51 protein-coding genes and 1 pseudogene (1 of these 52 running past the window's edge) are annotated in these 57671 nt (G+C 36.4%); 17 read left to right on the top strand and 35 right to left on the bottom strand.

The features are described 5' to 3' along the window. The 21 genes from accA to pgk form a co-directional block, all read right to left on the bottom strand. Positions 1-750: the 5' portion of an acetyl-CoA carboxylase carboxyl transferase subunit alpha gene (gene accA, locus J3U35_RS08735; RefSeq protein WP_267352158.1), read on the bottom strand. 210 nt of this gene lie to the left of the window's left edge; only the first 750 of its 960 coding nucleotides appear in the window; its start codon is at positions 748-750; its stop codon lies beyond the left edge, outside the window. A 241-nt stretch (positions 751-991) separates the two neighbouring features. Then, positions 992-4468 (bottom strand): DNA polymerase III subunit alpha, encoded by a 3477-nt coding sequence (dnaE, locus tag J3U35_RS08730; RefSeq protein ID WP_267360807.1) that lies wholly within the window; start codon positions 4466-4468, stop codon positions 992-994. Between the two features lie 164 nt (positions 4469-4632). Beyond that, entirely contained in the window at positions 4633-5877 is a 1245-nt protein-coding gene (gene fabF / locus J3U35_RS08725) for a beta-ketoacyl-ACP synthase II (protein WP_267352156.1), read from the bottom strand. 160 nt (positions 5878-6037) lie between these two features. Further along, a complete protein-coding gene (gene acpP, locus J3U35_RS08720; RefSeq protein ID WP_065559736.1) occupies positions 6038-6271 on the bottom strand; it encodes an acyl carrier protein in 234 nt (77 codons plus the stop codon). A gap of 150 nt (positions 6272-6421) precedes the next feature. Then, positions 6422-7156 carry a 3-oxoacyl-ACP reductase FabG gene (gene fabG, locus J3U35_RS08715; RefSeq protein ID WP_267352155.1) on the bottom strand — a complete coding sequence of 245 codons (735 nt, stop codon included), beginning with the start codon at positions 7154-7156 and terminating at the stop codon, positions 6422-6424. Positions 7157-7175: 19 nt separating this feature from the next. Continuing rightward, a complete protein-coding gene (gene fabD / locus J3U35_RS08710) occupies positions 7176-8111 on the bottom strand; it encodes an ACP S-malonyltransferase (protein WP_267360805.1) in 936 nt (311 codons plus the stop codon). Between the two features lie 36 nt (positions 8112-8147). Continuing rightward, positions 8148-9101 carry a beta-ketoacyl-ACP synthase III gene (locus J3U35_RS08705; RefSeq protein ID WP_267352153.1) on the bottom strand — a complete coding sequence of 318 codons (954 nt, stop codon included), beginning with the start codon at positions 9099-9101 and terminating at the stop codon, positions 8148-8150. Between the two features lie 4 nt (positions 9102-9105). Continuing rightward, a complete protein-coding gene (gene plsX / locus J3U35_RS08700; RefSeq protein ID WP_267352152.1) occupies positions 9106-10152 on the bottom strand; it encodes a phosphate acyltransferase PlsX in 1047 nt (348 codons plus the stop codon). Between the two features lie 33 nt (positions 10153-10185). Then, positions 10186-10353: a 50S ribosomal protein L32 gene (gene rpmF / locus J3U35_RS08695; protein ID WP_025316508.1), complete on the bottom strand. Its 168-nt coding sequence runs from the start codon at positions 10351-10353 to the stop codon at positions 10186-10188. Between the two features lie 4 nt (positions 10354-10357). Next, positions 10358-10867 carry a 23S rRNA accumulation protein YceD gene (yceD, locus tag J3U35_RS08690; protein ID WP_267352151.1) on the bottom strand — a complete coding sequence of 170 codons (510 nt, stop codon included), beginning with the start codon at positions 10865-10867 and terminating at the stop codon, positions 10358-10360. Between the two features lie 256 nt (positions 10868-11123). After that, positions 11124-12041 (bottom strand): TPM domain-containing protein, encoded by a 918-nt coding sequence (locus tag J3U35_RS08685; protein ID WP_220215978.1) that lies wholly within the window; start codon positions 12039-12041, stop codon positions 11124-11126. 8 nt (positions 12042-12049) lie between these two features. Continuing rightward, positions 12050-12646: a LemA family protein gene (locus J3U35_RS08680; protein ID WP_267352149.1), complete on the bottom strand. Its 597-nt coding sequence runs from the start codon at positions 12644-12646 to the stop codon at positions 12050-12052. Positions 12647-13094: 448 nt separating this feature from the next. Beyond that, complete coding sequence (locus tag J3U35_RS08675; protein WP_065559744.1) at positions 13095-13409, bottom strand: antibiotic biosynthesis monooxygenase family protein; 315 nt, start codon at positions 13407-13409, stop codon at positions 13095-13097. 79 nt (positions 13410-13488) lie between these two features. Further along, positions 13489-17706, bottom strand: coding sequence for a DNA-directed RNA polymerase subunit beta' (gene rpoC / locus J3U35_RS08670; RefSeq protein ID WP_267360802.1), 4218 nt, complete (start codon positions 17704-17706; stop codon positions 13489-13491). 91 nt (positions 17707-17797) lie between these two features. Continuing rightward, complete coding sequence (gene rpoB, locus J3U35_RS08665; protein WP_065559746.1) at positions 17798-21826, bottom strand: DNA-directed RNA polymerase subunit beta; 4029 nt, start codon at positions 21824-21826, stop codon at positions 17798-17800. Positions 21827-22071: 245 nt separating this feature from the next. Further along, entirely contained in the window at positions 22072-22440 is a 369-nt protein-coding gene (gene rplL, locus J3U35_RS08660; protein ID WP_065559747.1) for a 50S ribosomal protein L7/L12, read from the bottom strand. Between the two features lie 58 nt (positions 22441-22498). Continuing rightward, positions 22499-22996 carry a 50S ribosomal protein L10 gene (gene rplJ / locus J3U35_RS08655; RefSeq protein WP_025316516.1) on the bottom strand — a complete coding sequence of 166 codons (498 nt, stop codon included), beginning with the start codon at positions 22994-22996 and terminating at the stop codon, positions 22499-22501. Positions 22997-23230: 234 nt separating this feature from the next. Next, the gene (gene rplA / locus J3U35_RS08650) at positions 23231-23932 is read right to left on the bottom strand and encodes a 50S ribosomal protein L1 (protein ID WP_065559748.1); all 702 of its coding nucleotides are present in this window, start codon (positions 23930-23932) and stop codon (positions 23231-23233) included. Between the two features lie 3 nt (positions 23933-23935). Continuing rightward, positions 23936-24364 (bottom strand): 50S ribosomal protein L11, encoded by a 429-nt coding sequence (gene rplK / locus J3U35_RS08645; RefSeq protein WP_065559749.1) that lies wholly within the window; start codon positions 24362-24364, stop codon positions 23936-23938. Positions 24365-24539: 175 nt separating this feature from the next. Then, complete coding sequence (fbaA, locus tag J3U35_RS08640; protein ID WP_065559750.1) at positions 24540-25619, bottom strand: class II fructose-bisphosphate aldolase; 1080 nt, start codon at positions 25617-25619, stop codon at positions 24540-24542. Positions 25620-25693: 74 nt separating this feature from the next. After that, positions 25694-26857 (bottom strand): phosphoglycerate kinase, encoded by a 1164-nt coding sequence (gene pgk, locus J3U35_RS08635; RefSeq protein ID WP_065559751.1) that lies wholly within the window; start codon positions 26855-26857, stop codon positions 25694-25696. Positions 26858-27086: 229 nt separating this feature from the next. On the opposite strand from pgk, the gene rpsT reads away from it, so the two are divergent. Genes rpsT through dtd form a run of 4 tightly spaced genes read left to right on the top strand, consistent with a single transcriptional unit; the run spans position 27087 to position 29346 of the window. Beyond that, complete coding sequence (gene rpsT, locus J3U35_RS08630; protein ID WP_025316521.1) at positions 27087-27350, top strand: 30S ribosomal protein S20; 264 nt, start codon at positions 27087-27089, stop codon at positions 27348-27350. A 34-nt stretch (positions 27351-27384) separates the two neighbouring features. Further along, a complete protein-coding gene (locus J3U35_RS08625) occupies positions 27385-28053 on the top strand; it encodes an SPOR domain-containing protein (RefSeq protein WP_267360800.1) in 669 nt (222 codons plus the stop codon). An 8-nt stretch (positions 28054-28061) separates the two neighbouring features. Further along, positions 28062-28904, top strand: a complete 843-nt coding sequence (locus J3U35_RS08620) for a virulence factor BrkB family protein (RefSeq protein ID WP_267352147.1) — start codon at positions 28062-28064, stop codon at positions 28902-28904. A 7-nt stretch (positions 28905-28911) separates the two neighbouring features. Next, entirely contained in the window at positions 28912-29346 is a 435-nt protein-coding gene (gene dtd, locus J3U35_RS08615; protein ID WP_267360798.1) for a D-aminoacyl-tRNA deacylase, read from the top strand. A gap of 89 nt (positions 29347-29435) precedes the next feature. Here dtd and J3U35_RS08610 read toward each other — a convergent pair whose 3' ends face one another. Then, the gene (locus J3U35_RS08610) at positions 29436-30815 is read right to left on the bottom strand and encodes a histidine-type phosphatase (RefSeq protein ID WP_267360796.1); all 1380 of its coding nucleotides are present in this window, start codon (positions 30813-30815) and stop codon (positions 29436-29438) included. A 268-nt stretch (positions 30816-31083) separates the two neighbouring features. Between J3U35_RS08610 and dauA the strand changes: the two genes are divergently transcribed. Beyond that, positions 31084-32757: a C4-dicarboxylic acid transporter DauA gene (dauA, locus tag J3U35_RS08605; RefSeq protein ID WP_267360794.1), complete on the top strand. Its 1674-nt coding sequence runs from the start codon at positions 31084-31086 to the stop codon at positions 32755-32757. Positions 32758-32944: 187 nt separating this feature from the next. Then, complete coding sequence (locus J3U35_RS08600; protein WP_220215987.1) at positions 32945-33493, top strand: HdeD family acid-resistance protein; 549 nt, start codon at positions 32945-32947, stop codon at positions 33491-33493. 108 nt (positions 33494-33601) lie between these two features. On the opposite strand, the gene rsgA is transcribed toward J3U35_RS08600, so the two are convergent. Beyond that, a complete protein-coding gene (gene rsgA / locus J3U35_RS08595) occupies positions 33602-34630 on the bottom strand; it encodes a small ribosomal subunit biogenesis GTPase RsgA (RefSeq protein ID WP_267360792.1) in 1029 nt (342 codons plus the stop codon). A gap of 79 nt (positions 34631-34709) precedes the next feature. Between rsgA and orn the strand changes: the two genes are divergently transcribed. The 5 genes from orn (at position 34710) to J3U35_RS08570 (ending at position 40669) form a co-directional block, all read left to right on the top strand. After that, the gene (gene orn, locus J3U35_RS08590; RefSeq protein WP_065559759.1) at positions 34710-35273 is read left to right on the top strand and encodes an oligoribonuclease; all 564 of its coding nucleotides are present in this window, start codon (positions 34710-34712) and stop codon (positions 35271-35273) included. A 5-nt stretch (positions 35274-35278) separates the two neighbouring features. Continuing rightward, positions 35279-36550, top strand: a complete 1272-nt coding sequence (gene waaA / locus J3U35_RS08585) for a lipid IV(A) 3-deoxy-D-manno-octulosonic acid transferase (protein ID WP_267352143.1) — start codon at positions 35279-35281, stop codon at positions 36548-36550. A gap of 9 nt (positions 36551-36559) precedes the next feature. Continuing rightward, on the top strand, positions 36560-37525 hold the full coding sequence (gene hemH, locus J3U35_RS08580) for a ferrochelatase (RefSeq protein WP_267360791.1): 966 nt from the start codon (positions 36560-36562) through the stop codon (positions 37523-37525). 207 nt (positions 37526-37732) lie between these two features. After that, positions 37733-39064, top strand: coding sequence for a CoA-disulfide reductase (locus J3U35_RS08575; protein ID WP_267360789.1), 1332 nt, complete (start codon positions 37733-37735; stop codon positions 39062-39064). Positions 39065-39247: 183 nt separating this feature from the next. Further along, entirely contained in the window at positions 39248-40669 is a 1422-nt protein-coding gene (locus J3U35_RS08570; protein WP_267360787.1) for a cation:dicarboxylate symporter family transporter, read from the top strand. A 79-nt stretch (positions 40670-40748) separates the two neighbouring features. Here J3U35_RS08570 and galU read toward each other — a convergent pair whose 3' ends face one another. The 4 genes from galU to J3U35_RS08550 all read right to left on the bottom strand — a co-directional run bounded on the left by galU (position 40749) and on the right by J3U35_RS08550 (position 44548). Then, on the bottom strand, positions 40749-41663 hold the full coding sequence (gene galU, locus J3U35_RS08565) for a UTP--glucose-1-phosphate uridylyltransferase GalU (RefSeq protein WP_267352139.1): 915 nt from the start codon (positions 41661-41663) through the stop codon (positions 40749-40751). 756 nt (positions 41664-42419) lie between these two features. Beyond that, entirely contained in the window at positions 42420-42569 is a 150-nt protein-coding gene (locus J3U35_RS08560) for an entericidin A/B family lipoprotein (protein WP_081299206.1), read from the bottom strand. A 29-nt stretch (positions 42570-42598) separates the two neighbouring features. Then, the gene (locus tag J3U35_RS08555) at positions 42599-43792 is read right to left on the bottom strand and encodes an aromatic amino acid transaminase (protein WP_267360784.1); all 1194 of its coding nucleotides are present in this window, start codon (positions 43790-43792) and stop codon (positions 42599-42601) included. A 372-nt stretch (positions 43793-44164) separates the two neighbouring features. Then, positions 44165-44548, bottom strand: a complete 384-nt coding sequence (locus J3U35_RS08550; protein WP_267360782.1) for a RidA family protein — start codon at positions 44546-44548, stop codon at positions 44165-44167. Positions 44549-44733: 185 nt separating this feature from the next. On the opposite strand from J3U35_RS08550, the gene ffh reads away from it, so the two are divergent. Then, positions 44734-46101 carry a signal recognition particle protein gene (ffh, locus tag J3U35_RS08545; protein WP_267352135.1) on the top strand — a complete coding sequence of 456 codons (1368 nt, stop codon included), beginning with the start codon at positions 44734-44736 and terminating at the stop codon, positions 46099-46101. 99 nt (positions 46102-46200) lie between these two features. Here ffh and J3U35_RS08540 read toward each other — a convergent pair whose 3' ends face one another. Continuing rightward, complete coding sequence (locus J3U35_RS08540; RefSeq protein WP_220215998.1) at positions 46201-47067, bottom strand: EamA family transporter; 867 nt, start codon at positions 47065-47067, stop codon at positions 46201-46203. A 168-nt stretch (positions 47068-47235) separates the two neighbouring features. Continuing rightward, positions 47236-48222: an octaprenyl diphosphate synthase gene (gene ispB, locus J3U35_RS08535; RefSeq protein ID WP_267352134.1), complete on the bottom strand. Its 987-nt coding sequence runs from the start codon at positions 48220-48222 to the stop codon at positions 47236-47238. 154 nt (positions 48223-48376) lie between these two features. Between ispB and J3U35_RS08530 the strand changes: the two genes are divergently transcribed. Beyond that, a complete protein-coding gene (locus J3U35_RS08530) occupies positions 48377-49216 on the top strand; it encodes a TonB family protein (protein ID WP_267360780.1) in 840 nt (279 codons plus the stop codon). A 102-nt stretch (positions 49217-49318) separates the two neighbouring features. Here the strand turns inward: J3U35_RS08530 and pepP are convergent, their stop codons facing one another. Beyond that, a complete protein-coding gene (gene pepP / locus J3U35_RS08525) occupies positions 49319-50632 on the bottom strand; it encodes a Xaa-Pro aminopeptidase (protein ID WP_267360778.1) in 1314 nt (437 codons plus the stop codon). Positions 50633-50661: 29 nt separating this feature from the next. Beyond that, the gene (locus tag J3U35_RS08520) at positions 50662-51204 is read right to left on the bottom strand and encodes a UPF0149 family protein (protein ID WP_267352129.1); all 543 of its coding nucleotides are present in this window, start codon (positions 51202-51204) and stop codon (positions 50662-50664) included. Positions 51205-51327: 123 nt separating this feature from the next. Between J3U35_RS08520 and J3U35_RS08515 the strand changes: the two genes are divergently transcribed. The 4 genes from J3U35_RS08515 to crr all read left to right on the top strand — a co-directional run bounded on the left by J3U35_RS08515 (position 51328) and on the right by crr (position 54371). Beyond that, entirely contained in the window at positions 51328-51672 is a 345-nt protein-coding gene (locus J3U35_RS08515; protein WP_267352127.1) for a hypothetical protein, read from the top strand. Positions 51673-51814: 142 nt separating this feature from the next. Next, positions 51815-52072, top strand: a complete 258-nt coding sequence (gene ptsH / locus J3U35_RS08510) for a phosphocarrier protein Hpr (RefSeq protein WP_065559773.1) — start codon at positions 51815-51817, stop codon at positions 52070-52072. Positions 52073-52127: 55 nt separating this feature from the next. Then, positions 52128-53855 (top strand): phosphoenolpyruvate-protein phosphotransferase PtsI, encoded by a 1728-nt coding sequence (gene ptsI, locus J3U35_RS08505; RefSeq protein WP_065559774.1) that lies wholly within the window; start codon positions 52128-52130, stop codon positions 53853-53855. A 9-nt stretch (positions 53856-53864) separates the two neighbouring features. Further along, entirely contained in the window at positions 53865-54371 is a 507-nt protein-coding gene (gene crr, locus J3U35_RS08500) for a PTS glucose transporter subunit IIA (RefSeq protein ID WP_267352124.1), read from the top strand. 71 nt (positions 54372-54442) lie between these two features. Here the strand turns inward: crr and pgi are convergent, their stop codons facing one another. The 4 genes and pseudogenes from pgi to J3U35_RS08480 form a co-directional block, all read right to left on the bottom strand. Then, entirely contained in the window at positions 54443-56092 is a 1650-nt protein-coding gene (gene pgi, locus J3U35_RS08495) for a glucose-6-phosphate isomerase (protein WP_267360776.1), read from the bottom strand. A gap of 391 nt (positions 56093-56483) precedes the next feature. Beyond that, positions 56484-56720 carry a colicin immunity domain-containing protein gene (locus J3U35_RS08490; RefSeq protein ID WP_267360774.1) on the bottom strand — a complete coding sequence of 79 codons (237 nt, stop codon included), beginning with the start codon at positions 56718-56720 and terminating at the stop codon, positions 56484-56486. Between the two features lie 59 nt (positions 56721-56779). After that, a complete protein-coding gene (locus J3U35_RS08485; RefSeq protein ID WP_267360772.1) occupies positions 56780-57178 on the bottom strand; it encodes an Imm7 family immunity protein in 399 nt (132 codons plus the stop codon). A gap of 16 nt (positions 57179-57194) precedes the next feature. Beyond that, a pseudogene (locus J3U35_RS08480) lies at positions 57195-57521 on the bottom strand (restriction endonuclease fold toxin). Positions 57522-57671: the final 150 nt, after the last annotated feature.

Below are 57671 nucleotides of genomic sequence, written 5' to 3'. Positions count from 1 at the left end.
CATTGCTTCAGCAGCAACAGGAGCTTTATCAGCACTTTTCCACAAAATAGATGCACACCCTTCAGGAGAAATAACCGAATAAGTACTGTACTGCAACATGTTCACTTTATCAGCAACACCAATCGCGAGTGCTCCACCAGAACCGCCTTCACCAATAACAGTACAAATAGTTGGAACGTTAAGACGAGACATTTCGCGTAAATTTCTAGCTATTGCTTCAGCTTGTCCTCGCTCTTCGGCACCAATACCAGGATATGCTCCCGGCGTATCAATAAAAGTAATAATAGGTAATTTAAAACGTTCAGCTAATTGCATTAAACGTAATGCTTTTCGATAACCTTCAGGTGCAGGCATACCAAAGTTACGATATATTTTCTGTTTTGTTTCACGACCTTTTTGATGACCAATTACCATAACTGGTCGATCATCAATACGAGCAATACCACCGACGATTGCTTTATCATCAGCATAAGCACGATCACCTGCTAACTCATCAAAATCAGTAAAAATTTCTTTGATATAATCTAGTGTATAGGGTCTATTTGGATGTCTGGCTAATTGTGCGATTTCCCATGGAGATAAATTTGCAAATATTTTTTTTGTTAACTCTCGACTTTTTTTATTTAGCTGTTTAATCTCTTTGTCTAAATTGATATCTAATTCAACTTGTTGTGAATCAATATTCTTTAAGGAATTAATTTTTGCTTCTAATTCCGCTATCGGCTTTTCAAATTCCAAAAAATTGTTCATAACGCTTATGATTGCCTCTTAATTTATTTTGTATTTGTAATAAATACATTATTTAATATAGTATAAAGACTAATTCTTAAAATAAAATTAAGTCAATTTTACTATGTAATACTAATTAAAGTCATCTACATTTATCAGTTATCGACTGGGATATAAAAAAGAACAACTTATTTTTATCCTTAAATGTAGATTTGCTATATTCCTTTATTTTACTTAATAGGAATAATTTTATATTAATTTACTAAAATTCAAATTCAATACGATCATTACCTAGCAAGGTTTTAAGCTCTACAATCAAAGCATCCTCAGGAATAACTCGCCAAGTTGTACCGAATTGTATTCTAACGATCGAGTCATCCCTATGATAGTAAAGATTTACAGGTACACTACCATGTCGATAGGGTTCAAATAGTTGTTGTAGACGCTGCAACATTGCTCTATCAGCTTCACTGTCAGTTAATGTCACCGCCAAACCTTTAACATACTTCGCTCGGGCATCCTTCAAGTCAACCATATCACGTACCGTCATTTTGAATCCACCATTAAAATCATCATGACTGACTTGACCTGTGACGATCAAAATTTTATCTTTAACCAATAAATGCTCAAATTTTTCCAGTGCATCAGTAAAAAGCATACCGTCAATACGACCTGAGCGATCATCCAACGTAAATAAACCGATTTTGTTCCCTTTTTTAGTAATGCGAACTCTAGCATCAACAACAATACCAGCAAAAGTGGCCATTTTTCCCCAACCCGTTGGAGAAGCTTCACTTATCCGTAAACCTCCAGCATAACGATTTAACTCCTTCAGGTATTGTGTAACCGGATGCCCCGTTAAATAAAGCCCTAAAGTATCACGTTCACCATCAAGCAAAACTTGTTCTGGCAGTTCTGGAACAGCTGCATAAGCATGTTCAACTTGTTCTGGTTCTTCAGCTAATACACCAAACATATCTTCTTGACCAATATCTTGTGCTTTAGCATATTGATCCGCCGCTTGCATAGCGTCGTTAATACTATTTAAAATCGCTGCTCGATGTGGACCTAATTTATCAAAAGCGCCAGCCATGGTGAGTTTTTCTAAAACACGACGGTTAATTTTTTTCATATCTGTTCGTGCACATAATTCAAAAATATTTTTGAAATATCCACCACTATTGCGCGCTTCAACTATCGCCTCAATCGGACCTTCGCCCACACCTTTTATTGCACCAATACCGTAAACAATTTCACCTTTTTCATTCACATGAAAATGATACAACCCACTGTTAATATCCGGCGGATTAATTTTGAGTCCCATGCGTAGGCATTCATCGACCAGACCCACGATTTTATCGGTATTGTCCATATCAGCCGTCATAACTGCCGCCATAAACTCTGCAGGATAGTGTGTTTTTAGCCAGAGAGTTTGATAAGAAACAAGTGCATAAGCAGCCGAATGCGATTTGTTAAAACCATAACCTGCGAATTTTTCAACTAAATCAAAAATCCTCATAGCCAGTTCTCCATCTACGCCCTGCTTTTCAGCGCCTTCTTTAAATACAGAACGTTGCTTAGCCATTTCTTCTGGCTTTTTCTTACCCATAGCTCGACGTAATAAATCCGCACCACCTAAGGTATAACCAGATAACGTTTGTGCTATTTGCATGACCTGTTCTTGATAGAGAATAATGCCATAAGTTGGTTCTAATATAGGCTTCAAGGATTCGTGCTGATGATTAATATCGGGATAAGACACCTCTTCACGACCATGTTTACGATCGATAAAATTATCCACCATTCCTGATTGTAGAGGCCCTGGTCGGAATAATGCGACTAATGCAATCATATCTTCAAAGCAGTCGGGCTTTAAACGTCTTATGAGATCTTTCATACCACGCGATTCAAGCTGGAAAACAGCAGTCGTTTCTGCATTTAACAGTAAATCAAACGATTTCTGATCATCAAGAGGAATGCGTGTAATATCAACCGCTTCTAGACCTTCTCTTGCCTGACGCTCATTAATCATTTTGATTGCCCAATCAATAATGGTTAACGTACGTAATCCTAAAAAGTCGAATTTGACCAGTCCTGCATATTCAACATCATTTTTATCAAATTGTGTAACGGGATGATGACCTTCAGAATCACAATAGATAGGCGAAAAATCTGTAATTTTAGTTGGTGAAATCACGACCCCTCCGGCGTGTTTACCGGCGTTTCGAGTCACTCCTTCTAATTGTCTGGCAATATCAATTAATGATTTTACATCTTCATTATTGTCATAAATTTCTTGCAATTGAGGCTCGAGTTCAAACGCTTTTGCAAGGGTCATTCCGGGGTCAAGAGGTATGAGCTTTGCGATACGATCAACAAATCCATAAGGGTGTCCCAGCACTCGTCCCACATCGCGTATAACGGCTTTAGCAGCCATTGTACCAAATGTAATAATTTGTGAAACTGCATCTCGACCGTACATGTCAGCAACATGATCAATCACTAAATCACGTTTTTCCATACAGAAATCAACATCAAAATCTGGCATTGATACCCGTTCAGGATTTAAAAAACGTTCAAAAAGTAAGTCAAAGGCTAACGGATCCAAATCCGTAATTTTCAGTGCATAAGCAACAAGAGAACCAGCCCCTGAACCACGACCCGGACCGACAGGAATATCATTATCTTTAGACCATTGAATAAATTCCATAACGATCAGGAAATAGCCAGGAAACCCCATTTGGTTGATTACGTTTAATTCGGTTTCTAAACGTTCATCATATTCTGGTCGTTTTTGTTGTCTAACGTTAGGATCAGGAAATAAAAGTTCTAATCTTTCTTCCAAACCTTCACGTGATTTGTGAACTAAAAAATCTTCTGTAGACATATTCCCTGTTGGGAACTTAGGTAAAAAATACTCCCCTAATCGAATCGACACATTACAACGTTTGGCTATTTCAACACTATTTTCTAATGCTTCTGGAATGTCAGAAAACAGTTCGCACATTTCTTGTTCTGAACGTAAATATTGTTCAGCTGAGTAGTGTTTGGGTCTATTAGGATCTTCAAGGGTATTACCATCGTGAATAGCAACCCGAATTTCGTGAGCTTCAAAATCAGAAGGAACCAAAAATCTTACATCATTAGTTGCCACAACAGGTAATGCATATTGTTCTGCAAGTTTAACCGCACTATGAATAAATAGTTCTTCATTAACACGTTTGGTACGTACTAATTCAAAGTAAAAATGATCTGGAAAGTTTTCACAATAAAATTGAATAGCATTATCAATAATTGATTGATTATTGCGAATGATTCCGATACCAATATCACTTTCACGACCCGCTAAAACAATTAATCCAGATCGATACTCTGTTAACCATTCTTGATCAACAACCGGAATATCACCGATGTAACCTCTTTCATAAGCTTTGGAAATCAGTAAGGTAAGATTTTTATATCCATCATTATTGGCTGCAAGTAAAGTTAACCGAAAAATATCATCTGGCATTTGTGGATTTTTTATAGCAAGATCAGCACCAATAATAGGTTTGATGCCTTTTGACATTGCTGTGCCATAAAATTTTACAAGACCACATAAATTAGTAAAATCGGTAATCGCAAAGGCTGGCATCTGTAACTTGCTCACCTCATTTACTAATGTGCCTACTTTCGCAATTCCGTCAACCATAGAAAAATCGCTATGCAAATGGAGATGAATAAATTGTGGTTCTGCCATAATTTCCAGTAATGATAATGCTTTAAAATTTATATAAGATTATAACACAAGCTATATAAATATTCTTATTCTCTTTGTCGATAAGATTTAACACATCTAAAATAATTTTCAGGAAGGCTTTCGTCGATAATAAAAATTACCGACGAATAATTTAGAATAAGAAATTAGATTTTTTTGAATAACACTGAACCATTCGTTCCACCGAAACCAAACGAGTTACACAGTGCATACTCTAAATTCTTAACTTGACGAGCTGTATGAGGAACATAATCGAGATCACATCCTTCATCAGGATTATCTAAATTAATTGTTGGCGGTACAGCTTGATCACGTAATGCAAGTACAGTAAAGATTGATTCAACAGCACCAGCTGCACCGAGTAAATGACCAATCATTGATTTTGTTGAACTGACCATAACTTTGCTTGAATTTTCTTTAAAAATACTTTTTACTGCTTGAGTTTCAGCTTTATCACCTGCAGGAGTCGATGTCCCATGCGCATTGATATAACCAACTTGATTAGGTGTAATACCTGCATCACGAATTGCACATTTCATCGCTAAAGCTGCACCACTACCATCTTCTGGAGGTGAAGTCATATGGTAAGCATCGCCGCTCATTCCAAAACCGACAACTTCAGCATAAATTTTAGCACCACGTTTTTTAGCATGCTCATACTCTTCTAAAAACATGATTCCTGCACCGTCGCCAAGTACAAAACCATCACGGTCTTTATCCCAAGGTCGACTCGCCGCTTTAGGATTGTCATTATTGGTTGATAATGCACGTGCTGCACCAAAACCACCAATACCAAGCGGTGTACTCGCTTTTTCGCCACCACCGGCAAGCATGCCGTCTGCATCACCATAAGCAATCATTCTTGCTGCATGTCCGATATTATGAACGCCAGAAGAACAAGCGGTAGCTATAGTAATACTCGGTCCTTTTAATCCATAAATAATAGATAAATGACCAGCAATCATATTAACGATGGTTGATGGAACAAAAAATGGGCTAATTTTACGTGGTCCGCCATTAATTAGCGCACTGTGATTTTCCTCAATTAATCCAAGTCCACCAATACCTGAACCAATAGCGCAGCCAATACGTTCTGAATTTTCTTCCGTAATTTCGATGCCAGCATCTTGCATTGCTTGAATACCAGCGGCTATGCCATATTGGATAAAATAATCCATTTTACGTGCATCTTTACGTGAAATATTATAATCTTCGCCATTAAAGTTTTTAACCATCGCTGCGAAGCGCGTTGCAAAAGGGGCTGTATCAAAATGTTCGATGAGTTCAACACCACTTTGACCTGCTAATAAAGCTTGCCATGTGGATTCAACTGTATTACCAACTGGAGATATCATGCCCATTCCAGTAACAACAACTCTGCGTTTAGACACATTGTCCTCCAGAAAAGGATTGAGATGAAATTTGAATCAATGAAATTTTTACTTTGAGTTTTCTAATAATAAACATCAAGTTGATATACTTCAACAAGTTAAAGACATAAATATAAACTAGGCGATCAGTTGACCGCCTATTATGAAAACTCAGCTAAAATTATTGATTTGCAGTAATATAATCAATTGCTGATTGAACAGTTGTGATTTTTTCAGCTTCTTCGTCAGGAATTTCTGTATCGAATTCTTCTTCTAAAGCCATAACTAGTTCAACAGTATCAAGAGAGTCAGCGCCAAGATCTTCTACAAAAGAAGATTCATTTTTTACTTCGTCTTCTTTCACACCAAGTTGCTCAACAATAATACTTTTAACTCGCTCTTCAATAGTGCTCATACTCTTTTTTTTCCTATAAAAATCGCCGAAAGTGGCGGTGAATGTAAGTTTATAAAATGTTGAAAAAGATGCAAATCATTTTTCAACCCAATTGCTTAATTTTTGTTCGAATCGTCAAAATATTAACTTATTTTACACTATTCCAATCAATTACACCATATACATGCCACCATTGACATGCAAAGTTTCACCCGTGATGTAAGAAGCTTCATCAGATGCCAAAAATGCCACAGCACTTGCAATTTCAGCGGGTTCACCTAAACGCCCTGTAGGGACTTGTGCTAATGTTAACGCTTTCTGATCATCAGTAAGTGCTTCTGTCATATCTGTTGCGATAAAGCCTGGCGCAACAACATTGACTGTAATTCCTCGTGATGCGACTTCACGAGCTAATGATTTACTAAAACCAATTAAACCTGCTTTTGCTGCCGCATAATTCGCTTGACCGGCGTTACCCATCGTTCCCACAACTGAACCGATAGTAATAATTCTGCCATAACGCTTTTTCATCATAGTTCGCATTAAGGCTTTTGAGAGACGAAACACAGAAGTTAAATTGGTATTCAAAATATCTTGCCATTCATCTTCTTTCATTCTCATTAATAAATTATCACGGGTAATACCTGCATTATTAACCAAAATATCAATATCACCAAATTCCGTTTTAATTGCACCAATAACCGATTCAATTGATGCTTCATCTGTCACATTCAAAGCATAACCTTTACCGTGTGAGCCTAAATATTGGCTTATTGCTTCAGCACCTTTTTCCGTTGTTGCTGTACCAATAACTGTTGCACCACATGCAACTAATTTTTCTGCAATCGCTTTACCTATTCCGCGGCTGGCACCTGTAACTAAAGCAATTTTTCCTGATAGGTTCATAACTACCTCTTTTAAATTTTTATTTAGTATTTTCTAACGCAACATCTAATGAAGCTTTATCATTGACTGCACTAGCAGACAATGAATCAACAATACGTTTAGTCAATCCTGTTAATACTTTACCTGGTCCCATTTCAACTAAAAGGGTTATACCTTGTTTTGCCATTTCTTCAACTGTTTCAGTCCATCGAACAGGACTATAAAGCTGAGCAATAAGCGCTGCTTTAATTTGATCTGCAGATGATTCAACTTTAACATCGACATTATTAATTACTGCAAATTTTGGCGTATTAAAAGTAATGTTTTCTAATGCTATTGCTAATTTATCTGCTGCCGGTTTCATCAATGCACAATGTGAAGGAACACTCACGGCAAGAGGTAATGCGCGTTTAGCACCTGCTTCTTTACATAAAGCACCAGCACGTTCAACCGCTTCTTTATTACCAGCAATAACAACTTGACCCGGTGAGTTGAAATTAACAGGTGCAACAATTTGACCTTGAGCGGCTTGTTCACATGCTTTACGAATTGATTCATTATCAAGTCCAATGATTGCATACATTGCGCCTGTACCTGTTGGTACGGCTTCTTGCATAAGTTGTCCGCGTAGTTCGACTAATTTGATAGCATCTTTAAAATCAATAACACCTGCACAAACTAATGCTGAATATTCACCTAAACTATGGCCTGCCATAAAATCTGGTTGTGCACCATTTACATTCTGCCATACCCGATAAATTGCTACAGATGCAGCAAGTAACGCAGGTTGTGTTTGCCAAGTTTTATTTAATTCTTCTACTGGACCATCTTGTACAAGTGTCCATAAGTCATAGCCTAATACCTGTGAAGCTTCATCAAAAGTTGATTTCACAATTGGATAATTATCAGCAAGATCTTTTAGCATACCTACCGCTTGTGAACCTTGTCCTGGAAATACCATTGCAAATTTGGTCATTTTAAAATCCTTGATCACATAAAAATAATTGATTAGTTAAAATCTAATGAGCGCAGAGCCCCATACAAAACCGCCACCAAATGCCTCTAATAGAATTAATTGGCCACGTTGAATGCGTCCATCTCGGACACCTGCATCTAATGCACAAGGTACCGATGCAGCTGAAGTATTTCCTTGTTTATCCAACGTTACAATGACTTTACTCATATCCATATCTAATCGTTTAGCTGTCGCTGAAATAATTCTTAAATTTGCTTGGTGAGGCACCAACCAATCTAAATCGGCTTTATTAAAAGCATTTTCAGTTAAAAGCTCATCAACTAAATTTGAGAGTTCTTTAACTGCTATTTTAAACACTTCATTACCATGCATCGTCATATAAACAGGATCATTCATATCACGGCGATCAACATAAGGATATTTTAATAGATCCCCGTAACGTCCATCGGCATGTAAATGTGAAGCAATAATACCAGGCTCTTCAGATGCGCCTACAACAACAGCACCTGCTCCATCACCAAAAATAATAATAGTGCCACGATCATCCGGATCAACACCACGTGTTAACATGTCAGACCCCACTACTAAAGCATATTTGATCGCACCACTTTTTACATATTTATCCGCAATATCTAACGCATAAACAAATCCTGAACATGCAGCCGAAACATCAAAGGCAATCACATCACCTATTTCAAGTTTAGCTTGTAGTTCAGTTGCAGAACTTGGAAAAGCATTCACTGAAGTTGCTGTTGCAACAATGATCAAACCGATATCATTTTTATCGATACCTGCCATGTCAATAGCATTAATTGCAGCTTCATAGGCCATTGTTGTTACAGTTTCATCTGGAGCGGCAATACGCCTTTCTTTGATGCCAGTGCGTGTCGTAATCCATTCATCACTAGTATCAACCATTTTTTCAAGATCTGCGTTGGTTCGTATCTGTTTTGGAAGATAACTTCCTGTTCCTAATATCTTTGTATACATCTAATTATTCGCTCTTAGGTAGTGCGGAAGAAAGACTGGTTGCAATCTTCTCTGGTATATTTGTTTGTATAGCCAAAATAGCTTGTTCTATTGCTGCAAAAAAAGATTTTTGATTGGCACTACCGTGACTTTTAATCACAATACTTTGAAGTCCAAGTAAACAGGCTCCATTATATCGCCCAGGATCCAAATAACAAAAATTTTTTGCAATCTTTCTTTGTATCCATTTGCTCAGTAATTTCATTAAAAATGAATTATGATTTAAGGATAATTTGAGCGAAGACATAAAAATTTTGATTAAGCCTTCTACCGTTTTTAATGTTACATTACCCACAAATCCATCACAGACTAATACATCGGTTTTACCAGTTAAAAGATCATTGCCTTCTAAATAACCGATATAATTAATTTGTTCATTCGATTTTAAAACTGCCGCTGCTGCACGAATTTTATCTAATCCTTTAATATCCTCTTCACCAATGTTAAGTAATGCAACTCGTGGAGTTTCGATCTTAAGTACGGTTTTGGCAAGAATCTCACCCATTATCGCAAATTGTACTAACATATCACTATCACATTCAGCGTTAGCGCCAAGATCCAAAACGACTGTATCATGATTATTTAATGCTGGTATAGTCGCAACCAGAGCGGGACGGTCAATACCGGTTAGAGAATGTAATAATAGTTTAGACAACCCCATCAAAGCGCCCGTATTACCCGCACTAACACATGCCTGAGCAGAGTTATCTTTGACAAGTTCCAATGCGATTCTCATTGAAGAGCCTTGACTATGACGAATTGCGTAAGAGGGTTTCATGTCATTCGTAATCACAGTGGTTGATTCTATCAATACCAATCGACCATCATTTTGATACTGTGCAATAAGTTTGGTGTTTTCTTTAGACAAAAAGGAGCTTATTTCTGTTAGATTACCTACCAGAAAAATAGAAAGATTTGGATAACGATTTAATGCTTGTATTGCAGCAGGAACAACAATACGAGGACCGAAGTCCCCGCTCATAGCATCTAACGCGATGGTTAGATTATCCAAAATGTCACCTGAGGATTTCTAAATTCGCAGTAATTATTTAGAAATCACTTTACGACCACGATAATAACCATCAGCGGTTACGTGATGACGTAAATGTGTTTTACCTGATTCATCAACTGAGATATTAGCAACAGTTAATGCATCATGTGAACGACGCATACCACGTTTTGCACGAGTTTTACGATTCTGTTGAACAGCCATGGATTTACCCCTTATTCTTTAAACTAACTAAAATTGCAAATGGATTTGGCTTTTCATTCTCTTTTGGAATATCACCAAATACCATATCTGCCTCTGACACTTCGCAGTGTTTACTATCATGTACCGGCGCAATTGGTAACGAGAGAATAATTTCGTCCTCAAGTAACGCTAATATATCCACTTCACCGAACTCGTTCATCAGAACAGGTTCATAATGTTCCGGTAGTGTCTCTGCTTGAGCATCGCTCTTTACAGGACTAAATTTATTCATCACATGAATTTCAGTGATAAAAGGTTTAAAACAACGTTGGCAAATCAGTTCCAACGTTATCTTCGCATCAATGTTGATAACACAGAGTTTTTGCTCATCATAATCAAAAGATAAGCGGCACTCGATATCACTTTTTGGACTTTCAATCCTTGTTGCACTTTTTGCTGGATAATATCCAACATAATCAAGTCGTTTCTGTGCAGCTTTAATAGGATCGATCGTTAATGGCAATTTATTTTGCATAAAATATGCACATCTACCTTAAAAAATTATTCAGTGTAGCTAAAAACTACACGATGCCGTAAGGCGCGCATATTACCTTTAAATCAAGGTTTCGTCAATGGGATCGTAGAAGATAATTTGTTTTAGTCGTTGATTATTGGCTTGATATTTTTATTACTCCATTATTTCAATAATATAAAAAACATCAAATTTGAAATTTTTATTTGATAATTATAAGCCAATTTTAACAAACTAATTAAAACGATTTCTAATCAATCTACCAGCTACCAGAAGCGCCACCACCACCACTACGACCACCTCCGCCACCGCTAAATCCTCCTGAGCCGCCTCCAAACCCACCACCGCCAAAACCTCCTCCACGGAATCCGCCGCCACCTGAACCACTGCTACCATTTATTCGTAAAAATCCACTCGCAATCGTACTCATGACAAACGCCAAGAATAGTAAGATAAAAGCAATGGATATAGAATGACCATTCCATAAGGTAAACCCACCTACTGATAATCCATTAAGTAGCCCAGTACCCAAATTTCGACTGGCAGAGCGTTTAGACGATCCTAGCGGAATAATACTATTGATAACAAAGCAAATGAAAAAAGAGACCAAACCATAATTAAATAATTTAGCACCAAATTCACCAGCAAGAAGCGTACCAATATCGGATTCATTGCTATTTTCATTACCTAGAGGTTCTGAGTTATCTATTTTTTGTTTCAAAACGGATATAGCATTTTTGATACCTTGATAATAGTTATTTTGTTTGAATTCCGGTGTTAATTGTTCACGTATAATATGGCTAGCAATTAAATCGGTTATGGTTCCCTCTAACCCATAACCAACTTCAATATGCATACGTCTATCGTCTTTAGCGATTAATAATAAAATACCATTATCTTGTCCTTTTTTTCCTATTCCCCATTGAGCAAAAACTCGAGTTGCACATTGTTCAATGGTTTCATCTTCAAGTTTTGCAATCATTAATATGATAATTTGAGCACCGTCAGTTCTTGGTTTTTCAAATTCAATTAGACTCGATTCTAAATCATCAATTTGTGATGGTGTCAGTGTATTTGTCGTATCAATCACCCGCCGGGTAAATTGTGGAATTTCAGTCAGCCCAAAACAAAACCAACTGAATATTAACAATAAGCTAACTGGAAAGTATCTCTTCATTATATTCACTACCCAAAATTAACTGCAGGTGCATTAGAAATCTGTTTTTCATTTTCAACACTAAACTGTTGTTTTGGTTTTACACCTAAAACATCTGCTACCCATTTTGTGGGTAATTGACGGATATAAATATTGAAATTTTGCACTGCTTCAATATAGCGTCCTCGAGCAACAGCAATACGGTTCTCAGTACCTTCAAGTTGGCTCATTAAATCTTGATATAGTGTATTAGCTTTAAGCTCTGGATAATTTTCACTGACTGCTATCAAACGACTTAATGCAGAACTCAATTCAGATTGAGCTTGTTGAAATTTAGAAAATAAAGTAGGATCGGTAAGTTGATCTGCGTTTAATTGTATTGAACCAACTTTGGCTCGGGCGTCAGTGACTTGTGTAAACACCTCTTTCTCGTGTGTCGCATACCCTTTAACAGTATTAACCAAATTAGGGACTAAATCTGCTCGACGTTTATACTGGTTAATAACTTCTGACCATGAAGCTGCCACTTTTTCATCTTGGGTTTGGATACTATTGTAGTTTTTAAAAAAAATGAATCCGGCAACAATAAGTAACGCAATAATGAGTAACACAAGTTTTGATTTCATCGTAAACCCCTTATAAAATTGTCTAATTAATAGGTAATGTAGAAAAACACAACTAATTGAAACCATTAACAATTAAACTAAGGACATCAAAATATAGATCAATATATGAAATGAGTACTGAATATCATTAATATATAAACATGAATTAAATCAGAACCAAAAAAGAACACTATAAGTAATAAAGAAAAGATAGTCAGGAAAAAAGTAATTCAATGTGGATTAGCTTAATTTTTCATTGGTTTTGTATTTTTTAGAATAAATATACGCTAATCACACCAATATTTTTATAATAGTTAGATTGTATTATAGCCATTTTTATAAACTTTGCGAAGTATAATCACAACTTATTATTTAATTCCTTATGTCACTATTAGATTATTGCTCACATAACCTTAATGAATTAATGATGAATCGGAATATTAGATTTTTGTTTGTTTCATCAAATTTATTATTTTAGTAAAACATCAAAACATTCTAATTGTGCCGGTTCAAAATAGATATCACTATTATTCGGTCGATTATTCGTATTACGATGAGTGTGTTTGAAGTGATCTGAGTTTACCCAAGCTTCAAAATCAGCCTTAGATTCCCACTCGGCAAATGAAGAAAATAAAGTATAATCCTGCTCAGTTTTTCCTTGTAGAAAGTAAAAGCGATTAAATCCTTTCATCTCTTTCAAATGACTATCACGATTACGCCATATGTCAATAAAAGTCTCTTCACTACCTCGTTTTATTTTAAAACGGTTCATAACAATATACATATAAAACTCCTTTCATTTCATTTGAGATAAAAAAATAGCACGTGCAATCACGTGCTATTTTAATAACTCGTCCTACTGACTATTGGTTTTCTTCTGCAGAATTAAGTAACTCAGCTAAGTTAGCTGTTGCTTCTTCAACAGAAATTGTTGTTTGAATATCATCACTTGATGGCATTGCACGTTTACGTAAACGCTCTTTATGGTAAGCATAACCAGTACCAGCCGGAATCAATCGACCAACAATGACATTTTCTTTTAAGCCACGTAATTCGTCGTTTTTACCAGCAACAGCTGCTTCGGTTAATACGCGAGTCGTTTCTTGGAACGATGCCGCAGAAATAAACGATTCAGTTGTTAATGATGCTTTAGTAATACCAAGTAGATCGTGTAAATAAACAATTGGTTCTTTACCTTGTGCTTCAAGCTCACGATTAATAATCTTCAAGCGTGAAACTTCAAGTTGTTCACCGTCAAGTAGACGAGAACCACCCGGATGAATAACCGTTGCTTTACGCAGCATCTGACGAACGATAACTTCAATGTGTTTATCATTGATTTTTACACCTTGCAGGCGATAAACTTCTTGAACTTCGTTAACAATGTAACGTGTTACCGCATTTACACCACGTAGACGTAAGATATCATGTGCTGATTCAGGACCATCCGAAATCACATCACCACGTCCAACTTGTTCGCCTTCAAATACGTTAAGTTGACGCCATTTAGGAATCATCTCTTCATATGGTTCACTGCCATCTAATGGCGTGATGATCAAGCGACGTTTACCTTTGGTCTCTTTACCAAACGAAATAATACCATCAATTTCAGCAAGAATAGCTGATTCTTTCGGTTTACGAGCTTCAAATAAGTCAGCTACGCGTGGTAAACCACCGGTAATATCTTTAGTCCCTACAGAGGCTTGTGGAATACGTGCAAGCGTATCACCCACATTGATTTCTGCACCATCTTCTAATTGAACTAATGCTTTACCTGGTAAGAAGTATTGTGCAAGCATTTCAGTACCTGCAACATAGATATCTTTACCTTTAGCATCAACAATTTTGATTGCAGGACGTAAATCTTTACCTACACCTGTTCGCTCCGCGACATCTAAAATTACAATCGATGATAAACCTGTTAATTCGTCGGTTTGACGGGTAATAGTTTGACCATCAACCATATCAACAAATTTAACAAAGCCTTTCGCTTCAGAGATAACTGGCATTGTATGCGGATCCCAGTTAGCAACTGTTTCACCAGCATCGACTGCTGCACCATTACCTTTTGTTAAAATCGAACCATAAGGAACTTTGTAAGTCTCTTTCATTCGACCTAAATCATCGATAATCGTTAACTCAGCATTACGTGATGTAATAACTAATTTCTTGTCTGGGTTAGTCACAAATTTAGCATTAGTTAATTTAATACTACCTTTGTTTTTAACTTGAACACTTGATTCTGCTGCCGCTCTTGATGCCGCACCACCGATATGGAACGTACGCATGGTTAACTGTGTACCTGGCTCACCGATTGATTGAGCTGCGATAACACCGATTGCTTCACCTTTATTCACCAAGTGACCACGTGCTAAGTCACGACCATAACATTTCGCACAAACACCAAAATCAGTATCACACGAAACAACAGAACGAACTTTAACACTATCAACCGATTCAGCTTCTAGTAAATCACAATAGCTTTCATCAAGTAATGTGTTACGTGGAATCAATATATCGGCACTGCCTGGTTTTAACACATCTTCAGCCGTTACACGACCTAATACACGTTCACGAAGTGGCTCTTTAACATCTCCACCTTCGATAACCGGTGTCATCACTACGCCTTCTAATGTGCCACAATCGTCTTCAATAACAACTAAATCTTGTGCAACATCAACTAAACGACGAGTCAAATAACCAGAGTTCGCCGTTTTTAACGCTGTATCAGCAAGACCTTTACGAGCACCATGGGTAGAAATAAAGTACTGAAGTACGTTTAATCCTTCACGGAAGTTTGCTGTAATTGGTGTTTCGATAATAGAGCCGTCCGGTTTTGCCATCAAACCACGCATACCTGCTAACTGACGAATCTGTGCTGCAGAACCCCGCGCACCTGAGTCGGCCATCATATAAATACTGTTGAAAGAAGATTGTACTTCTTCTTTACCTTCACGATTAATCACTTTTTCAGTTGATAAGTTATCCATCATGGCTTTTGCAACACGTTCATTGGCTGCTGCCCAGATATCGATAACTTTATTATAACGTTCACCTGCTGTGACTAAACCTGATTGGAATTGCTCTTGAATTTCAGCGACTTCAATTTCAGCTTCGTTGATGATTTGTAATTTCTTAGCCGGAATTTCCATATCATCAATACCAACTGAAACACCAGAACGTGCAGCATAAGCAAAACCGGTATACATCACTTGGTCAGCCAAAATTACGGTTTCTTTCATACCGAGTTGACGATAGCAAATATTCAAAATACGTGAAATTGCTTTTTTGCCAAGTGGTTGGTTAATCACTGAGTAACTCATCCCTTTTGGCATAATCAACCATAAAATAGCACGTCCAACAGTAGTATCAATAACTGACGTTGTTTCTTCCCACTCACCAACACTATTACGTTGGCTTTCAGTGATACGCACTTTAACTTTAGCATGTAGCTCAACAAGACCTAAACGATACAGTTTTTCTGCTTCTTTAGGACCGGTTAAAATCATGCCTTCACCTTTCGCATTGACTTTATCACGAGTCATATAGTAAAGACCTAATACCACGTCCTGTGAAGGAACAATAATAGGCTCACCACTCGCAGGCGAAAGAATGTTGTTAGTTGACATCATTAACGCACGCGCTTCTAATTGCGCTTCTAACGTTAATGGTACGTGAACCGCCATTTGGTCACCATCGAAGTCAGCATTGAATGCCGCACAAACTAATGGATGTAACTGAATCGCTTTACCTTCAATTAAGATAGGTTCAAATGCTTGAATACCCAATCTGTGAAGTGTTGGTGCACGGTTTAGTAATACGGGATGTTCACGGATAACTTCATCTAAGATATCCCAAACAATCGCATCTTCACGTTCAACCATTTTCTTCGCAGCTTTGATGGTTGTTGCATAGCCACGACGCTCTAATTTACCGTAAATAAATGGTTTGAAAAGCTCAAGTGCCATTTTTTTCGGTAAACCACATTGGTGTAAACGCAAGTATGGACCCACTGTAATTACAGAACGACCTGAGTAGTCAACACGTTTACCTAATAGGTTTTGACGGAAACGACCTTGCTTACCTTTAATCATATCGGCAAGTGATTTTAATGGACGTTTGTTTGAACCGGTAATAGCACGACCACGGCGACCATTATCTAATAATGCGTCGACAGATTCTTGTAACATACGTTTTTCATTACGTACAATAATATCTGGCGCAGCTAAGTCTAATAAACGTTTTAAACGGTTATTACGGTTGATCACTCGACGATAAAGATCATTCAAATCTGATGTTGCAAAACGTCCGCCATCAAGTGGTACTAATGGACGTAAATCTGGTGGCAACACAGGCAATACATTTAAGATCATCCATTCAGGTTTATTTTCTGATTGAATGAATGCTTCAATAATCTTAATGCGTTTAGTGATTTTCTTCCGTTTTGTTTCAGAGTTTGTTGTTGAAAGTTCGTCACGTAGTGCTTCACATTCCGCTTGTACATCAATATTACGCAACAACTCTTGGATAGCTTCGGCACCCATGCGAGCATCGAATTCATCACCAAACTCTTCTAACGCATCTAAATATTGCTCTTCTGTTAAGATTTGACCACGCTCTAAGTTGGTCATACCACCATCAAGAACCATAAATGATTCAAAATAAAGAACACGTTCGATATCACGAAGTGGCATATCTAACAATAAACCAATACGAGATGGTAATGATTTTAAAAACCAGATGTGTGCAGTTGGCGATGCAAGTTCAATATGCCCCATACGTTCACGACGTACTTTCGCTTGTGTTACTTCAACGCCACATTTTTCACAGATCACACCACGGTGTTTTAAACGTTTATATTTTCCACATAAACATTCATAGTCTTTAACTGGTCCAAAAATACGCGCACAAAACAATCCATCACGCTCTGGTTTGAACGTTCGATAGTTGATTGTTTCAGGTTTTTTAACTTCACCAAAAGACCATGAGCGAATCATATCAGGAGAGGCAAGACCTATCTTGATAGCATCAAAATCTTCTGTTTTTGTCTGTGCTTTTAGAAACTTTAGTAAGTCTTTCACAATTGGCTCCTATGGAGTTAAACCAATTAGATAACTTATTATCGCTAATAAGTTATCCCTATAAATAGAAATCATTTTTAGTGAGTGAAGATTACTCTTCATCTAACTCGATATTAATACCTAGCGAACGAATCTCTTTTAACAATACATTAAATGATTCTGGAATCGCAGGTTCCATACGATGATCACCATCTACAATATTTTTATACATCTTAGTACGGCCGTTTACGTCATCTGATTTAACCGTTAGCATTTCTTGTAGTGTGTAAGCAGCACCATAAGCTTCAAGTGCCCATACTTCCATCTCACCGAAACGCTGACCACCAAATTGAGCTTTACCACCCAATGGCTGTTGAGTAACCAGACTATATGAACCTGTAGAACGTGCATGCATCTTATCATCAACTAAGTGATTTAATTTCAGCATGTACATATAACCTACCGTTACCGGACGTTCAAACTGTTCACCTGTACGACCATCATACAATGTAATTTGACCTGAAGTCGGCAAATCACCCAATTCTAGTAATGACTTGATTTCTTGCTCTTTTGCACCATCAAACACTGGTGTAGCAAGTGGCATACCATTACGTAAATTTTGTGCCAATGTCATCACTTCTTGATCGGTAAACTCTGCAACATTAACTTTTTGTGCAGCACCTAAACCAAGATCGTATGCTTTTTGGATAAACTCACGTAATTTAGCAAGTTCTTGCTGTTCTTTAAGCATTGTGTCAATTTTTTGACCAATACCTTTAGCCGCCATACCTAAGTGGGTTTCTAGGATCTGTCCAATGTTCATACGAGATGGAACCCCTAGTGGGTTTAACACGATATCGACTGGACGACCTTTGTCATCATATGGCATATCTTCAATTGGATTTATCTTAGAGATAACCCCTTTGTTACCATGACGACCCGCCATTTTATCACCAGGCTGAATTTGACGTTTAACCGCTAAGTAAACTTTAACAATTTTGAGCACACCAGGTTGTAAATCATCACCTTGTGTAATCTTCATGCGTTTAGCTTCAAGCTTTTTGTTAAACTCAAGTTTAATTTCTTCGTGCTGTTCAGCAAGTTGCTCTAACTGTGCTTGTTTGCTTTCGTTTGAAATACCGATTGTTAACCATTTTTCTCGTGGTAATGCATCTAATTTATCAGCTTTAATACCACCTGAAATTAACACATCACGAATACGCGCAAATAAAGCTGCTTCTAAGATTTTAAGCTCTTCAGTTAAATCTTTTCTTGCTTGTTTAAGTTGCATCTCTTCAATTTCAAGTGCACGTTTATCTTTTTGTACACCATCACGAGTGAAGACTTGGACATCAATAACCGTACCAGAAACACCATTTGGTACACGTAAAGACGTATCTTTAACATCAGATGCTTTTTCACCAAAAATTGCACGTAGTAATTTTTCTTCTGGTGTTAATTGTGTTTCACCTTTAGGCGTCACTTTACCAACAAGAATATCACCACCTTTCACTTCAGCACCGATATAAACAATACCTGATTCATCTAATTTAGAAAGCGCAGCTTCACCCACATTTGGAATATCAGCGGTGATTTCTTCAGCACCTAATTTAGTATCACGAGATACACAAGATAACTCTTGAATATGGATCGAGGTAAAACGATCATCTTGTACCACTTTTTCAGAAACTAAAATAGAATCCTCAAAGTTATAACCATTCCATGGCATAAATGCCACGCGCATGTTTTGACCTAATGCAAGTTCACCTAAATCAGTTGATGGACCATCTGCAAGTACATCACCACGTTCAACTTTTTCGCCTAATTCCACACATGGAATTTGATTGATACAAGTATTTTGGTTAGAACGGGTATATTTAGTTAAGTTATAAATATCAATCCCTGTTTCACCCGCATACATTTCATCGGCATTGACATTGACTACGATACGTGACGCATCAACATATTGAACAGTACCACCACGACGAGCAACGGCTGTTACACCTGAGTCAACAGCTACCGCACGTTCCATACCAGTACCAACAAATGGTTTTTCCGCTTTTAATGTCGGAACTGCTTGACGTTGCATGTTTGCACCCATCAAAGCACGGTTCGCATCGTCATGTTCCAAGAATGGAATTAATGACGCACCAACCGACACGATTTGTTGTGTTGAAACGTCCATATAATGAACTTGTTCAGGACTATATAAGCCCGACTCACCATTTAAACGACAAGTCACTAAATCTTCTTTAAAGCGACCTTCTTCATCAAGGTTTGAGTTTGCCTGTGCAATAACAAATTCACTTTCGTCAATCGCTGATAAATAATTAATTTCATCAGTCACAACACCGTCAATCACTCGACGATATGGTGTTTCTAAGAAACCATACTCATTAGTACGAGAATAGACCGCTAACGAGTTAATCAAACCGATGTTTGGACCTTCAGGCGTTTCAATCGGACATACACGACCATAATGAGTTGGATGTACGTCACGGACTTCAAAGCCTGCTCGCTCACGAGTTAAACCACCCGGACCTAATGCAGAAATACGACGTTTATGCGTAATTTCAGATAATGGATTGTTTTGATCCATAAACTGAGATAACTGGCTAGAACCAAAGAACTCACGGATTGCCGCTGAAATTGGTTTAGCATTAATCATATCTTGTGGCATTAATGAATCAAGATCACCTAAAGATAAACGCTCTTTTACGGCTCTTTCAACACGCACTAAACCAATACGGAATTGGTTTTCTGCCATTTCACCAACGCTACGAATACGACGATTACCTAAGTGGTCGATATCATCAACATCACCATGACCATTACGAATACTGATTAATTTCTTCATAACGTCAACGATATCATCTTTAGTTAAGACGCTTTGACCTTCGATATCATCACGACCTAAAGAACGATTAAATTTCATTCGACCAACAGCTGATAAATCATAACGTTCATCAGAGAAGAATAAGTTGTCAAATAACGCTTCTGCAGCTTCTTTTGTAGGTGGCTCACCTGGTCGCATCATGCGATAAATTTCAACTAATGCACCTAAACGATCGCGTGTTGAATCAACATTTAATGTTTCAGAGATAAACGCACCATGATCAAGATCATTGGTGAATAATGTTTCAATTTTTTTGTAGCCTGCATTCGTTAATTCTAATAACAATTCTAATGAAATTGGTGTATTAGCGAATGCAATGACTTCACCTGTCGCGTCATTAACATAGTTTTTAGCAAGCACTTTATTAACGATGTATTCAACAGGTACATCAATTTTGCTTACTTTATCTTTTTCTAATTCACGAATATGACGTGCAGTAATACGGCGACCTTTTTCAGCGTACACTTTACCTTTTGATTCAATATCAAATAAGGCTGTTTCACCACGTAAACGCTCTGGGACTAAATCCATTTTTAATTTGGATTTGCCAACTTCAAAAATGGTTTTCTCAAAGAAGATATTTAAAATTTCTTCTGTTTCATAACCTAATGCGCGCAAAATAATTGTTGCTGGAAGTTTACGACGACGGTCAATACGAGCAAAAAGATTGTCTTTTGGATCAAATTCGAAATCAAGCCAAGAGCCACGATAAGGAATAATCCGAGCATTATATAAAACTTTACCAGAAGAGTGTGTTTTACCTTTATCACTATCAAAGAACACACCTGGACTACGATGTAATTGTGAAACGATTACCCGTTCGGTACCATTGATTACAAATGTTCCATTGTCCGTCATTAAAGGAATTTCGCCCATGTAGACGTCTTGCTCTTTAATATCTTTTACAGTTCCTTCTGGTGCATCTTTATCATAAATAACTAAACGTAATTTTACGCGCAACGGTGCTGAGTAAGTGATCCCTCTAATTTGACATTCTTTTACATCAAACACAGGTTCGCCCATCTTAAAGCTCACGTATTGTAACTCAGCATTACCACTATAACTTTTTATCGGAAATATTGAACGAAAAGCGGCTTCTAAACCATACTGACCTTCTGGATCTTGCTCAATAAATTTCTGGAACGAATCAAGTTGAATAGAAAGAAGATACGGTATATCCAAGACTTGTGGACGCTTACCAAAATTCTTACGAATTCGTTTTTTCTCGGTATAAGAGTAAACCATTAGTTCCTCAACTTGCTTATCTGCTATTTTAGCATGATTAAATATTCATCAGGAGCACTTCAATCGAATAATAACGCCTGACACCTCATCGAAAATATCTATAAATATCAATTGATTAGGCTTAATAAATATACTATTTCTTTATTGCTTTTTATTGATAGTCTTCAAATAAAATTCTTCGACTTTTTACAGCGCAAAAAGGCTGGAGGTAAAACCCCCAGCCATTTAGCTTGCTATCGATTAACTTATTTAAGTTCGACAGCTGCACCAGATTCTTCAAGTGCCTTTTTAAGTTCTTCAGCATCAGCTTTGCTAACACCTTCTTTAACTGTTGCAGGAGCTGATTCAACAAGATCTTTAGCTTCTTTTAAGCCTAAACCAGTTGCACCACGAACTGCTTTGATAACAGCTACTTTATTTGCACCAACATCTTTTAAGATTACATCAAATTCAGTTTTCTCTTCAGCTGCTTCAGCTGGACCTGCTGCTGCAACTGCAACTGCTGCTGCTGCAGAAACACCGAATTTTTCTTCCATCATAGATACTAGTTCAACAACGTCCATTACAGACATTTCAGCAACTGCATCTAAAATTTGTTCTTTAGTGATAGACATAATATAGTTTCCCAAATTTACAATTTTTAATTAATAAAATTCGTCATCATACTGCTAATTAAGCAGCTTCTTTTTGATCACGAACAGCTGCAAGAGTACGAACCAATTTGCCAGCTGCGGCTTCTTTCATGGTTGACATCAAGCGAGCTAATGCTTCTTCATAAGTAGGTAATGTTGCTAAGCGATCAATGTTCGCTGCAGTAATTAACTCACCTTCAAAGGCTGCGGCTTTAATCTCAAATTTATCGTTTTCTTTTGCAAACGCTTTAAAAATACGCGCAGCAGCACCTGGGTGCTCGTTTGAAAACGCAATTAGAGTAGGACCAACAAACGTATCTTTTAAACACTCATATTGAGTGCCCTCTACAACACGGCGTAATAGCGTATTACGAACAACACGCATATAAACACCCGCTTCACGAGCAGATTTACGTAATGCAGTCATTTTTTCTACAGTTACGCCACGAGAATCGGCAACAACTGCAGATAGCGCACCTTTGGCGATTTCATTAACTTCAGCAACAATTTCTTGTTTATTTTGAAGATTTAGTGCCATTGGTTTTGCTCCTGGATTAAAACTAGGCAAAGCCTAGACTTATTTAAACTAACTATAACAATATAGTTAGCACAACCACGATGAGCAGAATTCCTGTATTATATCTTATCAGGTTCTGTCACCGTCTACGTAGGAAAATTAAGTAATTAAACGTCAATTACACCTACGGTCTTGGACGGGGTCTGGTTAAGGCCAGACACCAACCGATTTTTTTGTTTAATTAATAATGATTAATTAAACAGATGCATTCAATGTTGTTTGATCGATAGCAACACCAGCGCCCATAGTAGTAGAAAGACTTACTTTCTTCACAAAGACACCTTTAGAAGATGCTGGTTTTGCACGTTTTAACGCAACAAGTAATGCTTCTAAATTTTCTTTAAGTTTAGCTGCATCAAAATCAGCTTTACCGATAGTAGTATGGATAATACCATTTTTATCGTTACGGTAACGGATTTGACCTGCTTTCGCATTTTTTACTGCTTCAGCAACGTTAGGCGTTACAGTACCAACTTTAGGGTTTGGCATTAAACCACGTGGTCCTAAAATTTGACCTAATTGACCAACTACACGCATAGCGTCTGGCGATGCGATAACGACATCAAAATTCATTTCGCCTTTTTTGATTTGATCCGCAAGATCGTCCATACCAACTAATTCAGCACCCGCTTCTTTAGCTGCTTCTGCATTTGCACCTTGTGTAAACACAGCTACACGAACGCTACGACCAGTACCATGAGGCAATACAATTGCACCACGAACATTTTGGTCTGATTTACGTGAATCAATACCTAAATTTACAGCAACATCAACGCTTTCAGTAAATTTAGCAGTCGCAAGCTCTTTTAATAAAGCAATTGCTTCGTTGATTTCATATTGTTTAGTTGCATTCACTTTTTCGCGGATAAGTTTAGCTTTCTTAGATAATTTAGCCATCGATTAACCCTCCACTTCCAAGCCCATTGAACGAGCGGTTCCTTCAATAGAACGCATCATTGATTCAATGGTAGCACCATTCATATCTGCAGCTTTTAATTCAGCGATTTCGCGAATTTGAGCACTCGTTACTTTACCTACTTTTTTCTTGTTAGGCTCACCTGAACCAGACTTGATTTTAGCAGCTTTCTTCAATAGTACTGCCGCAGGAGGAGTCTTAGTAACAAAGGTGAATGAACGGTCTGAATAGACTGAAATAACAACTGGAATAGGTAGACCTTTTTCCATGCTTTCTGTTTTCGCATTAAATGCTTTACAGAATTCCATGATATTAACACCATGTTGACCAAGTGCTGGACCAACTGGTGGACTAGGATTTGCTGCACCAGCTGCAACTTGCAACTTGATGTAAGCCTGTACTTTTTTTGCCATTTTTTGGTTTCCTTCTCTCGGGTGCAAACGCTTCTATTATATAAATAGACAGCTCCCCTAAGTTAAATGAGGGCAGAATTATCCTACAATTGATATACAAATGCAAGATTTATTTTATGAACAATTAATACAAAGTAGGAGATTCCCCACTTTGTATTAAAAATGAAAACGTTAATTAAAGTACGTTAACAGCGTTAAGCTCTTTAAATGCAAGTTCTAAACGAGCAACTAAAGAATCTTGACCTTTACGTAACCAAACACGTGGATCATAGTATTTTTTGTTTGGCGCATCAGGTCCTTCAGGATTACCTAATTGACCTTGTAAATAAGCTTCATTTGCTTTGTAGTAATCTAAAATACCCGCCCAGTTAGCCCATTGAGTATCGGTATCAATGTTCATTTTGATAACACCATAACTAACTGCTTCTGCAATTTCTTCAGGTGTTGAGCCTGAACCACCATGGAATACGAAATTCAGTGATTTTTCAGGTAAGTTGAATTTTTCTGATACGTATTTTTGTGAGTTATCTAAAATTTTTGGTGTTAATTTAACATTACCTGGTTTATATACACCATGCACGTTACCAAATGATGCAGCGATAGTGAAACGAGGACTAATTTCACTTAAACGCTCATAAGCATAAGCTACATCTTCAGGTTGAGTATAAAGTGCTGAACTATCCATATGGCTGTTATCCACACCATCTTCTTCACCACCAGTACAACCTAATTCTAGCTCTAATGTCATTTTCATTGCAGACATACGAGCAAGATACTGACAACAAATATCAATGTTATCTTTTAATGTTTCTTCTGACAGGTCAATCATATGTGAAGAAAATAGTGGTTTACCGGTTTTAGCAAAGTGAGTTTCACCAGCATCAAGTAAACCATCAACCCATGGAAGTAATTTTCTTGCACAGTGGTCAGTGTGAACAATCACTGGCACACCATATTTTTCAGCCATTAAATGAACATGTTTTGCACCAGAGATAGCACCTAGTACTGCACATTCTTGTCCTTCTAATTTAAGACCTTTACCAGCGATGAACTGTGCACCACCATTTGAGAATTGAACAATAACAGGAGAACCTACTTTTGCCGCTGTTTCAATTACCGCATTAATTGTGTTGGTATCAACACAGTTAACTGCTGGTAAAGCAAAGTTATTTTCACGAGCGATTTGAAATACTTTTTGAACATCATCACCAGTTACAACACCGGGTTTAACGACATCAGAAATCTTTGTAGCCATTTTATTACCTATGATTTAATTATTATAAAAAATAAAGGATGAGTAATCATCTCATCCTTTTTACTGAATCTATATTATGCTTTTGCTCTCGCTTCTAACATTGCAACAGCAGGAAGTTTTTTACCTTCAACAAACTCAAGGAAGGCACCTCCACCAGTTGAGATGTAAGAAATTTTATCTTCAATTCCAAATAAGTCAATTGCAGCTAACGTATCACCACCACCGGCAATTGAAAAACCTTCACTATCAGCAATTGCTTTAGCAACAATTTCAGTCCCACGACGGAAATTAGGGAATTCAAATACACCAACTGGACCATTCCATAATATGGTTTTCGCTTTTTTAATAATATCAGCTAATGCTTCAGCTGATTTATCACCTAAATCAAGAATTTGTTCATTTTCTTTAACATCAGAAACTGATTTTTCTGTAGCCGTTGCTGTTTCACTGAATTCAGTCGCAACACGTACATCAGTTGGAACAGGAATATGGCAGTTAGCCATCAATTTTTTCGCTTCTGGGATTAAATCCGCTTCATATAGTGATTTACCTACATTATAACCTTCAGCCGCAATGAAAGTATTAGCAATACCGCCACCGACAATAATTTGATCAGCGATTTTTGAAAGCGAATCAAGTACAGTAAGTTTAGTTGATACTTTAGAACCCGCAACAATCGCAACCATTGGACGAGCTGGGTTATCAAGTGCTTTTCCTAATGCATCAAGTTCCGCAGCTAATAAAGGACCAGCACATGCGATAGGTGCAAATTTACCCACACCATGCGTTGAAGCTTGAGCACGGTGAGCTGTTCCAAATGCATCCATTACATAGATATCACAAAGTGCGGCATACTTTTTAGATAACGTTTCATCATCTTTACCTTCACCTACATTGAAACGTACATTTTCAAGAACAACTAACTCGCCTTCTTTAACATCTACGCCATCAAGGTAATCTTTAACAAGACGGACAGGAAATGAAACATGTTCTTTTAAGTAATCAACGACTGGTTGCAATGAGAATTCAGGGTTATATTCTCCCTCTGTTGGACGACCAATGTGAGAAGTCACCATCACTTTAGCACCTTTTTTGATTGCTTCTTCAATTGTCGGTAATGATGCCTTGATACGTGCATCAGAAGTGACTTTACCATTTTTGACTGGTACATTAAGATCTGAACGAATAAATAAACGTTTCCCTTTTAGATCAAGATCTTGCATTCTAATAACAGACATGAGACTTCCTCTTAATAAAAAAATATAAATAAAAATAAACTTCATGTATTCTAACATAAAAATTCTTTTTAGGTTATAGCGATTATTGTTCAAATAGTAAACGTTTGTCATCAATGTGTAATTTATAAATTGCAAATTTTTTATGTAACGGCATTGACAACTGGCAGAAAATCAGGCATATTTTGCCGCCTTATTAATATGTAATTTTATTTAAACTTGGGAGTTGACTTTGGCTAATATCAAATCAGCTAAAAAACGTGCGGTTCAATCCGAAAAACGCCGTAAACATAATGCTAGTAACCGTTCAATGATGCGTACTTATATCAAGAAAGTTTACGCAGCTGTTGCAGCTGGTGATAAACAAACAGCTGAAGTAGCATTCAAAGACATGCAAGCAGTTGTTGACCGTCAAGCGGCTCGTGGCTTAATCCACAAAAATAAAGCTGCACGTCATAAAGCAAATTTAATTAAACAGATTAAAGCATTGGCTTAATGCCCTCATCTGTTAACTATTGTAGTTAAAGAAAATGCTAAAAAGTGGTGTAAGCCACTTTTTTTATTTGTATAATAATCAGTTATTCCATATCAATAAAAAAAGAATAAGAGAGTATATTGTGGTTCAGCGTGATTATGTGAGAAGAAAAAGTCGACCGAAAAAAAACAAATCAAGCTTTATGCCAAAATTTATGGTATTTATGGCAATTGTTCTTATTGTCTTATTTTCCGCCATTCTCTATTTAATTACCAATAATAAACCTAACAAACCCGTTGAACAACCAAAAGTCAAAACGCCTCCACCTGCCGTTACCTTACCAGAGCAACCTCAGGAACGTTGGACATACCTTAAAGCGTTAGAAACGCCCAATGCCAGTTCAAACGCAACATCGAATTCAGTTGCAAGCGAACGGCAACAAATTTTAGATAGTTTTGCGAATAACATTAATACACGATCGAATACCAATCAAACCTCATCGACAACAACGAAATGGACATTACAATGTGGTGCTTTTAAGGAAAAAGCCAATGCGGACACCCTAAAAGCTCAACTTGCTATGACAGGTATAAATGGTAATATTTCTTCTGGTCAGTTATATCGCGTTACAGCTGGGCCCTATACTAGCAAAAGCGAAGCTGATAAAGCGTTGAACTCATTAAAAAATAGTGGGATCAATAATTGTATTCTTTCTAACAAATAGAAAAAACCATGAAAACATTTCAGCAGATAACGTTGTTCTTAAAAATGTTGTGGGCTAAAATCAATCAGGATCAGTTGACCACATCCTCTGCCAGCCTTGCCTATACCACAATACTGGCACTCGTTCCGCTTATTACTGTTATTTTTTCATTATTATCCGCTTTTCCAATGTTTGATGAAATTAGCCTATCGCTAAAACAGCTCATTTACAGTAATCTCGTGCCTACCGCAAGTGATACCATTCAAAATTACTTAGAACAATTTATCACCAATACTAAAAAGATGACGGTAGTGGGTATAGTTGGATTAATCGTTACCTCATTATTGCTTATTAACTCAATTAATAGTGCGCTTAATCATATTTGGAGAACGAAACGCAAACGCTCATTTATGTATAATCTAACTATGTACTGGACAATATTGACTTTGGGGCCTATTTTAGCGGGCTCAAGTGTAGCGGTCAGTTCGTATATATTTTCGTTAAACTGGTTATCAACTGGAGCAACGGGGAATATTATGCTGAGTAGTTTACCGTTTATTATTTCTGTCGTTGGATTTTGGTTACTTTACAGTATTATCCCTACTGAATCCGTTCCTTTTAAAGAGTCATTCATTGGTGCGATTGTTGCAGCAATATTGTTTGAAATAGGTAAACGTGCCTTTGCGTTTTATGTAAGTTCATTTCCAACTTATCAGTTAATCTATGGCGTAGTATCTTCTATTCCAATCATGCTTGTTTGGATTTACTGTTCTTGGTGTATTGTCTTATTTGGCGCTGAATTTGCAGCAACCTTAACCGAATTTAACCGCCCTAAAAAACGAATATCGGATAACCAAGCTCAAGCGGAGTAATATTTTTATGATTGCCTTAATCCAACGTGTTAAACAAGCTTCTGTCACTGTTGAAGATCAGATTATTGGAAAAATTAATCATGGTTTGTTGATATTACTTGGTGTCGAGCAAGATGATGATGAACAAAAAGCAATTCGATTATGTGAAAAAGTCCTTGGCTACCGTATTTTCAGTGACAGCGACGGTAAGATGAACCTTAATGTTAATCAAGCTCAAGGTGAAGTTCTTGTTGTATCCCAATTTACTTTAGTTGCAGATACCCAAAAAGGAATGCGTCCAAGCTTTACCAAAGGGGCTAAACCAGAAGATGCCAATAGACTGTATCAATTCTTTGTTGAGCAATGCCAAAAGAATATTAAGACGCAAACTGGTCAGTTTGCAGCAGATATGCAAGTATCATTAATTAATGATGGTCCGGTAACCTTCTGGCTTCAGGTTTAGTCATTTGACGGATCATAGGCTTATGCAGAAATAGTTTCTACTTTACCTAATTCAGTAATACAGTCATTTACCATATGCTCAATCTAGAATCATTTTAATTTTTTAAGCATATCGATATCGGATTGATTTTCATTTAAGCCTAATTGATTTAATTTATTGGTATAATACTGTTTAACATCCTGCCAACGATAATAAGGATATTGTTGGGTGCTAATTGGCAGATGGACTTCTTGTTCATTTAATAAGATTTTAACCAGTATCGGATGATGTGGTTGTTCACTTTTATAAAAAATCCATTGTATATTGGCGCCCATAGGAATAATTTTTTCTGCATGCCAGACAGTCGGATAATCAAATAGCGTCTTGGCAACTTTTGTTGTACCCTCAATTTCCATTAGCGTTGCAAACGGAGAAAGCGTCTCTGCATGGGCAAAACGCAAATTAGCATCAACATTATTATTGGTAATTGCGTTATCGGCCGTCATTAGCATATTCCTTAATAAAGGTGCAGCAATTTTAATTTGAATACCATTGGCATCAAATGCCGGACCAATTTGTAAATAATTTTTGGCAGTGACAACCGTATTAAACCACGCATTTGCTTCCTCTGAAAAATAATCATCAAAATTAAGTTGATGATTAACTAATACCTCTGTGGGTAATGCCTGTAACTCTTGATAGAGTTGATAAACGGCCAGACTAAAATCTTCGGTTTTAATCGAATAATATTCACCAATATCCATTCCTACATTTAATTTTTCAATAAAATTATGGGTAAAAAATTTTATGGCGACGGTTTGACTCAGTGCGACAGTTTTAGGTGAACATTTAATTGCTTTTAAGGCATTTTTAACCGCTTTACTCTGTTTATATTTATCATAAGCAGGCGAATAGTTAAAAAAGCGTAACAACGTTTGTCCATTTTCGGGCTGGTTGGTGACTTGAATATGAGGATATTTTGCTTTAAAGGGTTGGACAAAAATTTCAGCCGTCTCTTTAGCCCTAGGCGACGTAGATGAAATTACCACAATGTTATGGCCTTTAAAGACCGTTGGATTATTTTTTAACATTCGCTGACTGATGAGACCAATATCTTGACGCCCTAAATCGGTTAACTCTCCATAGTGATTATTATTCAACTGTTTAATATACAAAACTTGCTTGAATAATGATTTTCCTTCATCAGTGAGTTGATTATCTTTGTCGGCTAATAATAATGTTTGATAGGCAATCTCTTCATATTTTGATTTACTAATATAGCGAGAACCATGACGACCAATATGATTAATATAAAATGCTTGATAGCCTTTTGGAGCAGGGGTAATGGTTTGCTTAGTATCATAATGATAGGCGGTTTTTGAGCCTGCTAGTTGTGGTAATGCAAAACAAAATGAAGAGAAAGCAAGTAACATAATTGTACCTATTCCCCTAGAAGAATGAACAAACACGTTTTGATTAATTACTACCATACATTGCTCCTGCTAATCATACCATATCAAGAAAAGCGAATGGGTCTACGACATTATTTTTAAACGATACTGGTATCAAATCAATAGAAAAAAGCATCTTAGAAACAATTTACAAAATCATTCCTAATAAACTTATTTATACCTCAATTGAAAAAGCCTAACGCAATTAAATGACAATATAAATTATTTTAATAACACTCTTTTAATTTTTGTAAAAAAGATTATCTTAGTAAGCATTTCAAAAAACTTCTATTAGTCGAATAAAATAATGAAATTATATGGCATAACTGGCACCAAAATTTGTTGCGCTTTTATCGCAGCGTGCATAAAAGAGCGTTACACATCTACCCGTTTTTTTAAGGATTTAATTGCTGGTATTACGGTTGGTATTATTGCTATACCATTAGCCATGGCTTTAGCAATAGCGAGTGGTGTTCCACCACAACATGGGCTTTACACCGCAATAATTGCAGGTTTTGTCATTGCATTAATCGGAGGTTCACGCTTCAGCGTATCGGGTCCAACAGCGGCATTTGTCGTGATTTTATATCCCGTTTCATTACAATTTGGTTTGTCTGGATTACTTGTTGCGACCTTATTATCCGGTGTCTTTCTAATTATCATGGGAGTAATTCGACTTGGTCGATTAATTGAATATATTCCTTTACCTGTTGTTTTAGGCTTTACCTCTGGCATTGCGATAACTATCGCCACCATGCAAATCAAAGATTTTTTTAGTTTAACACTTGAGCACATGCCGGAAAGTTATATCAGCAAAGTAACCGCTTTAGTTAAAACCTTTCCAACTATTAATCTTGCCGATACTGTAGTAGGAATTGTAACACTGATAGTACTGATTGTGTGGCCGAAACTTCGAATAAAAATATCCGGGCATTTACCTGCATTAATAACGGGTATTTTGGTCATGTTTATTTTGAATCAATTTGGCTATGAAATTGAAACTATCGGTTCTCGATTTACCTATATTTTACCTGATAATAGCATCGGTCATGGTATCCCGTCCGTTTTACCCGAATTTATCTTACCTTGGCAGCACGCTGATTTTAAATGGGATTGGTCAATGTTATCCGCTCTGCTTCCAATTTCGCTTACAATGGCAATGCTATGCGCGATTGAATCATTATTATGTGCCGTCGTATTAGATGAAATGACCCATACAAAACATCACTCAAATAGTGAACTTATCGGACAAGGATTAGGCAATATTATTGCGCCGTTTTTTGGAGGGATTTCAGCAACAGCCGCTATAGCCCGTTCCGCTGCTAATGTCAAAGCAGGCGCAACATCACCTATTGCTGCCGTGCTGCATTCGATTGTAGTATTGCTTGCACTCATTTGTTTTGCACCATTATTATCCTATATCCCTTTATCAGCAATGGCAGCCTTGTTATTAATTGTGGCATGGAATATGAGCGCTGTGCAACGAGTGATATATATAATTAAATGTGCACCTAAAGATGATATTTTAATCATGCTTATTTGCATGTCTTTAACCGTATTATTTGATATGGTTATTGCTATAACACTTGGCATAGTCTTAGCTTCAATCCTATTTATGCGTCGTATTGCACACATGACACGATTGGTTGAACTCAATCGAAGCAGTGAAAAAACATTAGTACTTCGCATTAATGGACCACTATTTTTTGCCGCCGCTGAACGTACCTTTTCCGAAATCTATCAGAAAATAAATGGCTATGAGCACATCGTATTACAGTGGGATGCGGTGCCTATTCTTGATGCGGGTGGGCTTAATGCATTACGCCATTTTGTTGATGAATTGCCAGAACAAGTAGATTTATCTATTTGTGAATTACAATTCCAACCATTGAAAACATTAGCCAGAGCCAAGTTTATACCGATTTCGAATAAATTAATGTTTTATTCAACATTAGATGAAGCACTGAAAGATAAAAATTAAAAGGACAATTAGTTTTATTATATTGATTAATTATTATACGCAAAGGAAATGGTACGCATTTTCTTTGCATATTTAGCATTACCTCCGTCATGCCTTCTTTTCGCTCGCTAAAAACGTCTGGCAAGTTTGAATTGAAAGGCTATGTTGATTACAACCGAAAGTTAACCATATAAAATAGGAATTTAATATGATATCTACTGAAAATAATACTCAAGATCTTAAACAAAAAACAGGCTGGTTTATTTTTATCGGTGTGATTTTAATTATTTTGGGATGCTTAGCATTAGGCTACCAGTTTATTGCAACTGTCTTTTCTGTTTACTTTATCGGTTCATTACTTTTAATTGCAGGTATTGCGCAAATAATACATGCCTTTAATATTAAAGGTTTTGGTCAAACAGCCTTATGGGCAGTGATGGGGATTTTGTATATCTTTATTGGATTAATGGCGTATTTCCAACCTATTGCCGTTTCTTCTGCATTTACATTACTAATTTCACTCTTACTGGTTATCAGTGGGTTTACGCAAATATTTGCATCATTAAATAACCGAGAAATACCACGTTGGGGATGGATTTTAGCATCGGGGATTATTACGCTAATTTTAGGTTTAATGATTATTGCCGGCTGGCCATACGATAGCCTATGGGTATTGGGCATGTTTTTAGGAATTGACCTTATTTTCCAAGGTTGGGCGTATGTCGCTATCGGTTTTGCACTAAAAAAACGCCAATAGTTAAAATAGCTAATCTGATTGCTCATAATCATGTGTTTTGAGATTATGAGCAATGTTTTCTAACTCATTCAAGCTCACTATCATTTTCTGAACGTATTGAAAAGCAGGCTATTTATAGCTTTTATTTGTTTTAGCTTTCACATCCTTCATGGATTGTAAAATACGATGATAATTATCAAGTCTCGATGGTGCTATTTTTCCTTCTTGTACCGCTTTTTGTAACAAGCACCCTGGCGTATTTAAGTGATTGCAGTCACGGAATTGGCACCCGCCTAAATAATCACCGAACTCTATAAAGCCATGAATAACCTGTTCAGGTTCAAGATGCCATAATCCAAATTCACGAATCCCCGGCGAATCAATAATATCGCCACCATTGGGTAAATGATAAAGCCGTGTAGAGGTTGTGGTATGTTGACCAAGACCCGATAATTCAGAGATATCGCCCGTTAAAGCTGATTGTGCCTGTTCAGGCAATAACAGATTAATAATGCTTGATTTACCTACGCCAGACTGACCAACCAAAATAGACACTTTTCCTTGCAACGCATCTTGCAAAGGGGCTAACCCTTGCTGATTTTGACAAGAGACAAACAATAACGGATAACCAATATCCCGATAAATTGATAACTGCTTTTCAATCTCCGTACGCTGTTCAGGGGTAAGTAAATCAATTTTATTTAACACAATTATGGGCTGAATATTGGTTGCTTCACAAGCCACTAAATAACGATCAATAATGTTCAAGGATAATTCCGGTAAAACTGCCGATATAATGACAATCTGATCGACATTGGCTGCGACAGGTTTTACACCGTCATAAAAATCCGGACGCACCAATTCTGAGTGTCGAGGATGTACCGCCTCAATAATACCATTAGTATTGGGTTCCAAACTCTCTCGCCATATTACTTTATCACCGGTAACCAACGACGGTAAGGTACGGCGAATACTGCAACGATAAATTAGTCCAGTATCATCTTCGACGTCAGCGGATTTACCATAACGACTCACAACGACACCTTCACGCGGCAACGAAAAACTCGACAAGTTGTCATCTTGTCTTGTCTCTAATCGTTGCTGATGTTTAGCAGCTACACGCCTTTTTTGATTTTTTGATAATTGATTTTTTGCCACAGTTACGAATTTTTTACTAAACAGTTTGACAGATATGCTACACTACTCGGCATTAAAAAGAAAATTTCCACAGCAAATTATGATCAAACACTCTCAAATTAATAGTAGTAATCTAATTTGGATTGATCTTGAAATGACGGGACTTGATCCAAAAACTGATCGTATTATTGAAATTGCCACTATTGTAACTGACTCTGACCTTAATATTCTTGCAGAAGGTCCGGTTATTGCTGTTCATCAATCAGATGAACAATTAGCGCTCATGGATGAATGGAATCAAAACACTCATGGTAATTCGGGATTAATCGACCGTGTACGCAAAAGTACTATTTCAGAACAGCAAGCCGAACAACAAACCATCGCATTCTTACAACAATGGGTACCAGAAAACTGCTCACCAATATGTGGTAATACGATTGGTCAAGATCGACGGTTTTTATTTAACTATATGCCGAAGTTAGAAAAATATTTTCATTATCGTTATTTAGATGTCAGTACTATTAAAGAATTAGCAAAACGTTGGAAACCCGAAATTTTGAAAGGCATTACAAAACAAGGTACCCATCAAGCGCTTGACGATATTCGTGATTCCATTTCAGAACTTGTCTATTATCGTCAGCATTTTTTTAATCTAGATCATTAACGTGCATGCAAATTATCTATACCCTTTTATTATATCTAATTCAGCCATTTGTTTGGCTAAAACTATTATGGCGCAGTCGTAAAGCGCCAGCCTACCGTCAGCGCTGGTTAGAACGATATGGTTTTTGCAAAAATAAAGTCAAACCAAATGGTATTTTAGTGCATGCCGTATCCGTAGGTGAAACAATAGCGGCGATTCCGCTAATTAAAGCATTGCAACAAAAATATCCACAGTTACCAATCACTGTTACCACCATGACACCGACAGGTTCTGAGCGAGTAAAATCGTTATTAAAAGACAGTGTCAGTCATGTTTATCTACCCTATGATCTGCCCGGAGCCATAAAACGATTCTTAAAAACCACAAAGCCTAAAATTGTTATAATTATGGAAACTGAACTTTGGCCTAATTTAATTAGCCAATGTTATAAACAAAAAATTCCTTTAATTATTGCAAATGCCAGATTATCAGAACGATCTGCTGCTCGCTATGGCAAATTAGGCAAAGCAGTCAAACAATTATTTTCGAAAATCAGTATGGTGGCAGCTCAAAATCAGCAAGATGGTGAACGATTTGTTTCACTTGGTTTACCTGCTGATCATTTAGCAATAACAGGCAGCATAAAGTTTGATATTAACTTATCCAATGAGCAGCGCCAAAACATAAACCAGTTAAAACAACAATGGCAATTAAAAAGGCCTGTGTTAATTGCAGCAAGTACCCATAGTGGCGAAGATGAAATTATTTTAACTGCATTTAAAAAATTACTGCTTAAACATGCCAATTTATTGTTAATTCTGGTTCCACGTCATCCTGAACGTTTTAAAACGGTTGAAAAACTCATTAGTGATAATGGTTTTAATTATTTAAAGCGTAGTACAAATCAAATACCTACAGAACAAACTCAAATAGTTTTGGGCGATACAATGGGCGAACTAGTAGAGCTTTACGCAATGGCAGATATCGCTTTTGTTGGTGGTAGCCTAGTAAAACAGGGTGGACATAATCCTTTAGAGCCTGCACTGCACCATATTGCTATTATTACCGGTGAATATTTTTTTAATTTCCAAGTGATTTGTGAACAGTTGATTGAAGCGCAAGGAATGATTGTTTGCACAAACTCAGCGGATGATTTATATTCAACAATAGATCGCCTATTAAATGATAATAGTCGCCGAGTACAACTGGGCGAAAATGCCTATCTCGTTTTGAAGCAAAATCAAGGAGCACTCAGTAGACTTTTAGTAGTTATTAACCATTATCTTAATATCAAATGAGGCTAAGCTGTGGATAAAAAAAACGGTTTATTATTGGTTAATTTAGGTACACCTAGCGCGACAACGCCAGATGCTATAAAACAGTATTTAACAGAATTTTTGCTTGATCGACATGTTGTTGATCTGCCCAGCTTTATTTGGTATCCAATTTTAAAATATTTTATTTTACCTAAACGCATTCCGTACATTCTCAAGCATTACCAAAAAATCTGGATAGAGGGTAGTTCCCCCTTGTTACATTACAGTAAATTGTTACACAAAAAATTGCAGCAACACTTACCCAATATAAAATGTGAGCTTGCCATGACGTATGGTGAGCCGAGTCTTCAAGCTGCCTTAAATAACTTAAAATCCTGTAAAAAAATTACATTGTTACCCCTATTCCCGCAATATTCTACAACCACAACACTTGCCGTTCTGGATAAAATCAAACAATTAAATGATACCAATATTATAAGAAGTAATATTCACTATATTCGAGACTATGCTGATCACCCAAGTTACATTAATGCACTCTATTTACAGATAAAACAGGCTTTTTTAGAACAAGGGCAACCCGATGTTTTACTCCTTTCTTATCATGGTATGCCTGAGCGCTATATTATTAAACGCCATGATGATTATATCGAGCGATGTGAACTCACCACCTTATTATTAATTGAAAAGTGTTTAGCGAACGGCATCACGCTGCCAATACAAATGGCCTATCAATCAAAATTTGGAAAAGGAAAATGGGTGGAACCAAACACGAGTGACATACTTAGAAATTTAGCTTTAAATGGCGTGACTCGTGTTCATGTGATGTGCCCAGGATTTTCTGCGGATTGTATTGAAACTTGTTATGAAATAGATCAAGAAAATCGAGAAATATTCCTTAATTCAGGAGGAAAACACTTTCATTACATCCCTGCATTAAATGATTCACAACAACATATTAATACTATCATCGATCTCATACATCAGACGGAATCTTAAAAACCGATCCGACTTTTTTTTCGATTAATTTGATTTAAAATAAGATTAAAACTATATTTGCAAGTGAAATGTTAAATTTAACACATCATTGTACATTTATTACAATTAAAATGGACAATTATGAATACTTATCGATATGCTTTGTTACTTTACCTTGATCAATGAGCAGATAAGTGTTCAAAATAGGCGCACAAAGGAGAATAATAGATGAAAATAATCATTATTGGAGCTCAAGCAGCTGGGGCGAGTGCTGCAGCTAAAGCCAAAAGAATAAACCCTAATGCAACAATTCGTATCTATGAAAAATCGGATATTGTTTCATTCGGTGCGTGTGGCTTACCTTATTATATTGGCAATCATTTTACTGATGCTAATGAAATGATATCCCGAACACCTGAACAATTTCAAAAAGATGGTATTGAAATAAAAACACGACATGAAGTGATATCTGTTGATGTTAAACAAAAAAAATTACTTATTAAAGATTTAAATAACGGTGAAAACATTGAAGATAGCTTTGACAAATTGCTATTTGCTGTAGGTGCAAGTCCAATTATTCCAACACTGGCGAATGATCAGCTGGACAATATTTTTACGTTACGCAATCTTTATGATGGATTAGCAATCAAAGAAGCGCTGTCAAAACCGGAATACAAAAATATTATTATTGTTGGAGCTGGTTATATTGGATTGGAGATAGCCGAATCACTGGTTGCATTAAAAAAGAAAGTAAAATTAATTCAATTAGATAATCGAGTATTAGTCGAAGCATTCGATGAGCAACTTACTGACATTATTCAGGAAAATATTGAGCAACATTGTGACTTACATTTACAAGAAAGTGTCCAAGGTTTTGTTGGTCAAGATAAAGTGACGCAGGTTATAACAAATAAAGGACAATATCCTGCTGATCTGGTTATTATCGCTACCGGTGTTAGACCAAATAGTCAAATCTACAAAAACATTGGCATTAATACCCTAAATAATGGTGCCATTATTACCGATGATTTAGGTAGAACAAATATCACTGATATTTATGCCGCTGGAGATTGTGCCACGCTGTTCCATAAAGTCAGCCAAACTAAAGTCTATATTCCATTAGCAACTGGCGCAAACAAATTAGGGAAAATTGTAGGTGAAAACATTGCAGGTGGCAATTGTCAATTTCCTGGTACGTTAGGCACATCAGCGCTCCGAGTATTTAATATTGAAGCAGGACGAACAGGAATAACTGAAAATGAAGCCATCAAATTAGGTATCCCCTATAAAACGGTTTTAGTAAACGATAAAAACCACAGTAATTATGTCGAAGGTCAATCACCCGTTACGGCTAAACTTATTTATCATGCTGAAACACGCAAGATTTTGGGGGGACAATTAGTCGGCGGCACTGGTTCTGCATTGAGAATAAATGTATTAGCAACAGCAATATGGTCACAAATGAAGATTGACGAACTTACAATGTTAGATTTTCTGTATGCACCACCTTTTTCACGGCCTTGGGATATTTTAAATATAGCAGGTTCCATTGCCAAATAGAGATGATGAAAAGAGTGTTTACTAATCACTCAAAAATAGTCAATAAAAAATTAAATTTGTTAATCAATTGCTTCAGTATTAAAACAAACCTTTAAAGCACTTAACAAATTGATTAATAAATAAAATTAAAGCATTATTGATAATTATTTAATTATATACCCCCTAAAAGGGCGAGGATCGATTATGTCAGATGCCATTTTTCACGGGATTTTTTTTGAAAAATTCCTATCCATTACTCATTACCAAACATTAATTGGTCTTGGGCTATTACTTATTTGTTTTTTTGTCATAATGAAACCATTACAAGACAAAAAAGTTAATTTTTCAGTTCGCATGTTAGTTGGCTTGATACTTGGGGCTGTTCTTGGTCTGGGAATCCAATGGTCGGCAGGTTTTCCTAAAAGTTCGACGGTTTGGATGCAAGAGATTGCAACATGGTATGGTCTTTTTGGGCGTGCCTTTATTGCCTTTATACGTATGCTAGTGATTCCACTGGTATTTGTCTCAATAGTTAAAGTTATTATTGATTTTTCGGGAAAAAAGAATTTACCTCAAATTGCATTCCGTGGCATTTTTTGGTTACTTTTCACCACGGCAATCGCTTGTATAGTCGGCATTGTTTTAGCTAACGTTTTTGAACTCGGTGAAATAAGCTCAACATCAGTACATCACGCTCAAGCTAAACATTATACCAATATTATTGATACCTTCGTTAATCTGATCCCTAGCAATATTATCGGAGCCATGGCAAAAGAAAATATTGTAGGATTAGTTATCTTTTCAGCATTAATGGGGCTTGCCGCCAATAGAATGGAAAAGAAAAACCCTCAACCGATTGCCTTGTTTAAAACATTTATTGAAGCGCTATATAAAATTGTTATGTCAATTGCAATGACCATTATTAAATATATGCCGTATGCTGTCATTGCGTTACTCGCCCGTACAATTATATCTAATGGTATTCCTGCAATTGTTGAAGTATCAAGTTTTGTTGCAGCGGTTTATATTGCAACTCTCGTTATGCTTGTTGTACATGTATTAATTGTCTTAATTCATGGTATTTCACCAGTAATGTTTATCAAAAAAGCATTAGGAACATGGCTATTAGCTTTCACTAGCCGCTCGTCAGTGGGTACCTTACCGATGACTATTTCAACATTAACCGTCAGAATGGGCGTCAACACTGGTACAGCAAACTTAGTTGGCTCACTTGGCAGCACCATGGGTATGAATGGTTGTGCTGGATTTTTTCCTGCATTATTAGCGGTAATGGTCGCCCATATGGTTGGGATAGATACCAATATTCAATTTTACATTATGCTTGTAATAGTCGTTGTCATTGGATCAATAGGAATTGCAGGCATTCCAGGAACAGCCACCGTTGCGGCAACAGTGGTTTTATCTGGGATGGGAATGGTCGAATACTTCCCGTTAATTGGTATGGTACTCGCTGTCGATCCAATTATTGATATGGCTCGAACTTTAGCTAACGTATCGGGTGCAATGACCGCAGCGGTTGCCACAGATCGTGAAGTAGGATTGATGAATATGAATGTCTTTAACGATCCGAATGTCACTCTGGATAATGACAACGCCGAAGCTTAAGTAACAACAATATATATTCAATGATAAAAAGGACGCGATTAAGCGTCCTTTTTTAGGTTAATAAAACCATTCAAACCAATTAAAGTGATTTCAACCAATCAGAAACATCTTTACCTAATGTTTTGTGACGCATGGCATATTGAACAAACGTTTGTATATAACCAAGTTTATTACCACAATCATGACTTTGTCCTTTAATACAGTACGCATCGACAGGCTCTTCTTCAAGTAACATTGCAATGCCATCTGTTAATTGAATTTCACCGCCAGCACCTAATGGCGTTTTAGCAAGTAATGGCCAAATTTTCTCAGATAATACATAACGCCCAACCACAGACTGATTTGATGGCGCATCCTCAACCGACGGTTTTTCAACCACACTATACATCTGTGCCACATTCCCTGCGGCAAGTTCTTCACCACGACAATCGACAATACCATATGAAGACACTAATTCCTTAGGCACAGGTTCAACCATGATTTGACTATGTTTAGTTTCGTGATAATTATGAATCATGGCAGCTAAATTGTCACAAGTCAGATCGCTTTCATATTCATCAATAATCACATCCGGTAATACTACTGCAAAAGGTTCATCGCCCACTAAAGGATAGGCACATAAAACAGCGTGACCAAGCCCTTTAGCTAAACCTTGACGTACACTTGTTATCGTTACATGTTTAGGAAGTATACTTTGTACTTCTTGCAACAATTGACGCTTCACCCGTGCTTCTAACATGGCTTCTAATTCAAAACTGGTGTCGAAATGGTTTTCTATTGAATTTTTGGATGAATGCGTAACAAAAATGATTTCGGTAATACCGGCTGCAATACATTCATTAACCACATATTGAATAAGTGGTTTATCCACAACAGGTAACATTTCTTTAGGAATTGCTTTAGTTGCGGGTAACATGCGTGTTCCTAGACCAGCAACAGGGATAACCGCTTTTTTTACTTTACCCTTTAGGGAATTTTCAAAATTAAATGACATAATCATTCCTCAAAAAAATTAACGGCTAATACTATCATAATTTGCTTCCGTTGGACGACCATTTATAAATGGTATTTTTAACGCTCACAGACTTTAACATAAAAGGTATCAAAATAAGTGTATGAATAAATGCTCTCTACATCTTTTTTCGATCAAACTGGTCTAAAAAATTGAACCAATAGATTTTGGTATAGACCATGATCGCCTACGATAAAAATAGTATTGATAATCTGTAAAAAAACGAATACGTTAGCAAATTTATATTGTTTTAGAAAATAAGTAAGTTAAATAGATGTTTATAACAATTAACAGCGAATTCCCAATTAGTTCAAATAAAAACAACTTATCAATATATGGAATAAAATGATGTGAATTACTATAAACAAATTCTTCCTAAAAACAGTGAAAACATCATATGTAATCAATCATAAAGTTAATAACCAATAAAAAATAAGTTAAAAAATACCAATGTCGACTACAATGAATTAACCCTCTAATCCTTACAATTTTTTTGTATTAGTATTAGCTTGTCTCAATTTAATAAATTATCAAAAATCATTTTATGTAAATATTCATTTCAAAAAAAAATAAGATCTGACGCAATATGAATTAATATATATTATTAAATATCCAATAGTTACTTGATTAAAAGCACAGTTCGTCAACTTGACGAACTGTGCTTTTATGAGAAAAATAGATTTATTTTAGAAGTAAATGTGAATGATAAATTATGTATATTTCGACTCACTGCTCCATTTATAATCTATCGCTCACTTCATCAGCCGTATGGGTAATTGCTTTACCACCAGATTGAACATCTTTACCGACACCACTTACCGTATTACAACCCACGACAAACGTTGCCATAACTAACCCTAGCATTAACATTAACATTTTTCGGAACATATTAAATACTCCTCTAATTAATTACATGGTTATTTTAATGTAGCAAACGCTTCTGCTACTCGATGAATATTATGGTGATTTAAACCCGCCACACACATCCGTCCACTGCCCACCAAATAAACAGCAAAGTTATTTTTTAAATGTGTGACTTGTTCTTCAGAAAATCCAGTATAACTAAACATACCTCGCTGTTTGATCAGATAATCAAAATTGTTTTCGGGTACTAACTTATTTAGTAATTCAACAAGCTTTATTCGCATTGAGATAATACGTTCACGCATTGCAGTAACTTCATTAATCCATTGGGTTTTAAGTTCGACATTATTCAAAATATAACTAACAAGATGAGCACCATAGGCCGCAGGACTTGAATAATTTCGACGTACGGTTGCTTGAAGTTGACCAAGTACACGATTAGCGACTTCGCTGTTATCACATAAAACGGATAAACCACCCACTCTTTCACCATATAACGAAAATGTTTTTGAAAAAGAGTTACACACAAAACCACATATCCCTAACTCTGCCACTCGTCTAATTGCATATGCATCATCTTCGATACTCTTACCAAATCCTTGATAGGCAATATCCATAAAGGGAATAAGATCGCGTGTTTTTAATATATCAATAACCTGATCCCACTGTGCATGTGTTAAATCGGCACCGGTTGGATTATGACAACAAGGGTGTAGCAAAACAACGCTTTTAGCCGGTAATTGATGTAAAGTTTCAAGCATTGCATCAAACTTAACGCCACAAGTTTGTGAATCAAAATACGGATATTTATTTACCTTAAATCCAGCACCATGAAAAATGTCTATATGATTTTCCCATGTTGGATCACTGACCCAAACTTCTGATTTCGGAAAATAGCGAAACAAAAAATCAGCACCTATTTTTAATGCACCTGAACCACCTAAAGTTTGAATGGTTGCAATGCGTTTATCTTTAAGAGCGCTGTGTGCTTCACCAAATAGCAAACATTGAATAGCTCGACAATAATCAGGTAATCCACTCATCGGTAAATAAAGTGATGCAGTTTTATCGTTTTGATAGATAAAATCCCGTGCAGCTTTTACACATGCTAATTGAGGTACAACACTGTTTTCATCATAATAATAACCGATACTTAAATTTGTTTTATTCATTCGGTTATCCTGATTAAACTCAGCAACTAATGATAAAATAGGATCCCCTGCGTACGACTCAACTTTTTCAAACATATTCGCAACCTAATTACACGGCAACTAATAATAAATAATTGTAGATTATTGCATCAACTCAATCGGCAATCAATCATTAAATAGAAGTTTACACGTTCTGGGTATGATTAATCATTCACTTGAATGATTAATGTAAAAAAAGATAAATATGGCAAAGCTTAAACGATAAAATTTCTTTAGATATTGCTGATCATAAAAGATGTTTGTCCACCTAAACGAGTATACTGACTACCTTATAGGATTATCTAAAAAAAGCGGAAATGAAGGGCGAAAATTCATGCAATTAAAAAGTAGTCACCAAGTGACTACACCAATTCGATTTGGGCACTAGGTATAAGTCCAAAATTTTTCAGAGTAAAGGATGTATTGCGTTTATTTTACAGCAATGACTTCAATTTCAACCTTAGCATCTTTGGGTATTCTGGCGACTTGTACGCAAGAACGAGCAGGAAACGCAGCATGATGTTCTGTAAAAAAGGCTTCATAAATTGCATTAACGGCCGCAAAATCATTCATATCAGCTAAAAAAATGGTGGTTTTAACGATATCACTAACTTGATAACCCGCCGCCGTGATAATAGCTTCTACATTTGCTAAACTTTGTTTAGCTTGTTCTTTGACACAATCTGACATTTTACCGGTAACTGGATCTAACGGTATTTGTCCGGATGCAAATAACATATTGCCCAAATCAACGCCTTGTACATAAGGTCCTATTGCTGCGGGTGCGTTATCTGTATTAATGATTTTTTTCATATCAATATCTCCTGTAATCATCTGCCCTTGCTAAAAAAAATAAAGGGGAATATTATGCTAAGTTAATTTTCAACATTTGAACAGGAACACTATTTAGTGTCAAGTAAGAACAAAATTATGATCATGGGACTTCTTAAGATTTTCTGTTATGATAATCACAATTTTTTTGTTTATTGAGAGTTAACATGTTTGAGAATTTAACCGACCGTTTATCGCAGACATTCCGTAATATCAGTGGTCGAGGACGACTGTCTGAAGATAATATAAAAGAAGCACTACGTGATGTACGTATGGCATTACTTGAAGCCGACGTAGCACTTCCTGTTGTACGTGAATTTATTAATCAAGTAAAAGAAAAAGCCGTTGGTCTGGACGTTTCTAAAAGCTTAACACCGGGTCAAGAATTTATCAAAATAGTGCAGGCTGAACTCACTTCGGCTATGGGTGAAGTTAATAGCACCCTCAATTTGGCAACACAGCCCCCCGCTGTTATTTTGATGGCTGGTTTGCAAGGGGCAGGTAAAACCACCAGCGTCGCTAAATTAGCTAAATTTTTAAAAGAAAAGCAAAAAAAGAAAGTGCTGGTTGTGTCTGCTGACGTCTATCGTCCGGCTGCAATTAAACAATTAGAAACGCTTGCAAAAGCCATTGATGTGGAATTTTTCCCATCGGATATTCATGAAAAACCAGTGAATATTGTTAATAAAGCCATTTCTCACGCTAAACTTCAGTTCTTCGATGTGTTAATTGTCGATACAGCGGGACGCTTACATATTGATAGCAACATGATGGATGAAATCAAAGAACTGCATCAGGCTATCAATCCAATCGAAACGTTATTTGTTGTTGATGCAATGACAGGGCAGGATGCCGCCAATACCGCAAAAGCCTTCAATGATGCCTTGCCACTTACCGGTGTGATTTTAACCAAGGTGGATGGCGATGCCCGTGGTGGTGCGGCATTATCAATTCGTCATATTACGGGTAAACCGATTAAATTCTTAGGAATGGGAGAAAAAACAGATGCTTTAGAGCCATTCTTCCCAGATCGTATTGCTTCACGAATTTTAGGTATGGGAGATGTCATCTCCTTAATCGAAGAATTGCAACAAAATGTTGATCGTGAAAAAGCAGAAAAAATTGCCAAGAAGTTAAAAAAAGGCGACAAGTTCGATTTTAACGATTTCCAAGATCAACTTAAACAGATGCGAAATATGGGTGGAATGGGAGCTATGTTGGCAAAACTTCCCGGTGCGGGGCAACTACCTGAACACATTAAAGCGCAAATGGACGATAAAATTACCATTAAAATGGAGGCGATTATTAGCTCAATGACGTTAAAAGAAAGAGCCAATCCTGAAATCATCAAAGGATCTCGAAAACGTCGAATTGCTAATGGATCAGGTACTCAAGTACAAGACGTCAACAAACTACTTAAACAGTTTGAAGATATGCAAAAAATGATGAAAAAAATGAAAGGCGGCGGCATGATGAAAATGATGCGCCAAATGAAAGGACTTATGGGTGGCGGAATGGGCTTCCCTCACCGCTAATAAGCTGATATCAACTCGCTTGTTATGCTTTAAACAAAGTATAACAAGCGATATTTACACGAGCATTGCGTATTAATCTGCGTAATGCTGGTAAAAACATTATGGATTAACCGATTTAATTTTAGTTGGTCGGCTCATTGTCAATACCGTCCCGATTGATGAAACAATAATAAATGTAATGGCTAACCATTGATAACGCGTTAATTGCTCTTGCAAAACAATGAAGCCTGACAAAGCAGCAAAAACTGGCGACAAACTCATTAATGTACTAAATGTTTGAGCGGGTAATCTTGGCAACGCTATCATATCTAATCCATAAGGAATGGCCGACGCCAATAATGAAACCACAAACACTAAAGGAAGAAGTTCCAAAGAAAACATAGCACTCCCACTATCCCACACACCAATAGGAAATACAAATAAAGACGCTATTAAAGACCCTATCGCAACACTTGATGAACCATATAATGCCCCAGCTTTACGCCCAAAGACAATATAACATGCCCAACCTGAACCGGCTAATAATGCCATTAAAATGCCAACGGGATCTAAATCACCAGAAGCTTGATGAATCGGTAAAAGTATCGCAAGCCCGATAACTGCAACGCCTAACCAAATAAAATCAACTAACCGACGCGAATAACACATTGCGACAACTATCGGTCCAGTAAGTTCTATCGCAACGGTAATACCAAGCGGAATTCTGGCAATGGCACTATAAAAAGCCAAATTCATGCAACCGGTTGCTACACCATATAAAAACACATACTTAAAAGCTTGTTTAGTAATGGGTTTACGCCATGGTTTAAAAATAATGATAAGCATCAAGGATGAAAAAGTTAATCGCCAAGCAGTCATCCCTTCAGGGCCTAATACTGGAAAAAGATATTTGGCCATAGATGCACTTGATTGTAACGAAATCATAGAAATAAAAATAATAAAGACCGGCCAAGATCGTTTAAACATGCCTAATTACCTTGTTAATATAATCAGAAAAAATTGCTCGTCATTTCACAACATACAATGAAATCTAAAGAAATCAATTTTTGATCATTGCTAATGATGATTTAATATAAAATGTCCATATAAGTACGAGTAGGAATGTTTTCAATCCATACTTCGATTTAACTCCTGTCAATTTTCTCTTTTTACTGAGAGCAATGCGAGATCTTGCAATGCTTTTTTATAGGGAGAGTCTGGCAGGATAGCAATCACATCAAAAGCCTTTTGGGCTTCTTGCTGTGCTATTTGTAAAGTATATTCAAGTGAACCACACTCATTCATGATCTGCAAAATACGATCCAACAAATGTCGCCCGTTTCCTTGCTCGATGGCTTGACGAATCAACTTGGCTTCCTCAGCATTTTGACAATGACGCATCGCATGTAACAATGGTAAAGTTGGTTTGCCTTCATTAAGATCATCACCCAAATTCTTACCTAAGGTTTGATTACTATCAGCACTATAATCTAATAAATCATCAATAATTTGGAAGGCCGTACCTAAATATTTTCCATATTCTTGTAAGGCAAATTCTTGTTCTGCATTGGCGCCAGCTAATACCGCTGCCGAATGCGAAGTTGCTTCAAACAAACGAGCGGTTTTACGATAAATGACTTCTAAATATTGTTCTTTAGTAATATCGGGATCATTACAATTGATTAATTGTTGCACTTCACCTTCAGCAATCACATTTGTTGCTGCCGACATAATAGTTAACACTTTGAAAGATTCAGTCCGTACCATCATTTGGAAAGAACGCGTATAAATATAATCACCAACTAAAACACTGGCTGCATTACCAAATAATGCATTCGCGGTTGACTTTCCACGCCTGAGATCGGACTCATCAACGACATCGTCATGTAATAATGTAGCAGTATGAATAAATTCAATGAACGCAGCGGCAACGATGTGCTTGTCACCTTGATAATTAAGTGCTTTGGCAACTAACAACGCAATAATAGGGCGAATACGCTTACCGCCACTACTAATAATATAATTACCTAATTGATTAATAAGCACAACATCCGAACTAAGTTCCGCCTGAATTGCCTCATTAACTTTAACCAAGTCATCTTTTACAAGATCGAGTATTTGACTCATTGAAGGATTATTCATCACCCAAACCACTAAAAAAATAGATATTTAATTGCTATTATCTGATAAATATTGCCGAGCAACAAGGTGTTGGATTAGCATATTTTAAAAAAGACTACAAATGATAAGCATTTTCATTTAGAATGATTACCTTAAGTTAAACATGATAATTGTTATGAAAATCAATTTTGATATAGACATTAGCAACGAAAAAGCGCCTCAATCGCCAACACATATCAAACCCAAGAGTGTTTATTTATTCACGTCACTTTCGATTGTGTCACATCTATTTTTACTGGCGTTGCTGTTCAGCCCTATGCTTTTTGCCAAAAATATCATCGTTGATGAAGGTGACAACTCAATTAAAGCGATCATGATTGATATATCGCAAATGGCAGCGCCTGAACAATCATTAGTTGAAAATACACCTGATATCAAAGGTGTAAAAGAAAGTGACATTATCGATAATAAACCAATACCAGAACCGTTAGTTGAGCCAGTTATTGAAACCCAAATGACTAATGAAGAAAAACCGGAACCTATCGTTGAAAAAAAACCGGAAGTCATGCCCGAAAATAACATTGTCATCGAGCAAAAACCGAAACCGAAGCCAAAACCCAAACCAAGAACGGAATCCAAACCGATTCAAAAAGAGTCTCGTCAGCAAGTCAGACAAGAAGTGATCACGGATAACTTTGCCAAAACAGCCGTCGCATCTTCCATTTCTGATAGCCGTCAACATTCCGGTAATCCCTCGCCAATTAGTCGTAATCAGCCAGAATATCCTCGTCGGGCACTTGATATGCGCATAGAAGGCTATGTCGTTGTACTCTTTGATATCAATAGTAATGGGCGGGTCGAAAATATTCGAATTATCGAAACCAAACCGAACAATATTTTTAATCGTTCAGTTATCACAGCGATGAAAACGTGGAAATACGAAGGTAAAATAGCAAAAGATTTAAAAATAAAAATAATTTTTAATCGGGATAAATCAATCAGATTAGATAATTAATGGTCTGAACAGTTTCTTAAAATAATAAAATACGATTTTATTATCTGTAATCAAAACAAAAGCAATAATCACAGTTAGAAGATTATTGCTTTAGCGATAAGATTATTGATCCAATAACATCAATTTTTCGATTTGCTCTGGTTCTTTTGGCACATCACTGGTCAATACTTCATTACCCGATGTTGTGATTAAAATATTATCTTCAATACGAATACCAATACCTTTATAACACTCCGGCACATCTGCATCGTGATTGATGTAAAGCCCCGGCTCAACAGTCAACACCATACCCGGCTCTAAAATACGATCCCTTCCACTACCGACATCATGCACATCAATGCCGAGCCAATGCCCTAAACCATGCATATAAAATGCGGTATAAGCTTTATCAGCAATGAGCGAATCGACATCCCCTTGCATAATGCCTAATTTAACTAAGCCCGTCACCATAGTTTTCACAACATGATCATTTACTTCCATAATCGATGTTCCAGGTTTTAACAGATCAATTGCTTGATATTGAGCAGCTAAAACAATGTTATAAATATCCCGTTGCGCTTGGCTAAATTGACCATTAACAGGAAAAGTCCGTGTTATATCCCCTGCATAATATTGATATTCACAGCCGGCATCGATTAACACTAAATCACCCTCGTTTAAAAGCGCACTGTTATTTTCATAATGCAATATACAACCATTGTTTCCGGCTCCTACAATCGTATTATAGGAAGGAGAACGCGCACCATGCCAGGCAAATTCATGTAAAATTTCTGCTTCTAACTGATATTCATACATCGAAGGTTTACAGCTACGCATGGCTCGACAGTGGGCTTGGGCACTAATTTTGCACGCTTGACGTAAAAGGTCTATTTCAAAATTAGATTTAAACATCCGCATTTCATGCACAATAGGACGCCAATCAATTACGCTACTGGGTGCTGAAAGCTTAAATCTTGCACCCTGTTTTAAAATCGTAAGGGCTTTTTTGACAATCGTGTCAGCATAATCATATTGCAGATCAGCATGATAAATTGCCTGTTTACCATTCAACAACTCAGGCAAAATAGTATCAATTTTATCAAAAGGATGCGCTTCATCAACGCCAAGGGTTTCTAACGCAGCTTGCTGCCCTAAACGATAGCCTGTCCATGTTTCAGCCAGAGGGTCTTTTTTACGATTAAACAGCACATATCGAACATGATTATCTTGTTGTTTAATCATCACTAATACGGCTTCGGGTTCATCAAAACAGGTAAAATACCAAAAATCACTATTTTGCCGATAAGGATAATGCGTGTCATTGCTTCTGACGACTTCGGGTGAGGCAAAAAAAAGTGCGACGCTGTTAGGTTGCATCTGCGAAAGAAGCTTTTCTCGACGAGAAAAAAGCTCTTTTTTGGTATCGATATTTAGCATAGTGATAACCTTTTAAAAACAAGTTAATATTAATGAATGGTTGGTGCGATATCAGCCTCATTAAATTCATCAAAACAGAGAATCGAAGTCATGCGAACATACTCTTTGATCTCTTCAAATGCAAAGCCTAACTCTTGCTGATCTTCGTTTTCATCGTAGCCTAGCTTCACAATTTGCCTTAAATCATAAATTGCTTCACCTACATCACCTTGAATACGATTTAATTTTGGTTGAACTAATCCAATCCCTAATAAAAAATGGTTAACCCAACCGACTAAATCATCTATTTGTGAAAAAAGATCATGTTCGTTAAGTAGCAATTGAAATTCAAAATCATCATCCAAAAATTGTTGCTTGGTAATACAATAAAGTTCCACCATTTTCTTATTTAAAGATTCTGGTATTTTTTGCCCATTATTGAGCATATCTTCAACTAAAGGGCGCCAACTTTCATCATGATTGCCTCCGGCTAAAATACCCGAAATAAAACCATGTAATTCAGCAGCAGTAATACCCATTTTATTTAAGTTTAATTCATGATTAAGTTCATCATAATTTACAGTTTTGGTCATTAATGTCACCCTGATTTTGTCATATCAATAAAAAGCACTCTGCACTTTCATTAATTATTAGTATATAATCCACAACTAGCTATAAATAATAAACAGGTTACTAAGCTTTATAAAGGAATTATTTTGAATATTGTAAGATTTGTGATGAAATTTTCCCTTCTCCTTCTGGCGTTTGCTATATCATTAACTGCTTGTAGTTCATGGTTATCTAACAAAGGCACTATCATCCTTGACGTGCAGAACAAAACCCAAACATTCATAACAAGTCACGATTTACCTCATAATTACCAATTAGGTAATGGTGAAGAAGAACTTCAACGATTTGAAACATTTTGCAGTAAAGAAATAAAAGAGTCACAACTTGATGGAAGTGAAGAAATTGTTTTTGAAAATATAAAGCGTGGTATACATGGAGAAGTAGAATTTAAAAAATGTAGTGATAGAATCACTCGAATTTACCGTTATTGAGAAATATGGATATAACAACTATATTTTGATTTGAATAAGATTAACTAAATTTCCAAAGATCGATTAAATGTTACTAGCCATTAAGGCGGTTTTTATTTATATTGGTCGCGTAAATGAAAATATTTTTAGGAGTAGAATTATTATGTATAAACAAGATGTAACCATTACCGCACCAAATGGTCTCCATACCCGCCCTGCTGCACAATTTGTAAAAGAAGCAAAAAACTTTAATGCTGAAATTACCGTCACATCAAATGGTAAAAGTGCTAGTGCTAAAAGTCTATTCAAACTACAAACACTTGGTCTAACACAAGGTACTACCATCACCATTTCAGCAGAAGGCGAAGATGAAAAAGAAGCGGTAAATCATCTAGTTAAATTAATTCCTGAATTGGAATAATTAGCTCCAAAATGCGATAAAGAACAGATTTAAAATTGAATAAGGATTAAATGTTATGGTATCAGGTATACTTGTTTCCCCCGGTATCGCTTTTGCAAAAGCGCTATTATTAAAAGAAGAACCTATTGTTGTTAATAATAGGGCAATTCCAGATAACAAAATTGATGCTGAAATTGCGCGTTTTAAAGATGCTCGTCAAAAATCCAGCGAGCAATTAAATGCGATAATGGAACGAGCAAAATCCACATTAGGCGAAGATAAAGCTGCTATCTTTGAAGGGCATATTATGCTTTTAGAAGATGAGGATTTGGAGCAAGAAGTTATTTCTCGTATACAAAGCAAGCATTCAACCGCTGATGCCGCTGTCCAATCAGTATTTGAAACTCAAGCTAAAGAGCTTGAAAACTTAGACGATGAATACTTAAAAGAGCGTGCTGCTGATATTCGTGATATTGGCAAACGTTTACTCAAAAATATTTTAGGGATTGAAATTGTCGATTTAAGTGCTATTAGCCAACCTTGTATTTTAGTTGCAACAGATCTTACTCCATCTGAAACTGCACAACTAAATCTAGATATGGTACTTGGTTTTATTACTGATGCAGGTGGACGTACATCCCATACTTCAATTATGGCTCGTTCATTAGAAATTCCGGCAATTGTTGGTACATCAAATGCAACACAAACAATTAAACAAGGTGATTTTGTTATACTTGATGCTATAAATAACGCCATTTATATCAATCCTGATCATACTACCCAAGAAAAACTCAAACAAGTTCAAGCAAAATATATTGCCGACAAAGAAGAGTTAGCAAAATTAAAAGACTTACCTGCCGTCACGCTTGATGGTCACCAAGTTGAAATTTGTGCGAATATTGGTACGGTGCGTGATATCGCTGGTGCGGATCGCAACGGTTATGAAGGTGTTGGTCTTTATCGTACTGAATTTTTATTTATGGATCGTGATGCCTATCCTAACGAAGACGAACAATTCAAAGCTTACAAAGAAGTAGCCGAATCAACGAATGGTTTATCTGTTATTGTCAGAACAATGGATATTGGTGGCGATAAAGATGTACCTTACATGCATTTACCAAAAGAAGAAAACCCATTCTTAGGTTGGCGTGCAATTCGTATCTGTTTAGATCGCAAAGAAATACTCCATGCACAGTTACGCGCAATATTACGCGCATCAGCATTTGGTAAATTACGTATCATGTTCCCGATGATCATATCGGTTGAAGAAATTCGTATTTTAAAATCTGAAATTAATATCCTCAAAGAACAACTAACTGCCGAAGGTAAAGCGTTTGATAAAAATATCGAAGTTGGTGTAATGATTGAAACGCCTGCGGCTGCTGTCATTGCTCATCATTTAGCGAAAGAAGTTGATTTCTTCAGTATTGGAACCAATGATTTAACACAATACACTTTAGCGGTTGATCGGGGTAACGAATTAATTTCACATCTTTATAATCCACTTTCACCATCTGTCTTAACACTGATTAAGAAAGTCATTGATGCTTCGCACAAAGAAGGTAAATGGACTGGCATGTGTGGTGAGCTTGCTGGTGATGAACGAGCAACGATTTTATTACTTGGTATGGGACTTGATGAATTTAGCATGAGTGCAGTATCAATTCCTAAAATCAAAAAATTAATTCGTAATACACATTTTGAAGAAGCGAAAAAACTTGCAGACAATGTGCTAGAAAAAGCAACTTCTAAAGAAATTATGGATTTAATCGAAAAATATAACGCTGAAAAGCAAATTTGTTAGGAGAAAATAATGGGGTTATTCGATAAATTGAAGCAATTCATCAAATCTGATGATAGCAATGATAGCATCGAAATTATTGCACCTCTGAGTGGCGAAATCGTTAAAATCGAAGATGTACCAGATGTCGTTTTTGCAGAGAAAGTCGTTGGTGATGGTATTGCAATTAAACCTGCTGGTAATAAAATTGTTGCACCACTAAACGGTAGAATTGGCAAAATTTTTGAAACTAATCATGCGTTTGCTATTGAATCAGATGAAGGTATTGAGCTATTTGTACACTTTGGCATTGACACTGTTGAATTAAAAGGCGAAGGTTTTACCCGTATCGCTGAAGAAGGTCAACAAGTAAAAGTTGGTGACACCATTATCGAATTTGATTTACCACTACTTGAAAGTAAAGCAAAATCAGTGTTAACACCTGTTGTCATTTCTAATATGGATAGTATTGTCGAACTGACAAAACTATCTGGTACCGTAGAAGCAGGTAAAACACCTGTTATGCGCGTGAAAAAATAATCATAAAAAAACCTTCAGTTTAACTGAAGGTTTTTCTGCTCAATTCATTAACTGTCTAAAGTTAAATCAGTTTAACGCCACTTTTTATATTGATTAATCAAATTATTTGTTGAATCGTCATGTGAAGTTACTGGCGTATCACTCGCTAATTCGGGTAAAATTCGGCCGGCTAATTGCTTACCTAACTCAACACCCCATTGGTCGAAACTAAATATATTCAGAATAATACCTTGAGTAAAGATTTTATGCTCATACATCGCAACTAATGCACCCAAGCTATACGGAGTAATTTTCTTAACTAAAATTGAATTAGTCGGTTTATTTCCTTCAAACACTTTAAACGGAACAATTGCTTTAACCTCATCAAGCGTTTTTCCAACAGCAATAAATTCTTGTTCAACTTGTTCTTTGGTTTTACCAAATGCTAATGCCTCAGTTTGAGCAAAAAAGTTAGATAATAATTTAGGATGATGATCACCAACTGGATTATGGCTAATTGCTGGCGCAATAAAATCACACGGAATAAGTTTAGTACCTTGATGAATTAATTGATAAAATGCATGTTGACCATTGGTCCCTGGTTCACCCCAAATGATTGGGCCAGTAGTATAAGTTGTTTTATGACCATTACGATCGACACTTTTACCGTTTGATTCCATATTGCCTTGTTGAAAATAGGCAGCAAATCGATGCATATACTGGTCATAAGGTAAAATGGCTTCTGTCTCAGCACCATAAAAATTATTATACCAAATCCCAATTAAAGCTAATAATGCAGGAATATTTTTATCAATTGGTGTATTTTGGAAGTGTTTATCCATTGCATGACCACCAGCCAAAAATTGTTTAAAATTATCAAATCCAATAGATAAAACGATCGATAAACCTATCGCAGACCAAGAAGAGTAACGACCGCCTACCCAATCCCAAAATTCAAACATATTCGCTGTATCAATACCAAATTTTTCAACTTCTTTGGCATTAGTGGATAACGCAACAAAATGCAAAGCAACAGCTTTATCATCTTTAGCCGCATCAAGTAACCAAGAACGAGCCGTTTGTGCATTAGTCATGGTTTCTTGTGTGGTAAATGTTTTTGATGCTACTAAAAACAAGGTTGTTTCAGGATTTAAGCCTTTTAATGCTTCAACAATATGAGTTCCGTCAACATTTGAAACAAAATGCATATTTAAATGATTTTTATAAGGACGCAACGCTTCGGTAATCATGACAGGTCCAAGATCTGAACCTCCAATTCCGATATTTACCACATCAGTTATCGCTTTACCGGTATACCCTTTCCACTCACCGCTAATAACTTTATTACTGAATGATTCCATTTTTGCTAATACCGCATTGACATCATCCATCACATTTTTGCCATCAACATAAATAGGGGTATTCGATACATTACGTAAGGCAACATGTAAAACAGCACGATCTTCGGTGCGATTAATTTTTTCACCACTATACATAGCTGAAATTGCACCTTTAAGATCACATTCATCAGCAAGCTTATAAAGTATTGCTAAAGTCTCTTGCGTAATACGATTTTTAGAAAGATCAACCAAAAACTCATCCTCAAACGGAATACTGAGTTTTTCAACTCGTTTTGGCTCTTCTTTTAAAATCTGCGCAATGGTCTTATTTTGATGCTTTTGATAACTTGCTTGAAGGGATTTCCAAGATGAAGTGGTAGTTGGATCAATTGATTTTAACATAACTCATTCCTTAAATAATAAAGCACTCTATCCATAATATAACTATGCCTAAAATGATGCAAGATAAGGATCTTTTATCTTTTATTTTTGAATTAAGCACACTGACCAATTGACTAAAGCACCGATTCATAATCGTTTTAAACGACTTTTTAGTCGTCTTTCTGCAAAATTATCGTCCGGTTTGCTTGTAAATATTCGGTTATTGGGTTAGCCAGTTCGGGAAATTCTTGTACTAGGTTTGAGAGGTGTTCTTTATGTGGGCTAAATACCACAAAATCCGTGACACTGCCAATAAGCTCAATTATTCTTATCGTGTTTTGGAAATCAAGATAAAATCTTTTATCAACAAAGAAATTATTAATTATTCTAGCTTTGTTAGTTCTTGCTCAATTTACTCAATAAGTTGTTGACCATTCAATTTATATTCATCTCTGTCGATATCAGGATTATAAAGATCGGCTAAACAAAAAATGGTGAATAAACATTCATTAATACTATCTTCATCATTAATCAACAAGTTGTTATCTCGTTCTATTCGGTAGAGTTCAATATAAGCTTCAACAAAAATTTGAGGAGCTATTCTTCCTTCAACTAGTGATCTAGCAAATTCTAATAAAGTAATGCTCATCGTAATACTCAATTTTTCAGTTAGAAAATAAATAATTTCACAATTTGATTAATGTAACCTTAATCATCTTCTATTTTAGGAATACATGGAGACAAAAACTGATCTTTTTCTTTTTTTATTTTCCCTCTTGCTAAGACATAAGCTTCAAATTCATTGAATTTATCCGAAGATTCATCGTTTTTAACATACAATAAACCATATGAGCCTTGAGAAATTTTTGCTACATATTGATATAACTCAAAAATTTCTGCTACATCCTGAGAATAATGATTAGTATTCCCACTAAACAAAAGCTGACAACAACCATTAACTTTATGGATTTTAATAAATCCTGCACTATTTTCAAATTCATGTTCTGATATGAATGAAGTAAGTTTATCTAGAATTGAATTCATCTCATTTTCATTGTTTTCGTATGTAGAATTTCTTAATGATATCCACCCATAATATTCGATCATTTTATTACCTTATTTTTTAGTTAAGAGGTTGAGTATCTATAATGACTTTCACATCATAATGATTACTATATTCATTTAATTTATTTATTACTGATTTTGCAGGTTCACCCTCAAAATGATAGTATACAGAACGGTTAGTTTCTTTAGCTGCTTCAAATGTTGCTTTCATTTGAGATCTTACACTTTGATTTAATTACTTTAGGGGCGGTTTTGTTTGAGCTATATATAAATCACTAATCACATCAAACTCTCTTGTATCATTAACAAATCTTACCCTTGACACACCATTTAATCTTATCGCTAAAGCATCAGCTGCTACATGTGGCTTGTTTACTTTTATCATGTCCCCCAAAGTATCGGCTCACTTCTTTTAATAATGCTTCTAAATTCAACCACTAAAAATTTGGTTGAATTTAGTATGGTCAATGATCACTTTTCAAAGTAGATTAATAGTGAGCATTACAACTACTCCTTTAGATAATCACATACAATA

The sequence above is a fragment of the Gilliamella sp. B2717 genome (assembly GCF_026536675.1).
Lineage (GTDB): Bacteria > Pseudomonadota > Gammaproteobacteria > Enterobacterales > Orbaceae > Gilliamella > Gilliamella apicola_I.
The sequence above is the reverse complement of the archived record's forward strand: the minus strand, read 5'-3'. Positions and strand labels throughout refer to the sequence as shown.

What these genes read in the sequence shown, in the direction of transcription:
- dnaE (WP_267360807.1), bottom strand. Translation starts at nt 4,468, where the DNA reads ATGGCAGAACCACAATTTATTCATCTCCATTTGCATAGCGATTTTTCT.
- acpP (WP_065559736.1), bottom strand. Translation starts at nt 6,271, where the DNA reads ATGAGCACTATTGAAGAGCGAGTTAAAAGTATTATTGTTGAGCAACTT.
- fabG (WP_267352155.1), bottom strand. Translation starts at nt 7,156, where the DNA reads ATGAACCTATCAGGAAAAATTGCTTTAGTTACAGGTGCCAGCCGCGGA.
- fabD (WP_267360805.1), bottom strand. Translation starts at nt 8,111, where the DNA reads ATGACCAAATTTGCAATGGTATTTCCAGGACAAGGTTCACAAGCGGTA.
- J3U35_RS08705 (WP_267352153.1), bottom strand. Translation starts at nt 9,101, where the DNA reads ATGTATACAAAGATATTAGGAACAGGAAGTTATCTTCCAAAACAGATA.
- rpmF (WP_025316508.1), bottom strand. Translation starts at nt 10,353, where the DNA reads ATGGCTGTTCAACAGAATCGTAAAACTCGTGCAAAACGTGGTATGCGT.
- yceD (WP_267352151.1), bottom strand. Translation starts at nt 10,867, where the DNA reads ATGCAAAATAAATTGCCATTAACGATCGATCCTATTAAAGCTGCACAG.
- J3U35_RS08685 (WP_220215978.1), bottom strand. Translation starts at nt 12,041, where the DNA reads ATGAAGAGATACTTTCCAGTTAGCTTATTGTTAATATTCAGTTGGTTT.
- J3U35_RS08680 (WP_267352149.1), bottom strand. Translation starts at nt 12,646, where the DNA reads ATGAAATCAAAACTTGTGTTACTCATTATTGCGTTACTTATTGTTGCC.
- J3U35_RS08675 (WP_065559744.1), bottom strand. Translation starts at nt 13,409, where the DNA reads ATGTATATTGTTATGAACCGTTTTAAAATAAAACGAGGTAGTGAAGAG.
- rpoB (WP_065559746.1), bottom strand. Translation starts at nt 21,826, where the DNA reads ATGGTTTACTCTTATACCGAGAAAAAACGAATTCGTAAGAATTTTGGT.
- rplL (WP_065559747.1), bottom strand. Translation starts at nt 22,440, where the DNA reads ATGTCTATCACTAAAGAACAAATTTTAGATGCAGTTGCTGAAATGTCT.
- rplJ (WP_025316516.1), bottom strand. Translation starts at nt 22,996, where the DNA reads ATGGCACTAAATCTTCAAAATAAACAAGAAATTGTTGCTGAAGTTAAT.
- rplA (WP_065559748.1), bottom strand. Translation starts at nt 23,932, where the DNA reads ATGGCTAAATTATCTAAGAAAGCTAAACTTATCCGCGAAAAAGTGAAT.
- rplK (WP_065559749.1), bottom strand. Translation starts at nt 24,364, where the DNA reads ATGGCAAAAAAAGTACAGGCTTACATCAAGTTGCAAGTTGCAGCTGGT.
- fbaA (WP_065559750.1), bottom strand. Translation starts at nt 25,619, where the DNA reads ATGGCTACAAAGATTTCTGATGTCGTTAAACCCGGTGTTGTAACTGGT.
- pgk (WP_065559751.1), bottom strand. Translation starts at nt 26,857, where the DNA reads ATGTCTGTTATTAGAATGCAAGATCTTGATCTAAAAGGGAAACGTTTA.
- J3U35_RS08625 (WP_267360800.1), top strand. Translation starts at nt 27,385, where the DNA reads ATGCTAAAAAGTGGTGTAAGCCACTTTTTTTATTTGTATAATAATCAG.
- J3U35_RS08620 (WP_267352147.1), top strand. Translation starts at nt 28,062, where the DNA reads ATGAAAACATTTCAGCAGATAACGTTGTTCTTAAAAATGTTGTGGGCT.
- dtd (WP_267360798.1), top strand. Translation starts at nt 28,912, where the DNA reads ATGATTGCCTTAATCCAACGTGTTAAACAAGCTTCTGTCACTGTTGAA.
- J3U35_RS08610 (WP_267360796.1), bottom strand. Translation starts at nt 30,815, where the DNA reads ATGGTAGTAATTAATCAAAACGTGTTTGTTCATTCTTCTAGGGGAATA.
- dauA (WP_267360794.1), top strand. Translation starts at nt 31,084, where the DNA reads ATGAAATTATATGGCATAACTGGCACCAAAATTTGTTGCGCTTTTATC.
- J3U35_RS08600 (WP_220215987.1), top strand. Translation starts at nt 32,945, where the DNA reads ATGATATCTACTGAAAATAATACTCAAGATCTTAAACAAAAAACAGGC.
- orn (WP_065559759.1), top strand. Translation starts at nt 34,710, where the DNA reads ATGATCAAACACTCTCAAATTAATAGTAGTAATCTAATTTGGATTGAT.
- waaA (WP_267352143.1), top strand. Translation starts at nt 35,279, where the DNA reads ATGCAAATTATCTATACCCTTTTATTATATCTAATTCAGCCATTTGTT.
- J3U35_RS08575 (WP_267360789.1), top strand. Translation starts at nt 37,733, where the DNA reads ATGAAAATAATCATTATTGGAGCTCAAGCAGCTGGGGCGAGTGCTGCA.
- J3U35_RS08570 (WP_267360787.1), top strand. Translation starts at nt 39,248, where the DNA reads ATGTCAGATGCCATTTTTCACGGGATTTTTTTTGAAAAATTCCTATCC.
- galU (WP_267352139.1), bottom strand. Translation starts at nt 41,663, where the DNA reads ATGTCATTTAATTTTGAAAATTCCCTAAAGGGTAAAGTAAAAAAAGCG.
- J3U35_RS08560 (WP_081299206.1), bottom strand. Translation starts at nt 42,569, where the DNA reads ATGTTCCGAAAAATGTTAATGTTAATGCTAGGGTTAGTTATGGCAACG.
- J3U35_RS08555 (WP_267360784.1), bottom strand. Translation starts at nt 43,792, where the DNA reads ATGTTTGAAAAAGTTGAGTCGTACGCAGGGGATCCTATTTTATCATTA.
- J3U35_RS08550 (WP_267360782.1), bottom strand. Translation starts at nt 44,548, where the DNA reads ATGAAAAAAATCATTAATACAGATAACGCACCCGCAGCAATAGGACCT.
- ffh (WP_267352135.1), top strand. Translation starts at nt 44,734, where the DNA reads ATGTTTGAGAATTTAACCGACCGTTTATCGCAGACATTCCGTAATATC.
- J3U35_RS08540 (WP_220215998.1), bottom strand. Translation starts at nt 47,067, where the DNA reads ATGTTTAAACGATCTTGGCCGGTCTTTATTATTTTTATTTCTATGATT.
- ispB (WP_267352134.1), bottom strand. Translation starts at nt 48,222, where the DNA reads ATGAATAATCCTTCAATGAGTCAAATACTCGATCTTGTAAAAGATGAC.
- J3U35_RS08530 (WP_267360780.1), top strand. Translation starts at nt 48,377, where the DNA reads ATGAAAATCAATTTTGATATAGACATTAGCAACGAAAAAGCGCCTCAA.
- pepP (WP_267360778.1), bottom strand. Translation starts at nt 50,632, where the DNA reads ATGCTAAATATCGATACCAAAAAAGAGCTTTTTTCTCGTCGAGAAAAG.
- J3U35_RS08520 (WP_267352129.1), bottom strand. Translation starts at nt 51,204, where the DNA reads ATGACCAAAACTGTAAATTATGATGAACTTAATCATGAATTAAACTTA.
- ptsH (WP_065559773.1), top strand. Translation starts at nt 51,815, where the DNA reads ATGTATAAACAAGATGTAACCATTACCGCACCAAATGGTCTCCATACC.
- ptsI (WP_065559774.1), top strand. Translation starts at nt 52,128, where the DNA reads ATGGTATCAGGTATACTTGTTTCCCCCGGTATCGCTTTTGCAAAAGCG.
- crr (WP_267352124.1), top strand. Translation starts at nt 53,865, where the DNA reads ATGGGGTTATTCGATAAATTGAAGCAATTCATCAAATCTGATGATAGC.
- pgi (WP_267360776.1), bottom strand. Translation starts at nt 56,092, where the DNA reads ATGTTAAAATCAATTGATCCAACTACCACTTCATCTTGGAAATCCCTT.
- J3U35_RS08490 (WP_267360774.1), bottom strand. Translation starts at nt 56,720, where the DNA reads ATGAGCATTACTTTATTAGAATTTGCTAGATCACTAGTTGAAGGAAGA.
- J3U35_RS08485 (WP_267360772.1), bottom strand. Translation starts at nt 57,178, where the DNA reads ATGATCGAATATTATGGGTGGATATCATTAAGAAATTCTACATACGAA.